Annotated in this window: 50 protein-coding genes (2 of these 50 cut by a window edge); 30 read left to right on the top strand and 20 right to left on the bottom strand. The window is 71.1% G+C overall.

Going from position 1 to position 57,671, the window contains the following annotated elements:
• On the bottom strand, window positions 1-1,897 hold the 5' portion of the coding sequence (gene glgP / locus QI554_RS19125) for an alpha-glucan family phosphorylase (RefSeq protein ID WP_281471327.1). The gene continues 728 nt to the left of window position 1, outside the view; the window shows 1,897 of its 2,625 coding nt (coding positions 1-1,897); its start codon is at window positions 1,895-1,897; the stop codon falls past the left edge of the window.
• A gap of 552 nt (window positions 1,898-2,449) precedes the next feature.
• Between glgP and QI554_RS19120 the strand changes: the two genes are divergently transcribed.
• The 5 genes from QI554_RS19120 (at window position 2,450) to QI554_RS19100 (ending at window position 10,560) form a co-directional block, all read left to right on the top strand.
• Complete coding sequence (locus QI554_RS19120; protein ID WP_281471294.1) at window positions 2,450-4,432, top strand: alpha-1,4-glucan--maltose-1-phosphate maltosyltransferase; 1,983 nt, start codon at window positions 2,450-2,452, stop codon at window positions 4,430-4,432.
• The gene (gene treS / locus QI554_RS19115; RefSeq protein ID WP_281471292.1) at window positions 4,429-6,123 is read left to right on the top strand and encodes a maltose alpha-D-glucosyltransferase; all 1,695 of its coding nucleotides are present in this window, start codon (window positions 4,429-4,431) and stop codon (window positions 6,121-6,123) included. Before QI554_RS19120 ends, treS begins: the two co-directional genes overlap by 4 nt.
• Window positions 6,120-7,631: a maltokinase N-terminal cap-like domain-containing protein gene (locus QI554_RS19110; RefSeq protein WP_281471290.1), complete on the top strand. Its 1,512-nt coding sequence runs from the start codon at window positions 6,120-6,122 to the stop codon at window positions 7,629-7,631. The genes treS and QI554_RS19110 overlap by 4 nt, the downstream gene beginning before the upstream one ends.
• A 37-nt stretch (window positions 7,632-7,668) precedes the next feature.
• Window positions 7,669-10,074, top strand: a complete 2,406-nt coding sequence (glgB, locus tag QI554_RS19105) for a 1,4-alpha-glucan branching protein GlgB (protein ID WP_281471288.1) — start codon at window positions 7,669-7,671, stop codon at window positions 10,072-10,074.
• Between the two features lie 120 nt (window positions 10,075-10,194).
• A complete protein-coding gene (locus QI554_RS19100; RefSeq protein ID WP_281471286.1) occupies window positions 10,195-10,560 on the top strand; it encodes a DUF4180 domain-containing protein in 366 nt (121 codons plus the stop codon).
• A gap of 9 nt (window positions 10,561-10,569) precedes the next feature.
• Here QI554_RS19100 and QI554_RS19095 read toward each other — a convergent pair whose 3' ends face one another.
• Entirely contained in the window at window positions 10,570-11,820 is a 1,251-nt protein-coding gene (locus QI554_RS19095) for a hypothetical protein (RefSeq protein ID WP_281471285.1), read from the bottom strand.
• 95 nt (window positions 11,821-11,915) lie between these two features.
• Window positions 11,916-12,215 carry a putative quinol monooxygenase gene (locus tag QI554_RS19090; RefSeq protein ID WP_281471284.1) on the bottom strand — a complete coding sequence of 100 codons (300 nt, stop codon included), beginning with the start codon at window positions 12,213-12,215 and terminating at the stop codon, window positions 11,916-11,918.
• Window positions 12,216-12,371: 156 nt separating this feature from the next.
• Here QI554_RS19090 and QI554_RS19085 point away from each other — a divergent pair, with 156 nt between their 5' ends.
• On the top strand, window positions 12,372-13,205 hold the full coding sequence (locus QI554_RS19085; protein WP_281471282.1) for a helix-turn-helix transcriptional regulator: 834 nt from the start codon (window positions 12,372-12,374) through the stop codon (window positions 13,203-13,205).
• A 199-nt stretch (window positions 13,206-13,404) separates the two neighbouring features.
• Here QI554_RS19085 and QI554_RS19080 read toward each other — a convergent pair whose 3' ends face one another.
• The 3 genes from QI554_RS19080 to QI554_RS19070 form a co-directional block, all read right to left on the bottom strand.
• Window positions 13,405-15,180, bottom strand: a complete 1,776-nt coding sequence (locus QI554_RS19080; protein WP_281471281.1) for a DUF6114 domain-containing protein — start codon at window positions 15,178-15,180, stop codon at window positions 13,405-13,407.
• A 112-nt stretch (window positions 15,181-15,292) separates the two neighbouring features.
• On the bottom strand, window positions 15,293-15,913 hold the full coding sequence (locus QI554_RS19075; protein ID WP_281471280.1) for a DUF6230 family protein: 621 nt from the start codon (window positions 15,911-15,913) through the stop codon (window positions 15,293-15,295).
• A gap of 608 nt (window positions 15,914-16,521) precedes the next feature.
• Window positions 16,522-17,499: a tetratricopeptide repeat protein gene (locus QI554_RS19070; RefSeq protein ID WP_281471278.1), complete on the bottom strand. Its 978-nt coding sequence runs from the start codon at window positions 17,497-17,499 to the stop codon at window positions 16,522-16,524.
• Between the two features lie 333 nt (window positions 17,500-17,832).
• On the opposite strand from QI554_RS19070, the gene QI554_RS19065 reads away from it, so the two are divergent.
• Window positions 17,833-18,573, top strand: a complete 741-nt coding sequence (locus QI554_RS19065; protein ID WP_281471277.1) for a TetR/AcrR family transcriptional regulator — start codon at window positions 17,833-17,835, stop codon at window positions 18,571-18,573.
• Between the two features lie 95 nt (window positions 18,574-18,668).
• Here QI554_RS19065 and QI554_RS19060 read toward each other — a convergent pair whose 3' ends face one another.
• From QI554_RS19060 to QI554_RS19050, 3 genes are all read right to left on the bottom strand, one after another.
• Window positions 18,669-19,004, bottom strand: coding sequence for a DUF3817 domain-containing protein (locus QI554_RS19060; RefSeq protein ID WP_281471275.1), 336 nt, complete (start codon window positions 19,002-19,004; stop codon window positions 18,669-18,671).
• Window positions 19,005-19,092: 88 nt separating this feature from the next.
• Window positions 19,093-19,419 (bottom strand): DUF3817 domain-containing protein, encoded by a 327-nt coding sequence (locus QI554_RS19055; protein WP_281471274.1) that lies wholly within the window; start codon window positions 19,417-19,419, stop codon window positions 19,093-19,095.
• A 173-nt stretch (window positions 19,420-19,592) separates the two neighbouring features.
• Window positions 19,593-20,246, bottom strand: a complete 654-nt coding sequence (locus tag QI554_RS19050; RefSeq protein ID WP_281471273.1) for a hypothetical protein — start codon at window positions 20,244-20,246, stop codon at window positions 19,593-19,595.
• Window positions 20,247-20,450: 204 nt separating this feature from the next.
• Here QI554_RS19050 and QI554_RS19045 point away from each other — a divergent pair, with 204 nt between their 5' ends.
• Window positions 20,451-21,020: a sigma-70 family RNA polymerase sigma factor gene (locus tag QI554_RS19045; RefSeq protein WP_281471272.1), complete on the top strand. Its 570-nt coding sequence runs from the start codon at window positions 20,451-20,453 to the stop codon at window positions 21,018-21,020.
• Entirely contained in the window at window positions 21,001-21,696 is a 696-nt protein-coding gene (locus tag QI554_RS19040; RefSeq protein WP_281471270.1) for a zf-HC2 domain-containing protein, read from the top strand. The genes QI554_RS19045 and QI554_RS19040 overlap by 20 nt, the downstream gene beginning before the upstream one ends.
• A 19-nt stretch (window positions 21,697-21,715) precedes the next feature.
• Here QI554_RS19040 and QI554_RS19035 read toward each other — a convergent pair whose 3' ends face one another.
• Window positions 21,716-22,258: a MarR family winged helix-turn-helix transcriptional regulator gene (locus QI554_RS19035; protein WP_281471267.1), complete on the bottom strand. Its 543-nt coding sequence runs from the start codon at window positions 22,256-22,258 to the stop codon at window positions 21,716-21,718.
• Window positions 22,259-22,478: 220 nt separating this feature from the next.
• On the opposite strand from QI554_RS19035, the gene QI554_RS19030 reads away from it, so the two are divergent.
• Both QI554_RS19030 and QI554_RS19025 read left to right on the top strand, forming a co-directional pair.
• Complete coding sequence (locus QI554_RS19030; RefSeq protein WP_281471266.1) at window positions 22,479-23,300, top strand: DUF2127 domain-containing protein; 822 nt, start codon at window positions 22,479-22,481, stop codon at window positions 23,298-23,300.
• Window positions 23,301-23,359: 59 nt separating this feature from the next.
• The gene (locus QI554_RS19025) at window positions 23,360-23,896 is read left to right on the top strand and encodes a MarR family winged helix-turn-helix transcriptional regulator (RefSeq protein WP_281471265.1); all 537 of its coding nucleotides are present in this window, start codon (window positions 23,360-23,362) and stop codon (window positions 23,894-23,896) included.
• Window positions 23,897-23,959: 63 nt separating this feature from the next.
• Here QI554_RS19025 and meaB read toward each other — a convergent pair whose 3' ends face one another.
• Complete coding sequence (gene meaB / locus QI554_RS19020; protein WP_281471264.1) at window positions 23,960-24,925, bottom strand: methylmalonyl Co-A mutase-associated GTPase MeaB; 966 nt, start codon at window positions 24,923-24,925, stop codon at window positions 23,960-23,962.
• 153 nt (window positions 24,926-25,078) lie between these two features.
• Complete coding sequence (locus tag QI554_RS19015; protein ID WP_281471263.1) at window positions 25,079-26,269, bottom strand: acetyl-CoA C-acetyltransferase; 1,191 nt, start codon at window positions 26,267-26,269, stop codon at window positions 25,079-25,081.
• A gap of 223 nt (window positions 26,270-26,492) precedes the next feature.
• Here QI554_RS19015 and mce point away from each other — a divergent pair, with 223 nt between their 5' ends.
• The 12 genes from mce to QI554_RS18955 all read left to right on the top strand — a co-directional run bounded on the left by mce (window position 26,493) and on the right by QI554_RS18955 (window position 42,398).
• Complete coding sequence (gene mce / locus QI554_RS19010) at window positions 26,493-26,930, top strand: methylmalonyl-CoA epimerase (RefSeq protein ID WP_281471261.1); 438 nt, start codon at window positions 26,493-26,495, stop codon at window positions 26,928-26,930.
• 232 nt (window positions 26,931-27,162) lie between these two features.
• Window positions 27,163-28,500: a crotonyl-CoA carboxylase/reductase gene (ccrA, locus tag QI554_RS19005; RefSeq protein WP_281471260.1), complete on the top strand. Its 1,338-nt coding sequence runs from the start codon at window positions 27,163-27,165 to the stop codon at window positions 28,498-28,500.
• A 190-nt stretch (window positions 28,501-28,690) separates the two neighbouring features.
• Window positions 28,691-32,980, top strand: coding sequence for a hypothetical protein (locus QI554_RS19000; protein WP_281471259.1), 4,290 nt, complete (start codon window positions 28,691-28,693; stop codon window positions 32,978-32,980).
• Window positions 32,981-33,115: 135 nt separating this feature from the next.
• On the top strand, window positions 33,116-34,054 hold the full coding sequence (locus QI554_RS18995) for a coiled-coil domain-containing protein (protein ID WP_281471258.1): 939 nt from the start codon (window positions 33,116-33,118) through the stop codon (window positions 34,052-34,054).
• A gap of 76 nt (window positions 34,055-34,130) precedes the next feature.
• A complete protein-coding gene (locus QI554_RS18990; RefSeq protein ID WP_281471256.1) occupies window positions 34,131-35,282 on the top strand; it encodes an AI-2E family transporter in 1,152 nt (383 codons plus the stop codon).
• 176 nt (window positions 35,283-35,458) lie between these two features.
• Window positions 35,459-36,598: an ABC transporter ATP-binding protein gene (locus QI554_RS18985; RefSeq protein ID WP_281471254.1), complete on the top strand. Its 1,140-nt coding sequence runs from the start codon at window positions 35,459-35,461 to the stop codon at window positions 36,596-36,598.
• 2 nt (window positions 36,599-36,600) lie between these two features.
• On the top strand, window positions 36,601-37,500 hold the full coding sequence (locus QI554_RS18980) for an ABC transporter permease (protein WP_281471253.1): 900 nt from the start codon (window positions 36,601-36,603) through the stop codon (window positions 37,498-37,500).
• 278 nt (window positions 37,501-37,778) lie between these two features.
• Window positions 37,779-39,641: an ATP-binding protein gene (locus tag QI554_RS18975; RefSeq protein ID WP_281471252.1), complete on the top strand. Its 1,863-nt coding sequence runs from the start codon at window positions 37,779-37,781 to the stop codon at window positions 39,639-39,641.
• Entirely contained in the window at window positions 39,638-40,093 is a 456-nt protein-coding gene (locus QI554_RS18970; RefSeq protein WP_281471251.1) for a roadblock/LC7 domain-containing protein, read from the top strand. The genes QI554_RS18975 and QI554_RS18970 overlap by 4 nt, the downstream gene beginning before the upstream one ends.
• A 5-nt stretch (window positions 40,094-40,098) precedes the next feature.
• Window positions 40,099-40,488, top strand: coding sequence for a DUF742 domain-containing protein (locus tag QI554_RS18965; RefSeq protein WP_281471250.1), 390 nt, complete (start codon window positions 40,099-40,101; stop codon window positions 40,486-40,488).
• Complete coding sequence (locus QI554_RS18960; protein WP_425528011.1) at window positions 40,469-41,107, top strand: GTP-binding protein; 639 nt, start codon at window positions 40,469-40,471, stop codon at window positions 41,105-41,107. Before QI554_RS18965 ends, QI554_RS18960 begins: the two co-directional genes overlap by 20 nt.
• Window positions 41,108-41,156: 49 nt before the next feature.
• Window positions 41,157-42,398 carry a styrene monooxygenase/indole monooxygenase family protein gene (locus QI554_RS18955; protein WP_281471325.1) on the top strand — a complete coding sequence of 414 codons (1,242 nt, stop codon included), beginning with the start codon at window positions 41,157-41,159 and terminating at the stop codon, window positions 42,396-42,398.
• 9 nt (window positions 42,399-42,407) lie between these two features.
• Here QI554_RS18955 and QI554_RS18950 read toward each other — a convergent pair whose 3' ends face one another.
• From QI554_RS18950 to QI554_RS18935, 3 genes are all read right to left on the bottom strand, one after another.
• A complete protein-coding gene (locus QI554_RS18950; RefSeq protein WP_281471248.1) occupies window positions 42,408-43,226 on the bottom strand; it encodes a maleylpyruvate isomerase family mycothiol-dependent enzyme in 819 nt (272 codons plus the stop codon).
• Entirely contained in the window at window positions 43,223-43,750 is a 528-nt protein-coding gene (locus QI554_RS18945) for a sigma factor (protein WP_281471247.1), read from the bottom strand. The genes QI554_RS18950 and QI554_RS18945 overlap by 4 nt, the downstream gene beginning before the upstream one ends.
• A 555-nt stretch (window positions 43,751-44,305) precedes the next feature.
• The gene (locus QI554_RS18935; RefSeq protein WP_281471244.1) at window positions 44,306-46,081 is read right to left on the bottom strand and encodes a 3-hydroxyacyl-CoA dehydrogenase family protein; all 1,776 of its coding nucleotides are present in this window, start codon (window positions 46,079-46,081) and stop codon (window positions 44,306-44,308) included.
• A gap of 243 nt (window positions 46,082-46,324) precedes the next feature.
• Here QI554_RS18935 and QI554_RS18930 point away from each other — a divergent pair, with 243 nt between their 5' ends.
• Window positions 46,325-47,362: an LLM class flavin-dependent oxidoreductase gene (locus QI554_RS18930; protein ID WP_281471242.1), complete on the top strand. Its 1,038-nt coding sequence runs from the start codon at window positions 46,325-46,327 to the stop codon at window positions 47,360-47,362.
• Here the strand turns inward: QI554_RS18930 and QI554_RS18925 are convergent.
• A complete protein-coding gene (locus QI554_RS18925) occupies window positions 47,346-47,888 on the bottom strand; it encodes an Imm63 family immunity protein (protein WP_281471240.1) in 543 nt (180 codons plus the stop codon). The genes QI554_RS18930 and QI554_RS18925 overlap by 17 nt on opposite strands.
• A gap of 187 nt (window positions 47,889-48,075) precedes the next feature.
• Between QI554_RS18925 and QI554_RS18920 the strand changes: the two genes are divergently transcribed.
• The gene (locus QI554_RS18920) at window positions 48,076-49,299 is read left to right on the top strand and encodes an MFS transporter (RefSeq protein WP_281471239.1); all 1,224 of its coding nucleotides are present in this window, start codon (window positions 48,076-48,078) and stop codon (window positions 49,297-49,299) included.
• Here the strand turns inward: QI554_RS18920 and QI554_RS18915 are convergent.
• Window positions 49,282-50,637, bottom strand: coding sequence for an NAD(P)/FAD-dependent oxidoreductase (locus tag QI554_RS18915; RefSeq protein ID WP_281471238.1), 1,356 nt, complete (start codon window positions 50,635-50,637; stop codon window positions 49,282-49,284). The two genes, QI554_RS18920 and QI554_RS18915, sit on opposite strands and share 18 nt — an antisense overlap.
• 185 nt (window positions 50,638-50,822) lie before the next feature.
• Here QI554_RS18915 and QI554_RS18910 point away from each other — a divergent pair, with 185 nt between their 5' ends.
• From QI554_RS18910 to QI554_RS18900, 3 genes are all read left to right on the top strand, one after another.
• Window positions 50,823-51,488, top strand: coding sequence for a TetR/AcrR family transcriptional regulator (locus tag QI554_RS18910; RefSeq protein ID WP_281471237.1), 666 nt, complete (start codon window positions 50,823-50,825; stop codon window positions 51,486-51,488).
• 145 nt (window positions 51,489-51,633) lie between these two features.
• Window positions 51,634-53,484: a hydroxysqualene dehydroxylase gene (locus QI554_RS18905; RefSeq protein ID WP_281471236.1), complete on the top strand. Its 1,851-nt coding sequence runs from the start codon at window positions 51,634-51,636 to the stop codon at window positions 53,482-53,484.
• Between the two features lie 43 nt (window positions 53,485-53,527).
• Window positions 53,528-54,949 (top strand): flavin-containing monooxygenase, encoded by a 1,422-nt coding sequence (locus QI554_RS18900; protein ID WP_281471235.1) that lies wholly within the window; start codon window positions 53,528-53,530, stop codon window positions 54,947-54,949.
• Here the strand turns inward: QI554_RS18900 and QI554_RS43385 are convergent.
• Window positions 54,929-55,042, bottom strand: a complete 114-nt coding sequence (locus tag QI554_RS43385; protein WP_343230794.1) for a DUF397 domain-containing protein — start codon at window positions 55,040-55,042, stop codon at window positions 54,929-54,931. The two genes, QI554_RS18900 and QI554_RS43385, sit on opposite strands and share 21 nt — an antisense overlap.
• 56 nt (window positions 55,043-55,098) lie before the next feature.
• Window positions 55,099-55,911 carry a helix-turn-helix domain-containing protein gene (locus QI554_RS18890; protein ID WP_281471234.1) on the bottom strand — a complete coding sequence of 271 codons (813 nt, stop codon included), beginning with the start codon at window positions 55,909-55,911 and terminating at the stop codon, window positions 55,099-55,101.
• 175 nt (window positions 55,912-56,086) lie between these two features.
• Between QI554_RS18890 and QI554_RS18885 the strand changes: the two genes are divergently transcribed.
• Window positions 56,087-56,530: an ATP-binding protein gene (locus tag QI554_RS18885; RefSeq protein ID WP_281471232.1), complete on the top strand. Its 444-nt coding sequence runs from the start codon at window positions 56,087-56,089 to the stop codon at window positions 56,528-56,530.
• On the opposite strand, the gene QI554_RS18880 is transcribed toward QI554_RS18885, so the two are convergent.
• Window positions 56,512-56,868, bottom strand: coding sequence for a hypothetical protein (locus QI554_RS18880; protein WP_281471231.1), 357 nt, complete (start codon window positions 56,866-56,868; stop codon window positions 56,512-56,514). The genes QI554_RS18885 and QI554_RS18880 overlap by 19 nt on opposite strands.
• Window positions 56,869-57,050: 182 nt before the next feature.
• Here QI554_RS18880 and QI554_RS18875 point away from each other — a divergent pair, with 182 nt between their 5' ends.
• Window positions 57,051-57,671, top strand: the 5' portion of a protein-coding gene (locus tag QI554_RS18875) for a GH12 family glycosyl hydrolase domain-containing protein (protein WP_281471230.1). 576 nt of this gene lie beyond the right edge of the window; the window shows 621 of its 1,197 coding nt (coding positions 1-621); the start codon lies at window positions 57,051-57,053; the stop codon falls past the right edge of the window.

Here is a 57,671-nt window from a genome sequence, read left to right as displayed (position 1 = left end):
CCCACCACCCGTCGAGGATCGACAGGTTGAGGCACCCGTTGAGCGCGGCCTTCATGCCCGACGTGCCGCACGCCTCCAGCGGCCGCAGCGGGTTGTTGAGCCACACGTCGCAGCCGGGGTAGAGGTGCTGCGCCATGGCGATGTCGTAGTCCGGCAGGAAGACGATGCGGTGCCGCACGTCCTCGCCGTCGGAGAACTTGACGAGCTCCTGCACGAGCCGCTTGCCGCCCTCGTCGGCGGGGTGCGCCTTGCCGGCCACGACGATCTGGATGGGCCGGGTGGGGTGCAGCAGGAGGCCGCGCAGCCGGTCCTGGTCGCGCAGCATGAGCGTCAGGCGCTTGTACGACGGGACCCGGCGGGCGAACCCGATGGTGAGGATGTCCGGGTCCAACGCGTGCTCGGTCCAGCCGAGTTCGGCGTCTCCCGCGCCGCGCTGCTTCCACGACGCGCGCAGCCGGGCACGGGCCTCGGTGACCAGCTTCGCGCGCAGGGTGCGGCGCAGCTCCCACACCGACCGGGCGGGGATCTGCTCGATGGCGGACCAGCCGTGCGCCTCTTCGGTGAGCTGGTGCCCGATCTCCCGGGCGGCCAGGTCGAGGACGTCGCGGTCCACCCAGGTGGGTGCGTGCACCCCGTTGGTGATGGAGCCGATCGGCACCTCTTCGGCGTCGAATCCCGGCCACAGGCCGGCGAACATGCCCTGGCTGACGTGCCCGTGCAGCTCGCTGACGCCGTTGGCGCGCTGTGCGAGCCGCAGGCCCATGACGGCCATGTTGAACACGCCGGGTTCGCCGCCGGGGAAGGTCTCGGCGCCGAGCGCGAGCACCCGGTCGACGGGCACCGCGGCGTTGGCGTTGTCGCCGCCGAAGTGCCGGGCGATCAGTTCGCGGTCGAACCGGTCGATGCCGGCCGGGACGGGCGTGTGGGTGGTGAAGACGGTGCCGGCGCGGACCGCTTCGAGGGCGGCGTCGAAGTCGAGGCCGTCGCTCTCGTGGAACTCGCGGATGCGTTCGACGCCGAGGAACCCGGCGTGGCCCTCGTTGGTGTGGAACACCTCGGGGCGCGCGTGGCCGGTGAGCGCGCAGAACTCGCGTACGGCGCGGACGCCGCCGATGCCGAGCAGCATCTCCTGGTGCAGCCGGTGCTCGCTGGTGCCGCCGTACAGCCGGTCGGTCACCTCGCGTTCGAACGGCTCGTTGTCCTCGATGTCGGAGTCGAGCAGCAGCAGCGGGACCCGGCCGACCTGGGCCTTCCAGATGCGCGCGTGGAGTTCGCGGCCGCCGGGCAGGCCGATGAGGACGCGCGCGGGGTCGCCGTCGGGCCGCCGCAGCAGGGTCAGCGGCAGCTCGTTGGGGTCGAGCAGCGGGTAGCGCTCCTGCTGCCAGCCGTCCCGGGACAGCGACTGGCGGAAGTAGCCGTGCTTGTAGAGCAGGCCGACGCCGATGATCGGCACGCCGAGGTCGCTGGCCGCTTTGAGGTGGTCGCCGGCCAGGATGCCGAGACCGCCGGAGTACTGCGGCAGGGCCGCGGTGATGCCGAACTCCGGGGAGAAGTAGGCGATCGCGGCGGGTGCCGCGTCCGGTGTCGTACCGGGTTCGGGGAGCGACTGGTACCAGCGGGCCCCGGTGAGGTAGTGGTTCAGGTCCTCGGCGGCCACCGTCAGGCGGGCCAGGAATCTGCGGTCCTCGGCGAGTGCGGCCAGTTTGTCGGTCGGCACCGCGCCGAGCAGTCGGACCGGATCCTGGCCGACGGCGGCCCAGGTCTCCGGGTCGATGGATTCGAACAGGTCGCGGGTCTCCGCATGCCAGGACCAGCGGAGGTTCATCGCGAGCTCGCCCAGCGGCTCCAGTGGAGCGGGCAGAACCGTGCGCACGGTGAATCGGCGGATTGCTCTCACAGCCATCAGACCCTAGCCGGAACCCGGCATGACTTGCGACAGTGGATGCGTTGTGTTTGCAGGGATGGCAAGATCTTGCAGCAGCGCCCGAGGTACGCCCATCGGGCGGCGGCCGCGCGGCACTTGCCGGGCGGTACGCCCATCGGCATGCACAACGGGATGCCCAACGGAACGGCCGTCGGAGCTCTCCGGGCGGGGTCCGCCGGCCGAAACGGCGGCGGAGCTTCCGGCAATCGGCGTATTCCGCTGGTCATTCCGCGGTAATTGCGCCGTTTGGACCGTGCCCGCCCCCCGTCGTGATCGTTGAATGAGCGCGTCCCCTCGCCCTCCTCTGCGCGGGTGAGTGCACGTGTCGCAGTCGCCGTAACCGGGCAGTCGAGCAGGAGCGTGGGCATGGGCAGTGCGGCCAGGAAGCGTCCGGGCGGGACGGTCCGATCCCCTCGCGAGACCTCCGTCCCTCCCAAGGCGGCCACCGGGAAGCCCCGTTCCGGCGGCGCCGCATCCGCCGCAAAACGAGCCGTTTCCGTCCCCACCGCAGCAGGACCGGAGCCGATGATCGGTCGCATTCCCATCCTCGACGTGCAGCCCCTCGTCGACTGCGGCACGCGCCCCGCGCGCTGTGTCGTCGGCGAGGCGTTCGAGATCAGCGCCACGGTGTTCCGCGAAGGACACGACGCGGTCAACGCCAACCTCGTGCTGCGCGACCCGCGCGGCCGGGCGGGCGCGTTCCTGCCGATGACGCCGGGCGCGCCGGGCACGGACCGCTGGCACGCCGAGGTCACGGTGGCCGCCGAGGGCATGTGGTCGTACGCGGTGGAGGCGTGGAGCGACCCGGTCGCGACCTGGAAGCACGCGGCCGGCATCAAGGTCCCGGCCGGCCTGGACACCGAGTTGATGCTCGAAGAGGGCGCACGGCTGTTCGAGCGTGCCGCCGAAGGGGTGGCGAAGCGCGGCCGCGGCGTGGTCCTGGAAGCGGTCGACACGCTGCGGAACGAGGCGCTGGACCCGCAGGAGCGGCTGGCCGGCGCGTTCACCTCGGCGGTCACCGCGGCACTGGCCGCGCACCCGCTGCGCGACCTGGTGACGTCCAGCGCGCGGTTCCCGCTGCAGGTCGAGCGCCAGCGTGCGCTGTTCGGGTCGTGGTACGAGTTCTTCCCCCGTTCGGAGGGTGCCGAGGTCGACCCGGCGGGTGTGCTGCCGCCGCGGTCGGGCACGTTCCGGACCGCGATGGAGCGGCTGCCGGCGATCGCCGCGATGGGCTTCGACGTCGTCTACCTGCCCCCGATTCACCCGATCGGCAGCGCGTTCCGCAAGGGGCCGAACAACTCGCTCGACGCCGGCCCGCACGACCCCGGCTCGCCGTGGGCGATCGGCTCACCCGAGGGCGGGCACGACGCCGTGCACCCGGACCTGGGCACCCTCGAGGACTTCGACGCGTTCGTCGCGCGCGCCCGCGAGCTGCGCATGGAGGTCGCCCTCGACTTCGCGCTCCAGGTCTCCCCCGACCACCCGTGGGTCCAGAAGCACCCCGAGTGGTTCACCCGCCGGGCCGACGGCTCGATCGCGTACGCCGAGAACCCGCCGAAGAAGTACCAGGACATCTACCCGGTCAACTTCGACGAGGACTTCAACGGGATCGTCCGCGAGACCCTGCGCGTGCTGCGCTTCTGGATGGCGCACGGCGTGCGGGTCTTCCGCGTCGACAACCCGCACACCAAGCCGGTGAACTTCTGGGCGAAGGTCATCGGGGAGGTCAACGGCCGCGACCCCGACGTCATCTTCCTGGCCGAGGCGTTCACCCGTCCGGCGATGATGCACACGCTCGCGAAGATCGGCTTCCAGCAGTCCTACACGTACTTCACGTGGCGCACCGGCAAGGCCGAGCTGCAGGAGTACCTGACCGAGCTGTCCGGGGACGCGGCCGCGTACATGCGTCCGAACTTCTTCGTGAACACCCCGGACATCCTGCACGCGTCGCTGCAGTACGGCGGCCCCGCGGCGTTCAAGATCCGCGCGCTGCTGGCCGCCACGCTGTCCCCGACCTGGGGCGTGTACTCCGGTTTCGAGCTGTTCGAGCACCTCGCGGTGGCACCGGGCAGCGAGGAGTACCTGGACTCCGAGAAATACCAGTACCGGCCCAGGGACTGGGCCGCGGCGGAGCGCGAGGGGCGGACCCTGGCCCCGTACCTCACGACGCTCAACCGGGTGCGGCGGCACCATCCCGCGCTGCAACACCTGCGAAACCTGAAATTCCATCACACCGACAACGATGCGGTGATGGCCTTTTCGAAGCGGACCCGCACGGGTGACGCGGAGGATCTCGTAGTAGTGGTCGTCAACCTCGACCCGCACGCGGTCCATGAGGCCACGGTGTCCCTCGACATGCCCTCCCTCGGGATGGACTGGCAGGACGCCTTCCCGGTGCACGACGAGTTCACCGGGGCGAGTTACCGCTGGGGGCAGCACAACTACGTGCGGCTCGACCCGGCACTCGAACCCGCGCATCTCTTCTCGGTCCGGAGGAACAACCCGTGATCGTCAATGAACCCATCTCCGACACCTTTGACGACACCCCGCGCAGCCGGCGCGACCCGCTGTGGTTCAAACGCGCCGTCTTCTACGAAGTCCTCGTCCGTTCCTTCCAGGACAGCAACGGCGACGGCTGCGGCGATCTGAAGGGCCTGACCGCCAAGCTCGACTATCTGCAGTGGCTCGGCGTCGACTGCCTGTGGCTGCCGCCCTTCTTCGCCTCGCCGCTGCGCGACGGCGGCTACGACGTCGCCGACTACACCGCGGTGCTCCCGGAGTTCGGCGACCTGGCCGACTTCGTGGAGTTCGTCGACGCGGCGCACAAGCGCGGCATGCGCGTCGTCATCGACTTCGTCATGAACCACACCAGCGACCAGCACATGTGGTTCCAGGAGTCGCGCAACAACCCGGACGGCCCGTACGGCGACTACTACATGTGGGCCGACGACGACAAGCAGTACCCCGATGCCCGCATCATCTTCGTCGACACCGAGACCTCCAACTGGACCTACGACCCGGTCCGCAAGCAGTACTACTGGCACCGGTTCTTCAGCCACCAGCCCGACCTGAACTACGAGAACCCGCGCGTCCAGGAAGAGATGCTCGCGGGGCTGCGGTTCTGGCTCGACCTCGGCATCGACGGCTTCCGCCTCGACGCGGTGCCCTACCTGTTCGCGCAGGAAGGCACCAACTGCGAGAACCTGCCCGCCACCCACGAGTTCCTGAAGCGGGTGCGCAAGGAGATCGACGACAAGTACCCGGACACGGTGCTGCTCGCCGAGGCCAACCAGTGGCCCGAGGACGTCGTCGACTACTTCGGCGACGGCGACGAGTGCCACATGGCGTTCCACTTCCCCGTCATGCCGCGCATCTTCATGGCGGTGCGCCGCGAATCGCGGTACCCGGTCTCGGAGATCCTGGCCGGCACCCCGTCGATCCCGCTGAACTGCCAGTGGGGCATCTTCCTGCGGAACCACGACGAGCTGACGCTCGAGATGGTCACCGACGAAGAGCGCGACTACATGTACTCGGAGTACGCCAAGGACCCGCGGATGCGCGCCAACGTCGGCATCCGCCGCCGCCTCGCGCCGCTGCTCGACAACGACCGCAACCAGATCGAGCTGTTCACCGCGTTACTCCTGTCGCTGCCGGGCTCGCCGGTCCTGTACTACGGCGACGAGATCGGCATGGGCGACAACATCTGGCTCGGCGACCGCGACGGCGTGCGCACCCCGATGCAGTGGACCCCCGACCGCAACGCGGGCTTCTCCGCGTGCGACCCGGGCCGCCTGTACCTGCCGACGATCATGGACCCGGTCTACGGCTACCAGGTCACCAACGTCGAGGCCCAGATGAGCAGCGCCTCGTCGCTGCTGCACTGGACCCGCCGGATGATCGAGGTGCGCAAGCAGAACCCGGCCTTCGGCCTCGGCGTCTACAACGAACTCGCCTCGTCCAACCCGTCGGTGCTCGCCTTCCTGCGCGAGTACGAGGACGACGTCGTCCTGTGCGTGCACAACTTCTCGCGGTTCGCCCAGCCGACCGAACTGGACCTGCGCCAGTTCGAGACCTACCAGCCCGTCGAGCTGCTCGGCGGAGTGACGTTCCCCGCGATCGGCGAACTCCCGTATCTCCTGACGCTCGCGGGGCACGGTTTCTACTGGTTCCGACTCACCCGGGGAGCGCGAACGCTGTGAACGAGCCCACCCGACCCCAGGACCTGCACGGCATCCCTGTGGACGCCGTCTGCGGACAGCTGCTGCCGTGGCTGCCGCGGCAGAGATGGTTCGCCGGCAAGGGCCGCGCGATCCGAGGGGTCGAGGTGGTCTCCGCGGTCCCGGTGGTCCGCGGCGACCCGGCGATGGTGCACCTCGTGCTCGCGGTCGAGCACGAGGTGCCCGCCGAGGCCTCCCAGAAGACGGACCACTACCAGTTACTCCTCGGCGTGCGCCGCCGGCGGGTCGAGCGGCTCGACTACGCGACGATCGGCCGCGTCCGCGGCGGCGCGCACGACGGCGCGGTGCTGTACGACGCGGCCCACGACCCCGAGCTGACCCGCTGGCTGCTGGAACGGTTCGCCGCCGCGGCACCCGGCACCCCCGAGGCCGCCGGCCCGCTGGTCTTCCACCGGTACGCCGAACGCGCCCCGCGCACCGAACTGGCCGGACTCGTGCACGGCGCCGAGCAGTCCAACACGTCGATCGTGTTCGGCGACGACGTCATCCTCAAGCTGTTCCGGCGGCTCACCCCCGGGGTCAACCCGGACCTGGAGCTGTGCCTGGCGCTCGCCGACGCGGGGTCGCGGCGGGTGCCGCAGCCGGTGGCGTGGTTCGAGGCCGGGTTCGGCGGCGAGACCACCACGTTGGGCCTGGTCCAGGAGTACCTGCGCACCGGGACCGACGGGTGGGAGCTGGCCAAGACGTCCGTCCGCGACCTGTACGCCGACCAGGACCTGTGCGGACTCGGCGGGGCCGGGCTGGACGCGCTGCGCGCCCACGAGGTCGGCGGCGACTTCGCCGGCGAGTCGTTCCGGCTCGGCGTCGCGACCGCAGAGGTGCACGCCGACCTCGCCCGCACGCTGCCCACCGAGATCGCCGGTGAGGACGAACTCGGCGCGCTGGCCGAGCAGATGAGCCGACGCCTCGACGCGGCCGTGGACACCGTCGCGGAGCTGGCGCCGTACGCGGACCGGCTGCGCGACGCGTACGTCGACCTCGCCGCGCTCGGCCGCGAGGACCACCCCGTGCCGTTGCAGCGCATCCACGGCGACTTCCACCTCGGCCAGGTCATGCGCACCGCGACCCGCTGGGTGCTGATCGACTTCGAGGGCGAACCCGCCCAACCGCTCGTCGAACGCCGCGCCGTGCACTCGCCGCTGCGCGACATCGCCGCGATGCTGCGCTCCTTCGACTACGCCGCCCGCCACCTGCTCGCCGAACGCCGCGCGGGCGGCGCCGGCGCCCCCGCCCCGCATCTCGTGCGCCGCGCCGAGGAATGGGCGGCGCGGAACCGGGAAGCGTTCTGCGCGGGGTACGCCAAGGCCGGATCGGTCGATCCGCGCAACGAACCGGTGCTGCTGCGCGCGTTCGAGACCGACAAGGCCGTGTACGAGGTGGTCTACGAGTCCGGCAACCGGCCGACCTGGCTGCCGGTTCCCATGTCCGCGATCCGCAGGCTCGCCGACCGCGCACCGCAGCACCACTAGTGCTCCCGTCCCGCAGCACCCCTTGGAGGTCAACGACGTGACGCCCACTCACACGGTGGACCCCCTCGAGCCCGCGAAGCGCAGCACCGTCGCCACGGGTTCGGGGACACCCAACGACAACAACCACAAGCAGGCGCGCGACGACGACAAGGACGAGCGGCCGGCGGCCGAGGCCCGCGGCGGCGCGGAGGCCGCCGGGAAGGTCACGGCTGCCGGAAAGGTCGCGGCCGACGGCGGTGCCGCGCCGGACGCGTCGCCGGCCGTGCGCCTGCCCGCCGCGCCCCCGCTGGACGCGGACGACCTGCGCCGCCTCGTCGACGGCGCGCACTACGACCCGCACTCGCTGCTCGGGCCGCATCCCGAGGGCGGCGAGGACGGTGAGGACCCCGACGGCGTCGTGCTGCGTGTGCTGCGTCCCTGGGCCGAGCGGGTCGTGGCGGTCACGGAGAACGCGCGCTACGAGCTGGTGCACGAGGCCGAGGGGCTGTTCACCGGCCTCCTCCCGACGGAGAAGGTCCCGGACTACCGGCTGGAGGTCACGTACGAGGGCGCCGTCGTCGCGACGGACGACCCGTACCGCTTCCTCCCGACGATCGGCGAGTTCGACCTGCACCTGATCAGTGAGGGCCGGCACGAGAAGCTGTGGACGGTGCTGGGCGCGCACGTCCGCGCGTTCGAGACGCTGGGCGCGACGGTGACCGGCACGTCCTTCGCGGTGTGGGCGCCCAACGCGCGCGGTGTGCGGCTGGTCGGCGACTTCAACTACTGGGACGGCACCGGGCATCCGATGCGGTCGCTGGGATCGTCCGGCGTGTGGGAGCTGTTCGTCCCGGACATCGGCGACGGCGCCAAGTACAAGTTCGAGATCTTCGGACGCGACGGGCACCTGCGCCAGAAGGCCGACCCGATGGCGTTCGCGACCGAGGTGCCGCCGATGACGGCGTCCGTCGTGAACACGTCGTGGTACTCCTGGAACGACGAGGCGTGGATGACCGCGCGCCGCGACCGGGCCCACCACGCGCTGCCGATGAGCGTGTACGAGGTGCACCTGGGGTCGTGGCGGCCCGGCCTGTCGTACCGCGAGGTCGCCGAACAACTCCCCTCGTACGTAAGCGACATGGGCTTCACGCACGTCGAGTTCCTGCCGGTCGCCGAGCACCCCTTCGGCGGCTCGTGGGGCTACCAGGTGACCTCCTACTACGCGCCGACCTCGCGCTTCGGGACGCCGGACGAGTTCCGGCACCTCGTCGACGCGCTGCACCAGGCCGGCGTCGGCGTGATCGTGGACTGGGTGCCGGCGCACTTCCCCAAGGACGCGTGGGCGCTGGCGCGCTTCGACGGCACGCCGCTGTACGAGCACCCCGACCCGCGGCGCGGCGAACACCCCGACTGGGGAACGCTGGTCTTCGACTACGGGCGGCACGAGGTCCGCAACTTCCTGGTGGCGAACGCGGTCTTCTGGGCCGAGGAGTTCCACATCGACGGCCTGCGCGTGGACGCCGTCGCCTCGATGCTCTACCTCGACTACTCGCGCGAGGGCGGCGACTGGGCGCCGAACGCCGAGGGCGGACGCGAGAACTGGGACGCCGTCAGCTTCCTCCAGGAGATGAACGCCACCGTCTACCGGCGCGCCCCCGGCATCGTCACCATCGCCGAGGAGTCGACGGCGTGGGACGGCGTCACCCGGGCGACCTCCCACGGCGGCCTCGGCTTCGGGCTGAAGTGGAACATGGGCTGGATGCACGACTCCCTGGAGTACATCCAGAAGGAGCCCATCCACCGCCAGTACCACCACAACGAGATCACCTTCTCGCTGATGTACGCGTGGAGCGAGAACTACGTGCTGCCGATCAGCCACGACGAGGTGGTGCACGGCAAGCAGTCCCTGCTGCACAAGATGCCGGGCGACCGGTGGCAGCAGATGGCCAACGTGCGCGCGTACCTCGGCTTCATGTGGTCCCACCCGGGCAAGCAACTGCTCTACATGGGCACCGAGTTCGCCCAGGACGCGGAGTGGTCGGAGGCGCACGGCTTGGACTGGTGGCTGCTGGAGCACGCCGAACACCAGGGCGTCCAGCGGCTCGTCCGCGACCTGAACACGCGGTACGCGGCCGAGCCGGCGCTGTGGACGCAGGACACCACCCCGGACGGCTTCACCTGGATCGACGGCGGCAACGCGGCGGACAACCTGCTGTCGTTCATCCGCCACGGGTCCTCCGGCGAACTCCTTGTCGCGATCTGTAACTTCTCCCCCGTCGTCCGCAACGACTTCGGCATCCAGCTCCCGCGCGGCGGCAACTGGCGCGAGACGCTGAACACCGACGCGGACATGTACGGCGGCAGCAACGTGGGCAACATGGGAACCGTCGTCGCCGACGCCTCGGGCCACGCGACCCTCACCCTGCCCCCGCTCGCCACGCTGTGGCTGACCCCTGAGGGCTGACCTGTCGTACGCGCGGCGGTCGCCGGGGGCGAGGAACGTCGACGGAGAAATCCGTTCGGCGACCCCCGCCCCCGGCAACTAGCCTTTCGGTGACCGCACAGTCGTCGAAGGGACCGCGCCATGGCCGACACACTCCAGGACTTCACCGGCACCACCGTCCTGGTCTGCGACGCCGACGGCGCGGCGATCACGTCCGAGCAGGACGCGCTCGACCTCATCGGTTCGACGATGTTCACGGGCGCCGAGTGGATCGCCCTGCCGGTGTCGCGACTCCCGGACGCCTTCTTCGACCTCCGCACCCGCCTGGCGGGCGAGGTCGCCCAGAAGTTCGTGAACTACCGGCTCGGCCTGGCCGTCATCGGCGACATCGCCCACCACGCCGCGGCGAGCACGGCCCTCGCGGACTTCGTCCGCGAGACCAACAAGGGCCCGCACCTGTGGTTCCTCGACTCGATCGAGACCTTCGGGACGCGCCTGGCCGCCTGACCCCGGGGGTCAGCTGCTGCGGGGCGGCACCAGCGCCCAGGCCGTGAACGGCGCGGGCGTCTCGTAATCGTTCGGCGCGTCGCCGACGATCCACAGGCCGATCCCGCCCGGCCCCGCCGCGGCGGCGTTGAGCTGGCTCGCGCCGTGCGGCATTTCCAGGTGCCGCGGGGTGTCCCCGGGCCAGGCCGGCAGCGTCAGGCCGTAGGCGTGCGGACCGTACTGCGGGTCCATGCTGTAGCCGACGCCGACGGGGCCGGTCGCCGTGAAGGCCACGTCTTCCAGCTGCGCGCCGGAGTCCTGGGGAAGGGGCATGCGCTGCCACGCCGTGCCGTCCCACCGGAACGCGGCGGGCTCGCGCGGGGTGCCGAGCGCGGTGTAGAAGCCCACCGCCCAGGTCCCGAACACCGGGCTGGTGCGCACGTGTTCGAACCAGGCGTTCCGGTCGGGCGAGATCGGGGTCCGGGTCCACGTCCGGCCGTCGTAGTGCACCGCGAGGTTCCCGACGCCGACGAGCCACACGTCGTTCGGCGACACGGCGCTGATGCTCGACACCCAGTAGCGGGACCAGGGCGCGTCGCCGGTGTCCGCCTTGAGGTCCATGTCGGTCCATGCCCGGCCGTCCCAGTGGCGCACGGCCGCCTTGGTCGAACCGTCCTCGTTCTGGCTGAATCCGGTGGCCCACACGTCGTTCGGTCCGGTGGCGGCGACGGCGTTCAGGCCGCCGGGGACAGTGGCCGCGTCGGACGTCCGCCATGCCGTGCCGTCCCAGTGGGTGATGAGCTGGTGCTCCTGGCCACCGCCCTGCCAACTTCCGACCGCCCACGCGTCGCGCGCGTTGAGCGCCACGACCCCGTCGAGACGGGCGTCTTCGGCCCCCGGCGGCAGCGGCACCTCGTCGACGGTCCACGCCTGGCCGTTCCAACGCGCCGCCAGCGGCTGGAACACCAGGTCCCGGCCGGTGCCCGCGAAGCCGAACCCCACGGAGAACGCCGCCCCGCCGGCCGTACTGACCGACTGAACTCCCGCGCGCTGCACCGGAATCCCACCGATGTGCCACGCGTCCAGCGTGCCGCCCTCGCCTGGCGCACCGGCCGCCACGACGACACCGGTCGCGGGGGCGGGCGCCGCTCCCGCCGTCCCCGGTGACGCCATGGGCAGTACGCCCACGACGGCGCAGGCCACCACGGCGGCGAGCGGCCGGGCCCGGCTCCCGGCCGCCTTTGTCGGCCGCCGCCCGCTCAGCGCCTTCAAGATCGTCACATCAGCCTCCATCCGAAACGCGACCGGAACTCGGCCGCCTCTCCTGAGACCTGGTGACTCACGCGGAAGGTTGAGAGCGGGCCGGCCTGCGTCCGTCAGGCCGACTCCTCTGTGTCGGTCAGGAACCGGATCCGGAACGGCGCCGCCAGCAGCTCGTCCAGGACGCCGACGACGTGCTTGAAGTGCGGCGTCGTGAAGTGGAAGTCGAGCGCGGCCCGGTCGTCCCACTCCTCGACGATGACCATGCGCTCCGGGCGGTTCGGGTCGACGTACGGCTCGTACCCGATGCACCCGGGCTCGGCGACGGACGGCTCGATCATGGCTTCGAGAGCGGTGCGCAGGTCGTCCTCGCGGCCGGCCTTGGCCTCGAACGCGGCGATGACGGTCAGGGTCATGTCTGTTTCCTCTCAGGGAAGTTCAGAGAGCCGCATCCGCGCGCCCTCCTTCGTCTGAGAGAGATCCTGCTGCCCCGCCGCCCCCGCACCCAGGGCCGAGCCTTGCCCTCCCACCCGCGAACCTGGGTCCACCAGAACCCCCATAAAATGATGATCATGGACGGCAGAGCTGAACTCGGCGCGTTCCTCCGCTCGCGGCGCGCCCGCCTCAAGCCCGAGGAGGCGGGCCTGGACACGTACGGCGACCGGCGCCGCGTACCGGGCCTGCGCCGCGAGGAACTGGCGCGGCTGGCGGGCGTGAGCGTCGACTACTACGTCCGGTTCGAGCAGGGCCGCACCGACTCGGTCTCCGACGCCGTGGTCGACGCGGTCGCCACCGCCCTGCGCCTGACGGACGCCGAACGCGCCCACCTCCACAACCTCGCCCGCGCGATCGGCCGCCGCCCCGCGACCCCGTCCACGGCCGCACAGACCCCGACGCCGGGCCAACTCCGCCTACTCGCGGCCATGTCCGACGTCCCGGCGTACCTCGTCGGCCGCCGCACCGACATCCTGGCCTGGAACCCGCTCTACGCCGAACTCATCGGCCCGCTCGACACGATGCCGCCCGAGCGCCGCAACACCGCGTGGCTGGTCTTCCTCGACGCCGACGTACGCGCCCGCTACGTCAACTGGGACGTCAAGGCCCGGAACGTCGTCGCCTACCTCCGACGCGACCTCGGCCGCCACCCGGACGACCCGGCGTTCACCGCCCTGATCGACGAACTCACCGACGCCAGCCCCGAGTTCCGCAAGCTCTGGGCGGAGCAACAGGTCGCCGACCGCACCGGCGGCGACTACCACATGCGCCACCCCGCAGCCGGCGAACTCCACCTCTCCTTCGAGAGCTTCACCTCCACCGCCGACCCGGACACCAGCCTGATCACCTACACCGCCGAACCAGGCTCCCCCACCGAAACAGCCCTCCGCCGCCTCGCCGCACAGCCGTAGCCGCCCCCCACCGAGCCACCGCGCCCGCCCCGCAACCCGAGGGACTTTCACCGCGAACCGGCCAACCCGGCCGGCGGCCCGGAACCGGCCAACCCGGCCGGCGGCCCGGCCCACCGCTGACGATCGGCGTGCGACAACGAACGGCGGCCCGGAGCCATATGGGCTCCGGGCCGCCGGTTCACTGCGGGTTTTGTGCCTGCTAGGAGGCCTTCTCGTCGCGCATCGTCATGTCGGGGATGACCAGGGTCGCCCCCGTCTGGCCCGCTTGGCGGACCGTGACGTTCGTGAAGAAGGCCACCGGCACGTTGAGCGGGGGCGGGCTGCTCGGCGTGAACTCGATCGGGATCAGGCCGAACAGGTTGCCCTTGAGGCTCTCGGTGTAGAAGGTGACCGTGCCGTCCTTCATGTACGACTTGACGTTGTTCGTCGAGAAGACATGGATCCGGTTCCCGTACTGGTCGACCGGCGAGGTCATGTCCAGGTTCCAGATGTCGACGCCGGCGCTGACCTCGAACTTGAGGACCGGCTTCGTCTTGCCGCTGCCCGTGGTGACGTTCACGACGCCCTTGTAGTCCATGCCGGCCATGGCGAGCAGGCTGGTCTTGAGGATCCACGGCTCGTCGGGCAGGACCGGGTCGCCGGAGGTGGCCGCCTTCGCCTTGATCGGGCCCTCGGCCGGGCACGGGTAGGGCGGCTTCGTTCCGGTGGACGTCGGCTTCGGCGTGGCGGTCGACGGCTTGTCGGTCGTCGGTGCCGTCGTGGCCCCCGGCTGCGGCGCCTGGGTGGTCGGCGCGGTCGGGGTGGTCGTCGCCGGGTCCGCCGCGGCCTTGGGCGCCGCGGGGGCGCCGCCGGTCGCGGGCGGCGGTGTCGTTCCGGTCGTTCCCGCCGTCGCCGACTTCGGCTGGAGCAGGTCGGACAGGATCGGCACCGACTTCAGCGGGTCGAGCAGACCGGGCTTGGTCGTCGTCGGCGTGGCGGCGGGCGCGTTCGGCGCCTTGGCCGCGGTCGTCGACGAACCGGCGGCAGGGGTGGCGGGTGCCACCGGCTGCTGCGTGGCGTTCGGCGCGGCGGGTGCGGTCGACGACGGCTTCGTCGAGGTCGCACCGCCGGACGGGACGCCCGCGGTCGGCGACGCGCTCACGCACGGCCCGTCTGCAAACGGGTTCGGCGGCAGCGGGTCGCTCGGGCTGCCCATGGGCAGCAGCGCGGCGACCATGGCCACCGTCGGGATTCCGGCGAAGGCGGTGAACTTCGCCGCTCCGCTCAGCGTGCGCGCGGAGCTGTCCAACACGTCCTGGGTGCTGCCGGGGCGGCTAGACGCCGACCCGGCCGACGGTTCCCCCAGGCCGACACCGCCCTCGGCGGCGCCGGCCTTCGCCGCGCCGGCGGCCTCCGGTGCCTCGGTGGGCGGCGGGACGAAGATCCCGAGCCCTTCGTTCGGCTGCTCGATCAGCTCAGGACCGCCGTCCCCGGCGCCGCCCTTGGGCTCCGCCGGATCCGCACCGTCGTCCTCCGCCTCGTCGTACGTCCAGGCGATGGCGAGCGTGCCGCCGATCGTGACGAACAGCAGGCCCATGAAGAACCCGCCGAGGTTGGAGGTGATGAACGAGATGAAGCCGCACACCAGGGCGATCACGCCCGCGTAAACCCGGAACTGCGGCTGGACCCAGATCATGATCGCCAGCAGGATCAGGACGCAGCCGATGATCGCCGAAGCCGCGCCGGCCATCGTCTGCATCGCGACGCTGACGTTGCCTATCTCCAGCGTGGCGTACGGGAAGTACAGGATCGGCACCGAACCGAGCAGGATGAAGAAGCCCGCCCAGAAGGGCCGCGAGTGACGCCACTCGTGGACCTTGCGGCGTTCCCGCTTGAACGGTCCGCGGAAACGCGGCCCGTCGGTCACCGCTGCGGCGGCCTCGGTCGGCTGCCCCGCCTCGGGTCGACGGGGCTCGCTCGGCTGGATGTTACTCACGAAGGCTCCAGATGGGGACGCCTGGGTCGAAGAACACTCCCGTAGGAGGTGGGCGGGGGCAGGGCCGCCACACACGAGGTGTGATGGCGACCCGCCCCCGCCGGCTTCCGGATCAGAAGCATTCCTGGTTGTCGAAGTTCACCGACAGGTCGAGGCTCGGCAGACGGAAGGTCTCCGCGCTGACCGCGTAGACGGTCTGGCGCGGGTGTTCCACGATGACCTTGTCGACCTGCTGGCCGAACATGCCAGGCTTCGGCGCGGTGCCCGCGAGCGGACCCTTGGTGGTCGCCTGCGCGTCGATGCCGATGTCGACGCCCTTGAACGTCGCGTCACCGGTCAGCTGCGCCAGGTCCGCGATCATGTTTTCGGCCGTGGCGGTGCCACCCGACTTGATGACCATGACCACGGAGTCGTGGCCCAGGATCGAGAACGGCAGCGGCACCTTCACCGACTGGCAGAGGTTGGTGAACTCGGCGTGCTGGAAGCCCGACAGGATGTTCGGCTTGGCGTCATCCTTGCCGCCCTTGGTGCCGGCCACGCTGCCGTACTGGACGACGTTGGTGGCCTCCATGTGGTCACCACTCACCTTGAACGCCGTGCCGGAGATCGCGAAGCTCATCGGGATCGCACCGTTGGCAGCAGCCATCGTGAGACCCGAGATGATCACCACGCCGGGCACAAGGGCGAGGCCGAAGCGCTTCCAACGCGTACGGCCGGCCTTGGACTTGGCCATGGTCCTCCTTAGGGACAGGTTCCTCTCCGTACGCGGGCCGGGGCGGCGTAGTTGCGCACGGCGGACACAAAGGACGACAACGAAGGCCCCCCTGCACGAGCGGGGCCGAGGAGGTCGTACCTGTCCCTTGAGCGAAGGACGGGCACGGACCTGGATGGGGAATGAGAGTCCACCGGACTCCCCGACCGGCTGCCGGGGTGCGCTGTTGAGAGATGGACCGAGCGGGCCGATCGTTGCCCACTGTGGGCCTCGGCACAAGAGTCTTGTTACCGGCAAGTAGCCGACGAGAACACGTTCTTGCTACGCATTTTCGGGATTGGTGTTACCTGGAGTAATGCACCTCTCCCCAGGGTGTCCCGTTTGTGGGTTTTTACGACGAGTGGCGGCGACCTCGAGCGAACCCTTCGCAACCGAATCGCAACTGAGTCAAAGATTTGCAAAGACTCCAGGTGGACACGCGCGAAACACGGTGAAAACAAAGATCCCCGCCACCTTCCGCGAACATCACGGAGGGTGGCGGGGATCGCCAAGCCAACAAGGCGACAAAGCCGCCGGAGACGGACCGAAGGTGCGCCGGAAAGGGACGTGGAGACAGGCTCCGGACGGACCTAGAAGAGCACGCTGGTCAGCGCCGCCCGCGCCTTCACCACGCGCGGGTCGTCCGAGCCGATCACGTCGAAGAGGCCGAGCAGGTGCAGGCGCGCCTTGTTGCGGTCGTCGCCCGCCGTGCGCCGCACCGTCTCGACAAGTCGACCGAACGCGTCCTCGACGTGCCCGCCCGCGAGGTCGAGGTCCGCCGCCAGCGCCTGCGCGTCGACGTCCGTCGGCCGGTCGGCGGCGTTGCGCCGCACCTCGGCCGGGTCGACGTCCTGCGTGCGCAGGATCAGCTCGACCTGCCCGAGCGCCAGCTTCGCCTCGGTGTGCGCCGGATAGTCGGTCAGCACGTTGCGGTACGCCTGCGCCGCGCCCGCGAAGTCGCCCGCGTCGAGCGCAGCCTCGGCCGCGGCCAGCAGCGGGTCGCCGGCCGGCTCGGCGTCCTCGTCCTCGGACTCGGCGCCGCCCGGCGCGCCGCCCTGAAGGCCCGTCAGCCCGAAGCGCTGCTCGCCGACCTGGATCAGCTGGTCGAGGATCTGCCGCAGCTGCTCGGCCTGCGGCGCCGCGCGGTCGAACATCGGCGCGAGCTGGCCGGCGATGACCGCGACCGCGGCGGGGAGGCCCTGGACACCGGCCTGCGTCACGAGCTCCTGGGCGAGCTGCGGCGAGGCGTCGATGTCGAGACGGGCGAGGACGAAGCGGCCGGCGTATTCGGCGGCCAGCTGGTCGAAGACCTCACCGACCTCGATGCTGTGCGGCGAGCGCTGCGAGGAGAACTCCAGCACCACGGGGGCCTGCTGGGACAGCGCGAGGACGGAGTCGAAGTTCGCGTCCGTGAGGTCGAAGACGAATCCCCCCGCGGGGGCCCCTCCGCCCGCGGCGCCCTGCGGCGCGCTCGCCGCCCGGGCCGCCCGCTGCGCGGCGGCCTCGGTGGCCGCCTTGACCGCGCCGAGGTCGACGACCCCGCGCATCGACATGTTTCGTGGCTGCATAGGCCTATCTTCCCCCGTGCGCCACCTGTGCGGTGCACGGGTCGGCCCCGTTCACCCCACAAGCGGTCCGGCGCCCGTTCCGCCGCCGTCCCGCCGGTCTGCGGGAGGCGCCGCGGAGTGCGCGCCGGTCGTGCGTACCGATGTCGGGTGCTCGAATCCCCATCCAGGCACCGTGATTCGCTACGACCCGTAGCGTAACGGCAGAACGGGCGTCGGCCGCAAGGGGGGTTCGTCCGATTTCAAGAGGTTGAGGGGTGTGACATGCCTCACCGGCGCAGGGTGGCTTGTCGCCCGCCACACACATCGGGTGTCATGTGACGGCGGTCACCGCCGATGACGATACTTGCCAGTAACCTGACGGCCCGTACCGAGTCCCCCGCCGGAGTCACCACTCCCCCGCACCGTGTCGAGGTCCCGTTGAGCGAGAACGGCAACGCCGCGGCGGCCCGCAAAGGCCGGCCGCGGAGCTCGACGGCCGACGACGCCATCCTGTCGGCGACCCGCGCGCTGCTCGCCGACCGCGGCTGGGCGTCGCTGACCATCGGGGACGTCGCGGTGCGCGCGGGCGTCGCCAAGACCACCCTCTACCGGCGCTGGGCCTCCAAGCAGGAGCTCGTGATGGCCGCCGTCGCCGACATGCTCGACTCGCTCGAACTGCCCGACGACGGCGACCTGCGCTCCGACATGGAGTCGGTCGTACGGCAGTTCGCCGCCCTGCTCACCCGGCCCGAGATGCAGACCGCGCTGATGGGCCTGGTCGCCGACTCGACACGTGACCCCGAGCTGCGGCGCCGGGTCCGCGAGGCCATCGTCGACCCGCAGAAGCGCCTCGTCGTCGAGGGTCGCGCGCGGGCCCGGGCGCGCGGCGAGACGACGGCGGCCGACGCGATCGACGTCGACCTCGTCTTCGACGTGATCTCCGGCACCGTGGTCCAGCACATGCTGGTCAGCGCGGAGCCGGCCGGGGAGGAATGGGTCAGCCGGTTCGTCGCGTTCGTCACGGCCGGCCTCGTGGGCCTCGGCCCGGACTGGGGTTCGGAGCCCGCCGCGCCGCGGAGTGCCGCGGAGGCCTGAAACCGCCCCTCCCGACAGCACGAAGCCCCCGCCGCGGCGGGGGCTTTCGCGTCAGAACACCAGCGTCAGAACACCGGCGTCAGGACATCAGGGGCTCAGGCCGCCGAGGCCGCCGCCGCGTTCTCCGCCTGCTCGGCGGCGTCCAGCTCGGCCTTCGCCTTCGCCTTGAACACGAAGCTGCCGAACGGCGGGATCGCCCAGGCGAGCGCGACGAACGTCTTCTTGCCGTCCCAGCCGAGCTTGCCGCGCAGGTCGAGCGCGAGCAGCACGTACGCGATGAACAGCACGCCGTGGATGAGGCCCAGCGGCATCATCAGGTAGTCGATGTCGGAGATCCGGCTGAGCAGCGAGCCGAAGATCAGCAGGGCCGGGAACGACAGGCCTTCGAGCGTGGCGACCAGCCGGAAGCGCGAGACGGAGTTGGACAGCATCGGGTTCACCTTCGGGGAAATACGGGCGACGGGTGGGGGTTCGAGGACCGACGGCGCTACAGGGCTCCGACAGGTCCGGTCGGTCCGATCAGGCGGCAGTCGGCGCCACGACGCGCCCGCTCTCCTGCACCGCCTGGGCGATCTTGCGCTCGGCGACGAACGACGCGAAGGGGATCGTCCCGGCGAGCATGATCAGCAGCATGCGCTCGAACTTCCACTTCATCTTCATGCTGAGGTCGAACGCCGCGACCAGGTAGATCATGTACAGCAGACCGTGGATCTGGCTGACATAGAACGTCAGGTCCGAACCCTTGTCGAAGCCGTACTTGAACACCATGCACAGGCACAGCAGGAGCAGCCACACACCGGTGACGTACGCCATGACGCGGTAACGGGTCAGGACAGCAGGCTTCACAACGGCACCTTCGTTCGCTCCACCGCGCGCAGGAACCGGCGGCGTCCGCAGCTTTCACATTCGCGCAAAGAGACTACGTCGCCCTCCCGGCGTTCTCCGAATCGCCCCCCTCGCGAGCCGGGCGGGCGCCCCTCGGCCCCGTCGGCCGGGGCGCCCGCCGGGCCGCCGCCGGGTCAGGCGAGCCGGAAGCGGACCGTCTCGACGTTCGACGCGACGCCGAGGGCCTTCAGGTCGGCGGCGTCCACCTTGCCGTCGCCGTTCGCGTCGGGGACGACGTCGGGCGCGTCGTCGAGCACACCGTTGCCGTTGAGGTCCTTGACGACGGCGACGGTCAGCACGGAGTCGGTCGCCGTGCCGAAGAACGCGCCGCCGACCAGCCAGGTGTCGGCGATCGTCGCGCCGCGCCGGCCCTGCTCGGCGATCGCGGTGACGTTGAAGAGGTTCGCCAGGTTCGTGCCGGGCCCGGAGAAGCCGGGCCGGCCGGCGGTGGTCGTCGACAGCAGGACGACGACGCCCGGCAGCTTGTCGTCGTGGCCGGTCGAGAACGTCCCCGCGGCCGGCGGCACGTTGTTGTGGCCGGCGGGGCCGGTCAGCTGCGGCCCGGTCCAACCGGCGGTGGGCAGGCCGTCGGGGTAGCGCACCTTGAGGTCGAGCACCCAGTCCTTGCCGCCGATCCCGGTACTCGCGTCGGCGCGCGGGCTGAGCACGTCGACGTGGGCGGGGCGGTGGTCGCCGGAGCCGTCGGCGAGCGCGCTGGGCGCGAGGGCCGCCGTGGCGGCGAGGGCGAGTCCGACGGCCGTCCAACGCATCGCTTTGCGGGCGTTCATGAGTATGTGTTCCCCTCTGACATCGGTCCCGCCGGGCCGCGAGACGCTCGGCGGGGGATACGCAGCGGACCCGCGTGCTGTTCAGCCGGGCCCGAAATCCGCTGCCGATCTCCTGCCGATCCCCTGCCGCCGGAAAAAGTCCGGCGCGGACTGAACGCGCGCCGAGGTCGCCCCGTACCCCCTCGGAAGGAAGGGAGGGACGCCATGCGGCTACGGCGCCGAGGCTCGGCCAAGCACGCGGAACAGCACCGCGACGACGCGGGACTGCGCCGGCTCTACGACCGGCACGGCGGCGAGCTGTTCGCGATGGCGGTGCGGTCGCTCGGCGACGCGGGGCTGGCGGAGGAGGCGGTGCAGGAGACGTTCGTCCGGGCGTGGCGCGCGGCCGACCGCTTCGACGAGCGGGTCGGCTCGACCCGCACATGGCTGTTCGCGATATGCCGCAACGTGGTCATCGACCTGGCGCGGGCGCGCAGCGTCCGGCCACCGCTCGCCGCCGTCGACACCGCGGAGCCCGACGCGCCGTTCGACGACCGCGCGTTGGAGCGGCTGATGGTCACGATGCAGGTCGAGGAGGCACTGCGCAGGCTGAGCGCCGAACACCGTACGGTGCTCGTCCAGGTCCATCTGCGCGACCGTGCTCCCGCCGACGTCGCCGCGGAACTGGCGGTGCCGGTCGGGACCGTGCGCAGCCGCGTGTTCTACGCCCTCAAGGCGCTGCGGCTGATCCTGGAGGAGATGGGGTGGGACGACGATGACCTCCACGGGTGGTAGCCGCCGCACCGGCGGGGAGCGGCCGTGCGCCGCGATGCGGCCGATGATCGGCATGGCGGCCCTGGACCGGCTGCCCGCCGCCGAGGCCGCGGCGCTCCGGGCGCACTTGGACGGCTGCCGGGCATGTACGGCCGAACTGCGCGGACTGTCGTCGACGGCGCGGCTGCTCTACGGGGCCGACCCGGAGCGGCTCGACGAGCCGTCGCCGGCGCCGCCGATCGGGCTGGCCGATTCGGTGCTCGCGCAGGTGGGGGCGGCGCGTCGCACGGCACGGCGACGCACGATCACCATCGCGACCGGGGCGGCCCTCGGGCTCGCGGCGTCGGTCGCTGCGGCGCTGCTGGTCTTCTCGTCGGTCCACGACCCCGCCGGCCGGCGGCCGGACGTCGCCTACTCCGCGGGTCCCACGCAGGCCACCGCCGAGTTGACCGACCACAGCTGGGGCACCGGGCTACGCCTCACGGTCAGCGGGCTCGGCGACGGGGAGCGCTATCTGGCGTGGCTGGAACGCGCGGACGGAACCCGCGTGCCGGCGGGGAGCTTCACCGCGCAGGGCACGCGCCAGGTGACCGTCGACCTGAGCGCGGCGATGCGCGCCGACGGTGCCGTGGCGTTGGGCCTGAGCACCGCGCCCGGCGGGCCGCCCGTCCTGTACGCCCCGGTCCGCCGCGGCTGAGCGCGGCGGCGCGGGGCGGTCAGCCGTCCTGCCGCCCGCTCTCGGGCTCCTGCTCCTGCTCCTTGAAGTCGCCCGCGTCGACGCGCAGTGGCAGCAGGACCCGGAAGATCTCGGCGAGCTGGTCGGCGTCGTAGACGCCGAGGCCGAAGTCGCGGGCCACCAGGTCCGCGGTGGCGCGTTCGACCACGTCGCGGCCCTTGTCGGTGATGGTCGCGAGGATGCCGCGGCCGTCGCGCGGGTTGGGGCGACGCGCGACCAGTTCGGCCTTCTCGAGGCGGTCGATGGTGTTGGTCACGCTCGTGGGGTGCACCATGAGGCGCTCGCCGATCTTCGACAGCGGCAGCGCGCCGGTGCGGCTGAAGGTGAGCAGGACGAGGGCCTCGTAGCGGGCGAAGGTGAGCCCGTACGGCTTGAGCACCGTGTCGGCCTCCGCCAGCAGGATCTGCTGGGCCCGCATGATCGACGTGATCGCGGCCATGGGCGGACACGGACCCCAGCGCTCCTCCCACGACTGGGCGGCACGGGCGATGGGGTCGAAGGGGAGGTTCAGCGGCTTGGGCACGGGCGCAGCGTAGTCGTCTTGGCTACCGGCAAGTACGGTGCGCCCATCTGCTGAACAAACCCGTGGTGGGGCGGCTGTCCGCGTATCGAGCGCTATTACCCCCGACAGGACCGCTGAGCGGAGCCGCCATGGGCTTCTTCACCTCCCCATGACCGCCTCTTGGTGTTCCCATGGGCGTAACTAGAGCGCACGATCACGGGCAGCCCCTACGGTGCCGCACGTGGACTGGAATCGCCGAGCCTGCGCACGCCGCGGCCATGAGACATACGCGCCCGACGAGCCGGGACTGCGCGCCAAGCTGCACACGGAGACGCCGATCGGCGTCGCGTGGCGGTGCCTGCGCTGCGGCGACTTCGTGCTGGGCGACGCCAAGGGGTCGGGCCCCGCGCAGGAGGCCCCCGAGGTGCTGCGCGGGCGCGCCCTGCGGGACGTGCTGATCCTGCGATTCCTCGCGATCGAGCGCGCCGCGCGCGGCGTGCTGATCCTGTTCGTCGCGTACGCGATCTGGAGGTTCAGCAACGCGCAGGACTCGGTGCGGCGGGTGTTCGAGGAGGACCTGACGCTCCTCAAGCCGCTGTTCAACCACTACGGCTACGACATCGACAACTCCCCGATCGTCGAGTCGATCCGCAAGACGTTCGACTACAAGCACTCGACGCTCGTGTGGGTCGCCGTAGGGCTGGTCGTCTATGCGGTCATCGAGATCGTAGAGGCGGTCGGCCTGTGGATGCTGAAGCGCTGGGCCGAGTACCTGACGGTCGTGGCGACCGGCATGTTCCTGCCGCTCGAGGTCTACGAGCTGACGGAGAAGGTCAGCTACTTCAAGATCGGCACGCTGGTCCTCAACATCATCGCTGTGCTCTACATCATCGTCGCGAAACGGTTGTTCGGACTCCGCGGCGGGCACGAGGCGTTCGAGGCGGCGCGCCGCGAGGAGTCGCTGCTCGAGATCGAGGACGCCACGCACGCGGGCCCGGTGCGTCAGCCGTGGCAGGAGCACCTGTCGAAGCAGGCCGGACCGCCGGCGGCCGAGACGGTGTGATATCCGCGCCACTCCGATACATTTATTGAATGTTCAACTGATCGAGGTACGATGGTTTCATGACCGAACCGGAGCCTCGCTGGCTGAGCGACGAAGAGCAGCGGATGTGGCGAGCCTCTATGGGCGTGCTCAATCTGCTCCCGCTGTACCTGGAGCGCGATCTCCAGCAGCTGCACGGCCTGACCGTGCACGACTACGAGATCCTCGTGCGCCTGTCCGAGGCGCCCGACCGCCGCCTGCGGCTGACCGAGCTCGCCGGGCTGAGCCACCAGTCCAAGAGCCGGCTGTCGCACCAGATGACCCGCATGGAGAACGCGGGCCTGGTCGCGCGCGAAAGCTGCGACTCGGACCGGCGCGGCCAGTGGGCCGTCCTGACCGAGCAGGGCTGGGAGCGCCTCGTCCAGGCCGCGCCCGACCACGTGGCCAGCGTGCGGCGGCACTTCGTCGACCTGCTGACCGACGAGCAGAAGCGGGTGCTCGGCGAGGCCTTCGGCACCGTCGTCGCCCACCTCAGCGGCGTCGACGGCGGCGCCACGTGCCCCAAGGTGCTCAGCCAGGGCACGGCCCAGAAGCCGGGCGGCAAGGCGCGGGTCTGACCCCGTCTCCGCACAGGTACGCCCCCGACCGCACCGCGGTCGGGGGCGTACCTGTCTTTGCGGTCAGCTCCCCGCCAGCCCCGCGATCAGCTCATCAGCGGCGGCATACGGGTCGAGCCCGCCGTCCAACACCCGCGCGGCCAGCTCATCAGCCCGACGCCCCGCCGCGACATCACCCATCCGCGCATACAGCGCCGCCAACGCGATCGCCTCGACCTCTCCGCGCACCCGGGCCTGCCGACGGGCCGCGAGCGTCCCGTTCGCGGTCATCCAGGCCCGGTGCTTTTCCAAGGCCTCGACAACGTCCTCCAGCCCCTCCCCCCGCGACGCGACCGTCTTGACGATGGGCGGCCGCCACGAATCGGGCCCGCGGGTGGGGCCGAGGGACAGCATGTGGTTGAGCTCACGCGCCGTGGTCTGGGCACCGTCCCGATCGGCCTTGTTCACGACATACACGTCACCGATCTCGAGGATCCCGGCCTTGGCCGCCTGAATCCCGTCCCCCATCCCGGGCGCCATCAGCACCACGGTCGTGTCAGCTGCCGACGCGACCTCGATCTCCGACTGCCCGACGCCCACCGTCTCGACGAGGATCACGTCGCACCCGGCCGCGTCCAACACCCGCAACGCCTGCGGCGTCGCCCACGCGAGCCCCCCGAGATGCCCCCGCGAGGCCATCGACCGGATGAACACGTCCGGATCCGTCGCGTGCTCCTGCATCCGGATCCGGTCCCCGAGCAACGCCCCACCGGAAAACGGCGACGACGGATCCACCGCCAACACGCCGACCCGCTTGCCGGCCGCCCGATACGCGGACACGAGCGCCGACGTAGACGTCGACTTCCCCACCCCCGGCGGCCCGGTCAACCCGACGACATACGCCTGCCCGGTATGCGGCGCCAACGCCGCCATGACCTCCCGCAAAACCGGCGAGGCATCCTCCACAAGCGAGATAAGCCGCGCCACCGCCCGCGCCTGCCCCTCACGAGCCTGCGCGACGAGTGAGGCGACGTCGGTACGCCGAGGCAAGGACGGCTCCTGTCAGAGAGTTCCAGGGACGGACGGATCGAGGGAGCGGTTACCCGTGCCCGGGAGACCGGAACCGGGTCCGCCGAGAGCGCGGCGAGCGCGGCACGGAACGGGGTCGAACCCGCTCGTGCCGCGCTCGTCGTCGGTTATGCGTCAGGCCTGCTGCGGGACCGTCAGGATCAGGGCGTCGCCCTGGCCGCCGCCGCCGCAGAGGGCCGCGGCGCCGGTGCCGCCGCCGCGGCGCTTGAGCTCGAGGGCGAGGTGGAGCACGACGCGGGCGCCCGACATGCCGATCGGGTGGCCGAGCGCGATGGCGCCGCCGTTGACGTTGACCTTTTCCTCGGTGACGCCCAGGTCCTTCATGGACTGGATGCCGACGGACGCGAAGGCCTCGTTGATCTCGATGAGGTCGAGGTCGTCGACGGTGAGGCCCTGCTTGCCGAGCGCGTGCTTGATGGCGTTGGAGGGCTGCGACTGGAGCGAGTTGTCGGGGCCGGCCACGTTGCCGTGGGCGCCGATCTCGGCGAGCCACTCGATGCCGAGCTCCTCGGCCTTGGCCTTGGACATGACGACGACCGCGCAGGCGCCGTCGGAGATCTGGGACGCCGAGCCGGCGGTGATCGTGCCGTCCTTGGTGAAGGCCGGGCGCAGCTTGCCCAGCGACTCCGCGGTGGTGTCGGCCCGCACGCCCTCGTCGGTCGTGAACAGGACCGGCTCGCCCTTGCGCTGCGGGATCGCGACGGGGGTGATCTCCTCGTCGAAGACGCCGTTCTTCTGCGCCTCGGCGGCCCGCTGGTGCGAGCGGGCGGAGAACACGTCCTGCTCCTCGCGGGAGATGCCGAGCTTGGCGTTGTGGTGCTCGGTCGACTCGCCCATCGGGATCTTGTCGAACGCGTCGGTGAGGCCGTCGTACGCCATGGCGTCGAGCATCTCGATCGCGCCGTACTTGAAGCCCTCGCGGGACTTCGGCAGCAGGTGCGGGGCGCCCGTCATGGACTCCATGCCGCCGGCCACCACGATGTCGAACTCGCCGGCGCGGATGAGCTGGTCGGCCAGCGCGATCGCGTCGAGGCCGGAGAGGCAGACCTTGTTGATCGTGAGGGACGGCACGTTCATGGGGATGCCGCCCTTGACCGCCGCCTGGCGGGCCGGCATCTGGCCGGCGCCGGCCTGCAGGACCTGGCCGAGCACGACGTACTGGACCTGCTCGCCGGTGATCCCGGCGCGCTCGAGCGCGGCCTTGATCACGACGCCGCCGAGGTCGGTGGCGGAGAAGCCCTTGAGCGAGCCGAGCAGGCGGCCCATGGGGGTACGCGCTCCGGCGACGATGACAGAACCGGCCATGGCAGTGGCCTCCTAGGAAGGTCAGCCCTGATGGAAGGGAGGTGTGAGGGTGTGGGCCGAACATACCCGCCGCCAGGTCATGGTCGGCAGGGGTCCCGTTGTGACGGAACGCACGACCCGTCTCGGGAGACCGGATGCGGTCTCGTCCATAGTGTCGCTCTAGTGTCGCTTCGACATTCAGGGTACCTACTCAGAGGTAACCCGAAGGACCCGGGAGGGCATCGTGCTCACGCGCATCGACCACATCGGTATCGCCTGCCGCAACCTCGACGAGACCGTGGCGTTCTACCAGGCCACGTACGGCTTCGAGGTCTTCCACACCGAGGTCAACGAGGAGCAGGGCGTCCGCGAGGCCATGCTCAAGATCAACAACACGGACGACGGCGGCGCGTCCTACCTGCAGCTGCTCGAGCCGATCCGCGAGGACTCGACGGTCGCCAAGTGGCTGGAGAAGAACGGCGAGGGCGTGCACCACATCGCCTTCGGCACCGCCGACGTGGACGGTGACGCGGAGGCCATCCGCGGCAAGGGCGTCCGCGTCCTGTACGACGAGCCGCGCCGCGGTTCGATGGGCTCGCGCATCACGTTCCTGCACCCGAAGGACTGCCACGGGGTGCTGACGGAGCTGGTCACCTCGGCCCCCGCGGACGCCGAGCACTGACACACCACGCTGCGTCGCCCCCGCCCACCCGTCGCCCACCACCACCCATTTTTCGAGGTCGCTCCGCTCCCACCCCTCTTTTTTGGAGCTGACACAGCGTCAATACGGGGGCGGGATTCCTACGGGCCCGCCCCTTGGCACACCCCGGTCGCCACAGCTACGTTACCCATGGGTAATTTCGCGGGCCAACCGACAAACCCTCAACTCCCAACGCCGACCCTGGAGGCCGACGATGAAGGAGATCCTCGACGCCATCCTCGCTGGGGACACCCCGCAGGAAGCGTACGAAGCCCTTCCCCTGCCCGAGTCCTACCGTGCCGTCACCGTCCACAAGGACGAGGAGACGATGTTCGAGGGGCTCGAGTCCCGCGACAAGGACCCGCGCCGGGCACTGCACGTCGAGGACGTCGCACTGCCCGAGCTCGGCCCGGGCGAGGCACTGATCGCGGTGATGGCCTCGGCCATCAACTACAACACCGTGTGGACCTCGATCTTCGAGCCGGTCTCCACCTTCCGCTTCCTGGAGCGGTACGGCCGGACCTCCCCGCTCACCAAGCGCCACGACCTGCCGTACCACGTGGTCGGCTCCGACCTGGCCGGCGTCGTGCTGCGGACCGGCCCCGGCGTCAACGCCTGGAAGCCGGGCGCCGAGGTCGTCGCGCACTGCCTGTCCGTCGAGCTGGAGAGCCCGGACGGCCACGGCGACACCATGCTCGACCCCGAGCAGCGCATCTGGGGCTTCGAGACCAACTTCGGCGGCCTCGCGCACATCGCCCTGGTCAAGAGCAACCAGCTCATGCCGAAGCCGGCGCACCTGACGTGGGAAGAGGCCGCCTCGCCGGGTCTCGTCAACTCCACCGCGTACCGCCAGCTGGTGTCCCGCAACGGCGCCGGCATGAAGCAGGGCGACAACGTGCTGATCTGGGGCGCCTCCGGCGGCCTCGGCTCGTACGCGACGCAGTTCGCCCTCAACGGCGGCGCCACCCCGATCTGCGTGGTCTCGTCCGAGGACAAGGCCCAGATCTGCCGCGACATGGGCGCCGACCTGGTCATCGACCGCAGGGCCGAGGACTTCAAGTTCTGGAAGGACGAGCACACCCAGGACCCGAAGGAGTGGAACCGCTTCGGCAAGCTCATCCGTGAGCTGACCGGCGGCGAGGACGTGGACATCGTCTTCGAGCACCCGGGCCGCGAGACGTTCGGCGCCTCGGTCTACGTCACCCGCAAGGGCGGCACGATCGTGACCTGCGCCTCGACCTCGGGCTTCGTGCACGAGTACGACAACCGCTACCTGTGGATGAACCTCAAGCGCATCGTCGGCTCGCACTTCGCGAACTACCGCGAGTCGTGGGAGGCGAACCGCCTGATCGCGCAGGGCAAGATCCACCCGACGCTGTCCCGCAGCTACTCGATGGACGAGGTCGGCCAGGCGGCGTACGACGTGCACCGCAACCTCCACCAGGGCAAGGTCGGCGTCCTGTGCCTGGCCCCCGAGGAGGGCCTGGGCGTGCGCAACCACGAGATGCGTGCCAAGTACATCAACGAGATCAACCGCTTCCGCAACATCTGAGCGGAGCACGGAGGACCCGGTGACACCGTGACCGGGTGCTGACTCAGAGTCAGCTGGTGCCGCGTCAGGGAATTCGTTGCCTGACGCGGCACTAAGCTTTCCCGGGATCTGACACCATTAGGGCCCTGCCGGATCCGCTGCGGATGCGGTTCGGATACGGTGACGGCACTGGTGAGGACGCGGCCAGGGGATGGAGTGGGACCCCACAGTGCGGGGCTACGACCGCTACGAGGTTGACGACGGCCTCGGCCAGATCGAAGCCGAGATGAAGCGGCTGCGAACTGAGCGCGAGGAGAGTGTCGCGCACGCGGAGGACCTCGGTTATCAGGTCGAGGTGCTTCGCGCGAAGCTGCATGACCTCAGACGGCAGCTCGCCACCCCGCAGTTCGGCAGTATCGGCGGGCAGGCCGAGCAGATGCTCCGCCAGGCCCAGCTCCAGGCCGAGCAGGTTCGCGCGGACGCCGAGCGCGAGCTCGCGGAGTCGCGCGCCCACACGCAGCGCGTCATGCAGGAGGCCGCGCAGCGCTCCGCCCAGCACGAGGCCGAGTGGCAGGCCGAGATCGCCAACCGCCGCCGACGCCTCGAAGAGGAGCTCGCGCACGCCCGCCAGGCCACCGAGGCGCGCGTCAGCGAGAACGTCGCGTGGGCCGACCAGGTCCGCCAGCAGGCCGACGAGCGCGCCCGACAGCTGGTCGAGTCCGCGCGGGCCGAGGCCGAGCGGCTGCTCGCCGACGCGTCCGCGCAGGCCCTCGCCGCCCGCGAGCAGGCCTCCGGGGCAGCGCAGGGCGCCCGCGCCGAGGCCGACACCATCTTGGCCCGCGCACAGGCCGAGGCCGACCGCATGCTCGCCGTCGCGCAGGAGCGCGCCGAGTCGGTCGGCGAACAGGTCGAACAGATCAAGTCCGGAACCCGGCACCAGGCCGAGGCGCTGGTCGTCGACGCGCGCGCCGAGGCCGACCGGATCCGCGCCGAGGCCGCCGCCGACGCGCACCGCCTCAAGGGGCAGGCTGCGGCCGAGGCCGAGCGGGTCACCGGGCAGGCCGCCGAGGTCGCCGAGGGCGCGTCCGCGGGCACCGCCAAACTGCTCGCCGAGACGCAGGCCGAGGTCGCCCGGCTGCGCGCCGAGGCCGCCGCCGAGGCCGAGCGCCACCAGGCGGAGGCCGAGCGCCTCAGGGCCGAGGCCGAGGCGCTGCTCGAGGTCGCCGGCAGCGACGCCGCCAGCCGCCTCGAAGCCGCGAGCACCGCCGCCGAGGAACTGCTGAGCAAGGCCCGCACCGCCGCGACCGAGCTGGACGAGCGGGTCCGCGGCGAGGCGGACGACCACGCCGAGCGGGTACGCGGCGAAGCCGACGAGCACGCCGCCCAGGTCCGCGCGGAGGCCGACGAGCACGCGGCCCGGGTGCGGGCCGAGGCCGACGAGCACGACGGGCGGGTGCGCGGCGAGGCGTCCGAGCACGCGGCGCAGGTCCGGGCCGAGGCCGACGAGCACGCCGTGCAGGTCCGCGCAGAGGTCGCCGAGCTGCTGGAGGCCGCCCGCGCCGAGGCTGTCGCTCTGGCCGAGCGGGCCGCCGCCGAGGCGGAGCGGCTGCGCGAGGAGACCTCCCAGGAGGTCGCGCGGCTGCGCACGGAGACCGCCGAGGACGTCGCGCGGATCCGCACCGAGGCGGACGCCGACGCCGAGCGGCTGCGCACCGAGACCGTCGCCGAGGCCGAGGCGCAGCGCGACGCCGCGCTCGCCGAGGCGGCCGAGGCGCACGAGAAGGCACTCGGCATGCACGCCGAGGTCCGCGCGGCGATAGAGGAGCAGCGCGAGGCCGCCGAGCGGATGTCCGCCGAGGCCGACGCCCGGGTGGCGGAGGCGCGCACCGAGGCGGAGGAGCTGGTCGCCACCGCGGGCGCCGTCGCCGAGGAGCTCGTCGCGAAGGCCGAGGCCGCCGCCGCGGAGCTGCGCGAGAACGCCGAACGGCAGTCCGCCGAGACGGAAGCCGCCGCCGCCGAGAACCTCGCGGCGTCCACCGCGGCAGCCGAGGAACTGGTCGCCAAGGCCACCGCGAAGGCCGAGCAGCTGGCCGCCGAAGCCGCGCAGATGCTGGCCGACGCGGAGACCGCCGCCGCCGAGCGGATGGAGACCGCCGCCGGCGCCGCCGACGAACTCCTCGCCAAGGCCCGCGCGGAGGCCGAGCGGGTGACCGCCGAGGCCCGCGCCGAAGCCGACGAACTGCGCGCCCGCGCCCAGACCGACGCCGAGGCGGTCGAGGCCCGCACCCGCGAGAGCGGCAAGCGTCTGCTCGAAGAGGCGAAGACGCACACCGACGAGGTCAAGGCGCGCGCCGAGGCCGAGGCGGAGGACATCCTCGAACGGGCGCGGGCCGAATCGGGGAAGCTGCGCGAGAAGGCGGTCGCCGACACCGCCCGGCTGCGCGATCTGACGCAGCGCCAACAGGCCGAGTCCGCCGAGCGTTTGGAGCGCGCCCGCGCCGAGGCCGAGACACTGGCCACCGAGTCCGCCGAGGCCGCCGCCCAGCTGCGCGCCGAGGCCGAGACCGCCGCCGCCGAACTCCTCGCCAAGGCCAAGGCGGACGCCGAGCGCGTCACCCAGCAGGCCGCCGAGTCGGCCGGCCGCTCGCACGCCGAGGCCGAGGAACTCCTCGCCACCGCACGGGCGGACGCCGCGAAGAGCACCGAGACCGCGGCCCGCTCCGCCGAGGAGCTCATGCGCGCGGCCGAGGCCCGCGCGACCGAGCTGCGCACCGAGGCGGAGACCGCGCGCGAAGAGGCCGCCACGGCGCTGAAGACCGCGCGTACCGACGCGGAGACGCTGCTCGCGCAGGCCCGCGAGGACGCCGCCAAGCGCACCGAGTCGGCGGCCCGCAGCGCGGAGGACCTGCTCGCCAAGACCCGCGCCGAGGCCGAGGAGATCCTCGGCGACGCGCGCGGCGAGGGCGAGGGCATCCGCAACGAGGCCCGCCGCGACGCCGCCGACCTGCGCGCCGAGACCGAGGCCGCGGCCCGCACGACGCGCGAGGACGCCGAGGCGTCCGGCGCGCGCCTGGTCGCGGACGCCGAGCGCGCCGCCGCCGAAGTCCGGGAGACCGCACGGCAGGCGCTCGAGGAGGCCCGCCTCGAGGTCGTCGAGCTGCGCGACCGCACGCAGGCCCGCGCCCGCGAACTCCTGGAAACCGCCGAGGTCAAGGGCCGCGACCTCATCGAGAACGCGCAGGGCAAGCTGCGCAAGGCGGAGGACGAGGCCGCCCGTCTCGTGCGCGAGGCCAAGGGCGAGGCGGAGACGGTGCGCCAGGCCGTCGTCGGGATAGAGGACGCGGCGCACGAGGCGATGGCACGGCTCCGCACCGAGGCCGAACGGGAGTTGGCCGCCTCGCGCGACGAGGCGCAGACCCACCTGGTCCGCGCCCGCGCCGAGGCCGACGCGACCGTGACGGCCGCGCGCAAGCACTCCGAGCGGCTCAGGTCCGACTCGGAGCGCGAGGCCGAACGGGTGCGCACCGCCGGCCGCGACGAGGCGACCACGATGCTCAAGTCCGCCGAGGCGGAGTCGACGTCGATGCGCGAGAAGGCCAAGGCGACCCTCGACAAGGCGGTCGACGAGGCCGAGGAGACGCTGGTCAAGACGAAGGGCCACGTCACCGAACTGGTCGCGCAGGCCGAGCGGAAGGCCGAGCACCAGCTCAAGACGGCGTCGGAGACGGCCGCGAAGACCATCGCGGACGCCGAGGCGGAGGACGCGCGGCTGCGCGCCGAGGCCGCCGCGGTGATAGAGAAGGCCCGCGCCGACAGCGACAAGATGATCGCCGAGACCCGGCGCGACACTTCGGCGACGCGCGAACGCGCCGACAAGGAGGCCGAGGACACCGTCGAGGCGGCGCGCAAGCAGGCCGCCGAGAGCCTCCAGTCCGCGGGCAAGCGGGTGGACGCGCTGGTGGAGGCCGCGGAGGAGAGCCGCACGAAGGCGGTCGCCGAGGGCGAGAAGCTGAAGGCCGAGGCGGCCGACGAAGCCGACCGGATCCGTGACAAGGCGAGCTCCGAGGCCGATAGGGTACGTATCGCCGCGGTGAAGAAGGCCGAGGCGCTGCTTTCCGAAGCGGAGCAGCGGCTCGCGGACGCTCAGAAGGGCGCCGACGACCTGCGCGCGAAGGTGGCCGAACAGATCGCCGCCGCACAGCGCGAGGCCCAGGCCGTCCGCCGGAAGACCGCGACGGACGCGGACAGGATCCTGGACGACGCGCGGAGGGAGGCGGACCGGCTTCGCGGCGAGGCGCGCCGGGAGGCCGAGCGGTCACGGGCCGAGGGTCAGCGCAAGTTGGACGAACTCAACCGCCGCCGCAAGGACATCGCCACCGAAATGGCGCGTGTGCAGGGCGTTTTGGACGCCTTGGCGGCACCGGCGGGTTCGTCGTCCGGAAAGGGCGGCGGCTCGGCGCCCCGCGCCCGCGGGGAAGCGCCTACGGCATCACCCGATTGACCACGCGATATCGACCACCCGATTGAGGGATGAATAGCGGTTGTTCTCCCCGGCCCGGGTCGATGAGCCGTCTGTTTCGTGCCAGGATTCCACCCGTCACCTCATCCACAGCACCGGTCATACGACAGGAACCCCATGAGCGACACAAACTCTCCGCACGGCTTCGATCTCGTCCGCCGAGGGTACGAGCGTTCGCAGGTCGACGATCGCATCACGAAGCTCGTCTCTGACCGGGACAGCGCGTTGGCCCGCATCTCCGCCTTGGAGAAGCGCATCGAGGAACTGCACCTCGAGAGCCAGAACGTGCAGGCCCAGCTCGCCGACGCCGAGCCGTCCTATGCGGGCCTGGGCGCCCGCGTCGAGAAGATCCTGCGCCTTGCCGAGGAAGAGGCCAAGGACCTGCGCGAGGAGGCCCGCCGCGCGGCGGACCAGCACCGCGAACTGGCCGAGGCGGCCGCGCAGCAGGTGCGTGCCGAGGCCGAGCAGTACAGCAAGGAGCGCAAGGCCAAGGCCGAGGACGAGGGCAGCCGGATCCTCGACAAGGCGAAGACCGACGCGAACCAGCTGCGCGCGGACGCGTCGAAGGACGCCGCGACCAAGCGCGAGGAGGCGGACGCCCTCTTCGAGGAGACGCGCGCCAAGGCCGCCCAGGCCGCCGCGGACTTCGAGACCAACCTGGCGAAGCGCCGCGAGCAGTCCGAGCGTGACCTGGCGGCCCGTCAGGCCAAGGCCGAGAAGCGCCTGTCCGAGGTCGAGCACCGCGCCGAGCAGCTGCGCCTCGAGGCCGAGAAGCTGCGCACCGACGCGGAGCGCCGGTCGCGTCAGACGATCGAGACCGCGCAGCGCCAGGCGGACGACATCGTCGCGGACGCGCGTGCCAAGGCGGACCGCATCCGTAGCGAGTCCGAGCGTGAGCTCGCCGCGCTGACGCACCGCCGCGACAGCATCAACGCGCAGCTCACCAACGTGCGCGAGATGCTGGCGACGCTCACCGGTGCGGCCGTCGCCGCCGCCGGCGCGGGCATCGACGACGACGACAAGCTGCCGGGTGTTCCGGCGCAGCAGGCTCGCTGAGCGTCCGTTCGACCCGTTCGACCGGCTCGACCGGACTGACTCGGGGGTAGTTCGTACGATTCGACGCCCAAACGCCGTGAGCACAGACACCGCCCCGGACACCGCCGACAGCACCGCGGCCCCGAAGCCGGACGCCGCGCAGGCGTCGGCCGCGGACGGAACGACCGTGCCCGCGCCGCGGTTCGGCATGCCGGGTCGGCCGCTGCGCCGCTCGTCGCCGTTCTACGTCGGCTTCGTGGGCGGACTCGGCGTCATCACGGCGTGGTTCCTCGCCCAGGCGTTCGCGGGGATCAAGGACGTCATCGTCCTGATCCTCATCTCGTTCTTCCTCGCCGCCGGCCTGAATCCGTTCGTGGAACGGCTCCAGCGCCTCGGAATGGCGCGGCGCTGGGCGGTGGCGTTCGTCGGCATCGGATTCCTTCTGGCGATCGCGGCGTTCATCACCGCGATCGCACAACCGCTCGCCGACCAGACCACGTCGCTGATCAACAGCATTCCCGACAAGCTGACGGAGCTGCTGCACAACGAGCAGTTCAAACGGCTCGACGAGAAGTACCACATCATCGACAAGGCGAAAGAGGCGGCGGCGAACGCCAATACCGCCGAAAGCGTCGCGGGCGGCCTGCTCGGATTCGGCAAGATGGTGCTGAACTCGGTGTTCGACACGCTCACCGTGCTGTGCCTGACGCTGTACTTCCTCGGCTCGCTGCCCGGCATCAAGGACTTCATCTACCGGCTGTTCCCCGCCTCGCGGCGGCCGCGGGTGCGCGCGCTGGGCGACGAGATCATCGGCGGCATCGGCGGTTATGTGAACGGCATGCTGATCGTCGCGACCTGCGCGGGCCTGTCGTCGTTCGTGTTCCTCGAGGTCATCGACGTGCAGTTCGCGCTGCCGCTGGCGCTCATCGTGGCGCTCACCGACCTGATCCCGATGATCGGCGCGACCATCGGCGCGGCGGTCGTGTCCGCGGTGGCGTTCTTCGACTCGCCGACGAAGGCGCTGGTGTGCGTCGTCTTCTACGTCGCGTACCAGCAGTTCGAGAACTACCTGATCTACCCGAAGGTCATGAAGCGCGCCGTCGACGTCCCGCCCGCGCTGACCATCATCGCGGCGCTGGTCGGCGCCGCGCTGCTGGGCGTCACGGGCGCGCTGCTGTCGATCCCGATCGCCGCCGCGGTGCTGCTGATCGTCCGTGAGGTCGTCGCGCCGCGTCAGGACGAGGCATGACCCTCAGGGTCGTCCCCTAGTCCTCAGGTCGTAGGCGAGGGACCTCCCTCTACTTGCGGCGGACGCCGAAACGCTCCTCCGGACACACGAGACGATCATCTGCGTTCTCTAGGGTTGTGAGCGACGCGCCCGACCCGGCGCCCCCACCCGACCCCGGACGGACGATTGAGGACGCGATGATCGAAGCCCAAGGCCTGACCAAGCGATACGGGAAGAAGCTGGCCGTCGACCAGCTGTCCTTCCAGGTCCGACCGGGCACGGTGACCGGCTTCCTCGGCCCGAACGGCGCCGGCAAGTCGACGACCATGCGCATGGTCCTCGGGCTGGACGCCCCGACCTCCGGCCACGTGCTGGTCAACGGGCGGCCGTACGTCCACTCCACGGCCCCGCTGCGCGAGGTCGGCGCCCTGCTGGACGCCAAGGCCGTACACGGCGGGCGCAGCGCGTACAACCACCTGCTGTGCCTGGCGCAGAGCAACGGAATCCCGCGCCGCCGCGTCGACGAGGTGCTCGGCCTGGTCGGCATCACGGCGGTGGCGAAGAAGCGCACCAAGGGCTTCTCGCTGGGCATGGGGCAGCGGCTCGGCATCGCGTCCGCGCTGCTCGGCGACCCCGGCATCCTGATGTTCGACGAGCCGGTCAACGGCCTGGACCCGGAGGGCATCCTCTGGATCCGCAACCTGATGAAAGCACTCGCCGCCGAGGGCCGCACGGTGTTCGTGTCCAGCCACCTCATGAGCGAGATGGAGGTGACCGCCGACCACCTGATCGTCATCGGCCAGGGCCGGTTGATCGCGGACACCTCGATGCGCGAGTTCATCGAGCAGAACTCCACGGCGTACACGCTGGTGCGCTCGCCGCAGGCCGACAAGCTCGGCGAACTGCTGCGCGCCAAGGGCGGCACGGTGACGGCCGACGCCGCGAACGGCGGCGCGCTGCGCGTCTCCGGGCCCGAGCCGGCCGCGATCGGCGACATGGCGGCGGAGCACGGGATCGCGCTGCACGAGCTGTCGCCGCGCTTCGCGTCGCTCGAAGAGGCGTACATGCGGCTGACGCAGAGCAGCGTCGAGTACCGCGCGGGCGGGCTCGGGGCACTGCCGGGCGGTCAGGGCGGTCCCGGCGGTCCGGGGGCTCCCGGTGCGCCGTGGGGCGCCCCGCAGCCCGGCTGGGGGGCTCCGCAGGGGGCTCCGCCGCAGGGTTGGGGTCCGCCGCCGCAGGGCGCGCCGCAGCCCGGCTGGGCGCCCGCGGCGCCCGGTCACCCGTACCAGCAGCAGGCCCCCGTGGCGGGCGGCCCGGTCAACGGAAGCGAGGCCTGACGATGGGCTCCCCCAATCCCGCGGCGCAGGCCGCGTACCCGCAGCCGGGCATGCCGGGCGCGCCAGGCGGCCAGCAGGCCCCGCAGGCACCGCAGTACGCCCCCGTCCCGCCGCAGCAGCCGCACGCGCAGCAGGTGGCGGGCGGCGGCGCCGGCTTCGGGCACATGGTGCAGTCCGAGTGGACGAAGATCCGCACGGTGCGCTCGACGATGTGGTCGCTGATCATCATGGCGGTGCTGATCGTCGGCATGGCGATGCTGCTCGGCGCCACGCTGTCCCACAAGCCCGACAAGCCGGATCCCAGCGTGTCGACGTCCCTGATCGGCGTGATGATCGCGCAGATCGCCGCGGCGACGCTGGGCGTTCTGACGATCTCGGCGGAGTACACGACCGGGATGATCCGCTCGACGCTCACCGCGCACCCGCGGCGGCTGAGCATGCTGGCCGCGAAGGCGCTGGTGTTCGGCGCGGTGATGTTCGTCGTCGGCCTGGTGACGTGCTACCTGGCCTACCTGATCGGCGACTCGATGCTGTCGCGCGACGTGGTGCGGGACTCGTCGAGTTCCGACGTGCTGCGCGGCGTCCTGGGCTCGGCGACGTACCTGGCGCTGATCGGCCTGTTCTCGCTGGGCGTCGGCACGATCCTGCGGCACTCGGCGGGCGCCATCACGACGGTGCTCGGCATCATGCTGCTGCCGATGATCTTCGGCGGGTTCATCCCCGGCAAGGCCGGCGAGTGGATCATCGAGTACTCGCCGATGATGTTGCTGATCAAGATGATCGCGCCGATCGGTGACGGCGAGGGCAGCATGGGGCCATGGCCCGGGATGGTGCTGATGGCCTGCTACGCGGCGGGCGCACTCGCCGTCGGCGCGTCGCTGCTGAAGTCCCGCGACGTGTGAGCCCCGAGGCGGCCCGCCTCACGAACCACGCGGCCCCGTCCGGCAGTTTGCCGGGCGGGGCCGCGGCGTGTCTGCTTGGTGGGTATTTGGGGCGCTCTGGGACGCACCGCGAAAGCGGAACATACGCGTCCGTATAGCCGGAAGTCCCAAAGGAGTTGTTGGAACCAGGACCATCCGCCTTGATGGTGTGAGGATAGGATCCCTAGCCATGTTTCGGGAGGGGACGCGGATGGTCGGGGGACATCAGGGCGGCAGAGGCGACGGGACGGTGAGACGGCATGTCGGACACCTCCGTTGAGCCGGCGATCGCGCCCACGCCCGCCGGACCGGTCGGCCTCGGGCGGCACCTGACACCCGTCAGCGGCCCGGCGGTGGCGACCGCGACCGCCGCGGGCGTCCTCGGCCTGACCGCGGCCGTCATATCGATCCTCACCCTGCACTCCGACGGGTCGAACCTGCACGCCGGCATCGTGGCGCTGTTCTACGTGCCGTCGGGGATCATCGGCGTCGTCTCCGCCTGGCTGCAACGCCGGTTCGTCGGCGACCACATGCGCGCCCTCGACGCGGAGATCACCCGGCGCGACGAGGCCGCCCTGCGCCTCACCGACGACCGCGACCGGCTCAACGCCGAGATCGCCGAGCTCAACCGGCGCCAGCAACTGCTGCTCGCCGAGGACGACCTGCTGCGCGAACGCATGCAGGAGTCGTTCGTGAACCTCTCCATGCGGTCCCTCACCCTCGTGGAACGCCAGCTCGACCTCATCGAGAAGCTGGAGCACACCGAGGAGAACGCGCAGCGGCTCGACGACCTGTTCCGGCTCGACCACCTCGCCACCCGCATGCGGCGCAACAGCGAGAACGTCCTCGTCCTCGCGGACGCCGACGCCCGCGCCGGACACCGGCCGCCGGGCACGCTGCTCGACGTGGTGCGGGCGGCGGTCTCGGAGATCGAGTACTACGAGCGCATCGACGTCGGCCACATTCCGCGCGCCGAACTCGCCGGGCACACCGCTGACGACATCAGCCACCTGCTCGCCGAGCTCCTGGAGAACGCCGCGGCGTACTCGCCGCCGAGCACCCGCGTGACGGTCGCCGGACGCACGCTGGAGAACCGCGGGATCCTGCTGACCGTCGAGGACGAGGGCTTCGGCGTCGCCCCCGACCGGCTCCCCGAACTGAACGCCCAGCTCCAGGGCGGCCGCGCCGAGGCGGGCAGCTCCGACCTGGCCGGCCTCGGCGTGTTCGTGGTCGGCGCCCTGGCCGTCCGGCACGGCGTGCGTGTCCAGCTCCGCCCCCGCCAGGACGGCGGCCTCGCCGCGATCGTGATGCTGCCCCCGGGCCTGCTCCACGGCCCCGGCCCGACCCCGGCCGAGATCAGCCGCGAACGCGACCTGGACCGCGTCCAGTCCGCGCCGCCGCCGACGCGCGTGGTCCCGCCGCGCGAGGCGCGGATCCGGTCCCTGGCCATGCCGACGGCGACGCCGACGCCGACGCCGACGGGCGAGCGAATACCGGACCCCGCGGACCGCCCCGCGGCCGCGTCCACCACGCCCGCCGCCCCGGCCGCGGTGAGCTCCGGCTCCACCGCACCGGTGACCCTGCCGTCGGGCCTGCCCAAGCGTCAGGTCGCGACGCCCACGCCGCCGACGGTCGAGGAGCCGGACGACGCGGCCGCGCGGAGCGAAAGCACCGCGGGCGAAAGCACCGCGGGCGAAAGCACCAAGGAGTCCGCGCCGCGGCCCGGAAGCGGAATCGCCGAGTCGGACGACTCCGGATCCCTCCTCGGCGTCACCGAAAAGGGTCTGCCCAAGCGCATCCCGCGCACCCGGCCCGACGACGAACCGGCACCGCCCTCCGCGACGCCGCCGCACGGTACGGCCGTTCCCGACCCCGTCCGCGACAGCGGTCCTATCGCCGCCGAGGAACTGCGGCGTAGGCTCAGCGGATTCCAGATGGGCACCGTCGCGGCGCGGCAGGACGCGGCGGAGGGGGCGGAGCCGGACCGGCTCGGCCCGACCGCGGCTGCCGTCGCGTCGCCGGAACCCTCCGACCGGTCCGAGGCCGGTCAGCCAGTCCCTCCCGTTCCTTCCGCAGGCAGTACTCCATCCGCCACACCGGCACCCGGAGGTGAGAACCGGTGAACGCACAGGACACCGCCATCGGACACGTGAAGTGGCTGGTGGACGGGCTCGCCCAGGACGTCCCCGGCATACGCCAGGTCGTCCTCGTATCGTCCGACGGCCTGCTGCTCGCCGCCGCGGGCGACGGCGGCTCGGACGGCGCGGCCTCGCCCGGCGGCGAGCGGCTCGGCGCGATCGTGTCGGGCCTGGTGAGTCTCGCGCAGGGCGCCGCACGCGTCATGGATCTCGGCGAAGTACGCCAGGAGATCGTCACCATGGCGGAGGGGCACGTCGTCGCGATGTCCATCAGCGACGGTTCGTGCCTCGGCGTCCACGCTTCCGGTACCAGTGATCTGGCCGTCATCGCCTATCAGATGACAGCATTCGTGCGTAGGGCGGGACACGTCCTCACCCCGGCGCTGCGCGCCGAGCTGCACAAGAGCCACGAGCCTGGCAACGAAGCAGGGAGGTAGCCGCAATGGTCGCTGACGACGGGGGACGGGGCAGCGCGAGCCGCTCCGCGCGTGTGCGTCCGTACGCTCTCACTCAGGGGCGGACCGCCCCGGGTCACATCCTGTTCGTCGAGACCCTTGTGACCACGCTGGACTGCGAGCAGGGCGAGGAGTCCGCGCTCGACGCGGGCCGCCGGGACATGCCGGAGGTGCGCGCGATCATCGTGCTGTGCCGCGGGGTGCGCTCGGTCGCGGAGGTGTCCGCGCTCCTGAACCTGCCGCTGGGCGTGGTCCGTGTACTCATCAGCGACCTGGCCGCACAAGGCCGGATCAGCGTCTACCAGACGGCCGGAGACACCGGCCGCCCCGACCGTGCCCTGCTCGAAAGGCTCTTGGGTGGACTACGCAGGCTCTGAGCCCGGCGTCGCCGGGCTCCACGTACCGCCGTTGGCAGTGCCGAACCAACGGCGGTCCGACGGAACTCCGCCCATCACGTCGACGAAGATCGTGGTGTCGGGCGGCTTCGGTGTCGGGAAGACGACGCTGGTGGCGTCGGTCTCCGAGATCGAGCCGCTGACCACCGAGTCGGTCATGACGGTGATGAGCGAGTCCACCGACCGGCTCGACGGTCTGCCGGACAAGACGACGACGACCGTCGCCATGGACTTCGGCCGAGTGACCCTCGAATCGGACCTGGTGCTGTACCTGTTCGGCACGCCGGGCCAGGGGCGCTTCCAGTTCATGTGGGACGACCTGGTGCGCGGCGCGGTCGGCGCGATCGTGATGGTCGACACGCGGCGCGTCGAGGAGTGCTTCCCGGCGATCGACTACTTCGAGCGCAGCGGCCTGCCGTTCGTCGTGGCGATCAACATGTTCGACGGTTCACCGATGTACGAGGAGTCGGACCTGCGCGACGCGCTGTCGCTGCGCCCCGAGACCCCGCTGATCGAGTGCGACGCGCGGAACCGGCGCAGCTCGGCGGAGGCCCTGGCGCAGGTGGTCGTGCACGCGCTGCGGATGGTGGGCGCGCGCTAGCCGCGCCGTCCCGTCGGCGAGTCCCCGGTTCCACGGAAGCGAGTTCGTGTTGCGCAAGATCCTGATAGTCGGCGCCGGCCAGGCCGGCCTCCAACTCGCGCTGGGCCTGCAGGCGCGCGGGTACGAGGTGACCGTCATGTCGGACCGGACGCCGGACGAGATCCGCGCCGGGGACGTCATGTCGACGCAGTGCATGTTCGGCACGGCGCTGGGCCACGAACGCGCGCTCGGACTGGACCTGTGGGACGCGACCGCACCGCGCGTCGAGGGCGTCGGGGTCTCGGTCGCGGGCCCCGACGGAACACGCGCGGTGGACTGGCTGGGGCGACTCGACGCGTACGGGCAGTCGGTCGACCAACGGATCAAGATGGCCGAGTGGCTCGACCTGTTCGTCGCACGCGGCGGCGGCCTCGTGGTCCATCCGGTCGCCGTCTCCGACATCGAGTGGTACGGCGGCAACTTCGACCTGGTCCTCCTCGCTGCCGGCAAGGGCCCGTTGGCCGGGATGTTCGACCGGGACTCGCTCCGATCCCCCTACGAACGCCCGATGCGATCCCTGGCCGTCGCCTACGTCCACGGCCTGGCCCCACGCCCCGACCGGGACACCGGCGCCGTCCAGTGCAACCTGATCCCAGGTGTGGGCGAGCTGTTCGTCATCCCAGCGCTCACCCTCTCCGGCCCGTGCGACATCCTGTTCTTCGAAGGAGTGCCAGGCGGGCCCCTGGACGTGTTCCAGGGCATTCGGTCCCCCCAGGGACGACTCAACCTCACCCTCTCCCTCATGCGCCAATACGTCCCCTGGGAATACGAACGCACCACCACCGGCGTGGAGTTGACGGACTCTGGAGCCACCCTGTGCGGCCGCTACGCACCAACGGTGCGCCGCCCGGTGGCCCAACTCGAGTGCGGCGCCCCGGTCCTGGGCGTGGCCGACGTCGTCGTCGCCAACGACCCGATCACCGGCCAGGGCTCCAACAACGCCGCCCGCTGCGCGGCCATCTACCTCTCCGCCATCGAAGAACGCGGCGAACGCCCCTTCGACCGAGCCTGGATGGAAGCGACCTTCGAGGCCTACTGGTCCTCGGTCGCACCGGCCACCAAGTGGACCAACGCCATGCTCTCGCCCCCGCCCCCACACGTCCTCGACCTGATCGCCGCGGCCCAGTCCCGCCAACCGATAGCCGACCGCTTCGCCAACGGCTTCGACGAACCCGCCGACTTCGAACACTGGTTCTTCGACCCCACCAAGGCCGCCACCTACGTCACCACCCTCGACGGCAACGACGCCTGAGTCACAGAGTCACAGGATCGCCAGGGAGGCGATCGCCTGTAGCAGCCAGGTCGCGGACTCGGGGTCGCCGTCGGTGCCGATCGTGAGGTTCTCGGCGCGGCGGTTGCCGCCGAGGAGGCGGCAGAAGTCGACTGTGGTCATGGTGACTTCGGCCGTGCTCACGCCCGTCCCGAGGGTCGTCGTCGTGGCGCCCGGGCCGGTCAGGGTGAGGGTGGTGGCGGCGGGCGGCGTCGGGTAGGTGCACGCCAGGGTCGCGGTGCCGAGGCCGACGAGGGCCGGCATGGTCTCGGGCTCGGGGTCGGGAACGCGTCGGCCCACCGCGCGGCCGATGTCGTCGGTGTGGAGCCAGGTCTCGAACCCGCGTGCCAGGTACGCGTCGGCGAGCAGCACGTGGCGTCCGGCGAACTCCAGGTGGATGTCCCGGTGGTGGCGGGCGGCGTCGGAGTCGAGGAGAGCCGCCGCCTGGGAATGCCACGAACCCCATGTGGCGTGCGGGGAGCGGGCGTTCTCGACGGCGACGACGTAGCGGGTGCGGGCCCCCCAGTCGCCGCGAGCCGCCTTCGGCACGTGCACGGCCTCGGGCGTCCCCGCGCCGGCGCACAGCAGCCCGTCGCCGGCCATCAGGTGCGCGACCGTGCCGTGCACGTCCCAGCCGTGCACGACGGGCGTCGCCCACTCGGCCCGGGTGAGGTCCCGCAGCAGCGCGTCCAGGCCCGCGACGGCGTGCGCGTACGGCGCGGCGAACGCGGCGGTAGGCGGCGCGGGCGTCCGGCACAGGGCGAGGCCGGCGAGGGTGCGCGCACGGAGGTGCTCGGGCGGTCGGGTCACAGCCGCACCTCCGTCGCGTCGCCGGGTTTGCCGCCCTCGCCCAGCATGAGCAGGCCGGTCCGGAGCCGTTGGGCGGCGTCGAGTTCGGTGATGGACAGCTCGGCGGCGACCTGGCGGTACGTCAGGCCGCAGAAGTACGCCAGCTCGACGACGTCCCGCAGCTCGACGGGCAGCGTGGCCAACACCTCGGCGGTCGACGGCACTTCCGCATCGCCTGAAGCGGCGGTGCCACGCCCGACGACCCGGACCCGTGCCGTGCGCGCCGCCGCACGCCGGTGCGCGCGCACGGCCAGCCACGTGCGCAGGCTGCCGCACAACGGGTCGAAGTCGTAAGGCCGTTCCCACAGGCGCAGGAACACCTCACCGGTGACCTGCTCGGCCACCGCCGGATCGCCCGCGGTGCGGAGCGCCACGCCGTACACCCACGCCGCGTGCGCGTCGTACACCTCGCCCAACACCGCTTCGTCCCCGTGCACGAGCCGTCGGTGCACCGCCTGGTCCGCGATGCCCTCCGCTAGCCCCACCGCGCCACCGTCCTTGCCCCGCCCGCGAGTTACCGCACGCCGAGATGCGACCGGCATCGCGGCCGACACCGGACCAGCTACAGACGGTACGCGCGCGGCGACTCCCTCGCCACCGCCTCGGCCCGAATCGTCAGGCGACCGTCACCGGCCCTGCCGACGCCCCAAACGGCGGTTGCCCCGGTTGTTCCAGCACGCCCGGTGCCAGTGCCGCCGGTCCTCCACCGACCCGACCCCGTCGGCCCGCCACGCCACCACGTGAGGCACCCCGGCCGGGATCTCGTGGTCGCACCCCGGGCACCGGTAGGTCTTGACTGCGGCGGCCCCGCTCACCGGCCGTACGATCCACTCCCCCACGCTGTCGGTCTCCCGGTCCTCGAGCCCGAACCACCCGCCGGACTCACGGTCCTGGTCGGAGGAGGACGAGGGACGGGACCCGGAGGAACGGTCGGAACGTTCAGGGCGGTTTCGGCGCGGCACGGTCAAAGCGTACGGGCGCCGCCGACCACATTGGTCGACGGCGCCCGTTTACAGCCGGTGTGGAGACGTCCCCGGAAGCTACTTCTTCGCGTAGTCCCGGAACCCGCGCCCGGTCTTGCGGCCCAGGTAGCCCGCCGTCACGAGGTGCTCCAGCAGCGTCGCCGGCGCCCAGCCCGGCTCACGGAACTCCGCGAAGAGGACCTGCTCGATGGCCAGCGACACGTCGAGCCCGACGACGTCGAGGAGCTCGAACGGCCCCATCGGGTACCCCGCGCCGGTCTTGATCGCGGTGTCGATCTCGTCGGCCGTCGCGTAGTTGGCCTGGAGCATCTTGACCGCGTCGTTCAGATACGGGAACAGCAGCGCGTTGACGATGAAGCCCGCCCGGTCGCCGCAGTCGACGGCGTGCTTGCGGGTCCGGCGGCAGACCTCGTGGATCGTGGCGACCACGTCGTCCGACGTCGTGACGGTCCGCACGACCTCGACCAGCTTCATGACCGGAGCCGGGTTGAAGAAGTGCATGCCGACGACGTCCTCGGGCCGCGACGTCGCCATCGCGCACTCGATGACCGGCAGCGACGACGTCGTGGTGGCGAGCACCGCGCCCGGCTTGCAGATCTCGTCGAAGTTCTCGAAGAGGGCCTGCTTGACGGAGAGTTCCTCGACGACGGCCTCGAGCACGAGGTCGGCGTCGGCCAGGTCGTCCAGCTTCGTGGTGCCGGTCACGCGACCGAGCGCCGCGTCGCGGTCGGCCTCGCTGAGCCGCCCGCGCTGGACCTGCTTGTCGAGCGAGCGGGTCAGGGCGGCGGTGACCCCGGCCACCTTCTCCGGGCTGCGCGCGACGAAGGTCACGGCGTAGCCGGACTTGGCGAACACCTCGACGATGCCCGTCGCCATCGTGCCGGAGCCGACGACGCCGACCGTGTTGATCTCGCGCGGGGTGCCGGCGACACCGGCGGCCGCGGCGGCGTCCGCGACGACGACCGACGAGCCCGGCTCCTCGTACCGGTAGAACCCGCGCCCGCTCTTGCGGCCGAGCAGCCCGGCGGTGGCCATCTGCTTGAGGATCGGCGCGGGCGCGTGGAGACGGTCGCGGGACTGCCGGTACATCTGCTGGAGGATGTTGTACGCGGTGTCGATGCCGACCAGGTCGAGCACGGCCAGCGGGCCCATCGGCAGGCCGCAGCCGAAGCGCATGGCGGCGTCGATGTCCTCGCGGGTGGCGTACTTCTCCTCGAACATCGACGCGGCGTGGTTGAGGTACGCGAAGAGCAGCCCGTTGGCGATGAAGCCCGCGCGGTCGCCGGCGACGACCGGCGACTTGCCGAGCTTCTCGGCGAGCGCGACGACGTCCTCGAGGACCTCGGGCTCGGTGACGACGGTGCGCACGACCTCGACGAGCTTCATGACCGGCGCCGGGTTGAAGAAGTGCAGGCCGACGACGCGCGACGAGCGGCCGGTGGCGACGGACAGCTCGGTCACCGACAGCGAGGAGGTGTTGGTGGCGAGGATCGTGTCGGGGCGGCAGATCTTGTCGAGCTGGGCGAACATCTCGCGCTTGGCGTCGAGGTCCTCCGGTATGGCCTCGAGCACGAGGTCGGCGTCGGCGACGGCGGCGAGGTCCGCGCCGAGGGTGATGCGGCCGTAGATGGCCTGCTCCTCGTCGGCGGTGAGCTTCCCGCGCTCGACGGCGCGCGCGGTGGAGTGCTGGATGCGGGCGAGGCCGCGGGCGGCCGCCGCGTCGTCCACCTCGACGCCGACGACGGTCACGCCGCCGCGGGCGAGGATCTCGACGATGCCGGCACCCATGGTGCCGAGGCCGACCACGCCGACCGTAGTGATGTCACGCGCCATCATGCGCTCCTTGAATGCCGTCTCCCGGGTGGGAGTACCGCTTGAGGGTTGCCGTGGAGTTGAGGGTTCCGCGGGACTGCGAGACTGCCCTACCGGACGACTGGTTACCGCCAAGTAGTTTCGTGTTGCCGGGAGTATTGCAGGCCCGATCGAACGGGCACAGACCGGTCGGACGAGCCGTTCGCACCCCAAAGGGGATTTCACCCGTTATGCGGGGTGACGGGATACTCGGGAGGCTGCCCGATGAAGTTGGGGATCTTCCTGCTCGCGGCCCAGTTCGAGGCCGGAGACCAGGGGTCGGTGCTGACCGCCGCGATGGACGCGGGATGCGCCGCGGAGGAGGCGGGGTTCGGCGAGGCATGGGTCGCCGAGCACCATTTCGTGCCGTACGGGTTGTGCCCGTCCGCGGTCACGTTTGCCGCAATGCTACTGGGGCGTACGAAGGTGCTGCGAGTAGGGACCGCCATCAGTGTGTTACCGAACACGCATCCGGTTTTACTCGGTGAACAGACCGCGCTCCTCGACCAGCTGTCCGGCGGACGCTTCACCCTCGGCGTCGGGCGCGGCGGCCCGTGGGTCGACCTGGAGGTCTTCGGCACCGGCCTGGACCGCTTCGGCGAGGCCGGCTGGGCCGAGTCGGTCGCCGTCCTGATGCGCTGGCTGACCAGGCACCGGGTGGGCGCGGACGGGCCCAGGTTCCGCTTCCGCGAGGTCCCCGTCGTGCCCAGGCCGCTGACGCGGCCGCACCCACCGGTCATCGTCGCCTGCACCTCGACCGCGACCGCCGCCCTCGCGGCCCGGCACGGCCTGCCGATGCTGCTCGGCATGCACGCCGATGACAGCGAGAAGGCCGACATGGTGCGCGCCTACGACACGGCCGCCCGAGCCTGCGGCCGCGACCCGCGCGGCGTCGAGCACGCCGCGGCCTCGGTGGCCCTGGTCGCCGACTCCCGCACCGAGGCCGTCCGCGAACTCCGCGCCACCCTCCCCGGCTGGCTGGCCCGCGGCCTGGGCGCCCACCAAACCGTCGACGGCCGCACCCGCCCGATGCGGGACCCGGTGGCGTACACCGACCACCTCTGCGCGATTCACCCGATCGGCACACCCGCCGACTGCACCGCGATCCTCCGCCGCACCACCGAGGCGACGGGCATCCGCCGCCACCTCCTCTTCGTCGAAGGCGGCGGCACCAGAGACCGCACCCTCGACAACATCCGCCGCCTGGGCAAGGAGGTCCTGCCGCGGCTGTCCGACGATCCCGGTCTCAGCGGCGGCCGGTGAGGGCGTCCACGACGAACCCCAGCGCCCGGTACCGCCAGGGCAGCCGCACCTGCGGCCGGGGTGGCTCGGGCGGCGGGAGTTCAAGCACCAGCGGCGGGGTGGGCATGGGAGGGACCTCGCTGCGGTCCCCGTGGTCCCGGAGGAATTCGAAGAGCTCGTCTCGCATGCGCTGAGCCCAGTGGGGGTGCAGCGTGTACAGAAGAGCGATCTGACGCTCCCACCACCGCTGCCTATAGTCCCGGCCTTCGTCAGGGTGACGCAGGATCCAGGACGAGGCGGCGTTCCGGGTGGCGTATTCGAAGGCCCAGTAGAGGAGCTCGTCGAGGTCGCGGGTCTCCCGGTGGTGGACCAGCTCGCCGCGTTCGTAGGCGGCCTCGTAGAACTCACCCTTGAGGCCCACGCCGATGTACGGCACCGCCGCGTCGCTTGCGGTGAACCGGGGGCGTTCCAGGTCGGTCAGGTGGATGCGGTCGCTGAGCCGCGCCACCTCGGACTTCAGGTGCGCGACCGTCACGGTCGTCGGCATGGCTGGACGCTATTCCTCCCCGCCGATAATCGTCAACATGACATAAACAATGCCGGGGCCCACTACTGGTGAGGGCCGAAAGCCGCCGGAGTCCGGCGCACCCGGCGGGTGTACTGGGTGGGCGCGCGCTGTCCGGTCGTTCGTACAGCCTGGGGAATCCATGTCCGTTGTCGCCCATCGCTCCCGCATGCCCGCACATCCGCCCTCGCAGCCCGACCGTCGGGCCGCCGTATGGGGGTTGTCGTTCGGGATCTTCGTCATCGTCACCACAGAGATCCTTCCCGTCGGGCTGCTCACGCCCATGGGGTCCGCGTTCGGTGTGTCGGACGGTGTCGCCGGTTGGCTGATGACGGCGCCCGGGCTCGCCGCCGCCGTGTGTGCGCCGGTGGTGACGGTGGCGACGGCGCGGTTCGATCGGCGGGACGTGCTTGTCGGGCTGCTCGGTGTGCTCGCCGTCGCGAACGTGCTGACGGCCGTCGCCCCGCACTTCGCCGTCGTGCTCGTCGCCCGCGCGCTGGTCGGCCTGGTCATCGGCGGCTTCTGGTCGGTCGGCGCGGGCCTCGCGCCGCGCCTGGTCGCGCCCGGGAAGGTCGCCGCCGCGACCGCCATCGTCTTCGCCGCGGTGCCGGCGGGCTCGGTGGTCGGTGTCCCGGCGGGTACGTTGCTCGGCCAACACCTGGGCTGGCGCGTAGCGTTCGTCGTCATGGCGGCCCTCGCGACGGCCGCGGCGGCCGCGCTCGCGGTGCTTCTGCCACCGCTGCCGACCCTGCACGTCACGCGCCCGCGAACCCTCACCGGCCTCGTACGCCAACGCGCGGTCCGCGTCGGCCTGGCCGCGACCGCGCTCGTCGTGATGGCGCACTTCGCGGCCTACACCTACGTGACCCCGTTCCTGCGCGAAGTCCCGCACACCGACAAGGGGTTGATCAGCACGTTCCTGCTCGTCTACGGAGCGGCGGGCATCGCGGGCAACCTGATCGCCGGGCGCACGCTCGGCAGGGCGCCGCGCGGCACGTTCGCGGTCTGCGCGGCACTCATCGGCGCCGTCACCGTGCTGTTCCCTTTGCTGGGCCGGTGGGACGCGGGCGCCGTCGCGCTGCTGGTCCTGTGGGGGCTCGCGTACGGCGCCGTCCCGGCGTGCTCGCAGACGTGGTTCGCACGGTGCGCGCCGCACGCGCCGGAGGCCGCAGGCGTGTTGTTCACCGCCTCGTTCCAGCTCACGCTAGCGATGGGCGCCGTTCTCGGCGGTGTGGTGGTCGACGCTTCCGGCGTCCGCACGGTCATGGTCGCCGCGGGGATGACAGCGTTCGCCATGGTCGCCACCGTGGCCGTGCTGGGTGGGCCGAGCGGCGACCGCAGCGAGCGCGACGACCACGACGGCGCACTCCAGGCATCAACTCCCGGCGTTTGACCGCGCCTTCGCGGCGCGGATGAGGTCCGTCCGTACCGCCGCCTCGGTTCGCAGTTCCGAGCGGAGGATGGCCAGCAGCGCGCGGCGGTCGGTGTCGCGGCGGGTGAACGCGGCTGTCGCGCAGCGGGCGAGGAAGGCCGGGGTCAGTAGCTGTCCTGGGCGCCGGGTGCGGGAGTAGACGTCCAGGAGCCGCCTCGCGCCGTGCTTCTCGGCGGCCAGCATCCGCAGCATCTGTTCCTGGAGCGGGTTGACCTCGTCGGCGCGGGCGAGGCGGTTGGTCCAGTGGTACGTCTCGCGGCACTCGGCCTCGCGGCGCCGCTCCCATGCTCGCACCGCCGCGTCGAGGCGGGCCGGGTTGTCCAGGACCGGGGCGGCGGTCTCGCCCAGGAGGCGGCCGAAGCGGAGGGCGTCGCGGATGCCCTGGGCGGTGACCGGGTCCTTGAAGTGGCCCGCGTCGCCGGCCAGGGCCCAGCCGGGGCCGGAGGAACGGCGGAAGTACGACGGCTGTTCGACGGACTGCACGATCTTGGTGGAACGCGTGCAGCCGTCGAGCCGCTCGGCGAGCCCCGGGAGCAGCGCCACGGTGCGGTCGTACTCGCCTTCGAGGTCGAGCCGGAACTCCTCGGCCCGCTCCTTCGGCGGCATCAGCAGGCACAGCACGAGCCCGCCGTCGGTCGGGAACGCCGTGCCGAGCTCGCGTCCCGCGAGCCACATCGCCGCCGTGCCGCGCCACTCGGTGCGCGGGTCGTCGTAGTACGCGTAGTAGCAGGCCCGGCCGTTGGCGTTGACGAGGTACGGCGCGTCGGCGCCGACCATCCGCGCGACCGTCGAGCGGCGGCCGTCCGCGCCGATGACCAACGGTGCGCGCAGCTCGAGTTCGGCGTGTGCGCCGCGCGCGCTCGCGCGTACGCCCACCACGCGCCCGCGCTCCTGGACGAGCCCGGTGACCTTCACGCCCTCGCGCACGTCCGCACCCGCCGCGCGCGCGGTGTCGACGAGCGCCTGGTCGAGCCCCGCGCGGCGCACGCACATGCCGTACGCGATGCCGTCGACCGGCGAGTACGTGCCGCGCACCTCCGCGCCCGGCGTTCCGATGTACGCGTCCATGTGCCGTGGCGGACCCAGCTGTTCGACCCGCTCCAGGGCGCCGAGCCGGGACAGTTCGGCGACCCCGCCGGCGAACAGCAGGTGTGTGGAGACGGTGGTGGACGGGAACTTCGCGGAGTCCAGCGCGACGACGCGGCGCCCGGCGCGGGCGAGCGCGGTGGCGGCGGCCGATCCGGCGCAGCGCGCCCCGACCACGATGGCGTCGACGTGTTCGACCTGCTCTTCGGTCACGGAGTTTCCCCGTCGCTCAAGCCCTCGGTGAGGCAGCGTCAGAAACCGTGCATCGAGCGTCTGTTGCCCGCGTCCCGAGGCGGTGCGCAAGAGTGCCGCGGGAACCGACAGCATTGTCGGTTATTGGGACGGTAGTACTGCGATACCGCCCCGAACAAGCCCGTCCCCGCAGCTACCCTGAACCCATGTCAGCTCTCCCGAGCCCCGACACCGAGCCGCCCGCCGCCCCCGGCCCGCGCCGCCGGATGACCGGCCCCGCACGGCGGCGCCGCATCACGGAGGCCGCGCTGACGGTGTTCGGCGCGAAGGGCTACGGAGCGGCCTCCATGGGCGAGATCGCCGAGGCCGCCGGGGTCACGCGCAGCGTGCTGTACGAGCACTTCGCGACCAAGCGCGTGCTGTTCCTGACCGTCCTCGGCGCGCAGAACGCGGCATTGGTCGCGCACATGGGCACGGTCATCACCGGCCGCGGCGGCCGGCACGCACGCATGCGGGCCACGGTGGCCGCGTACTTCGACTTCGCGGAGGCCAACCCGGTCGCGCGGCGCCTGCTGTTCGACCAGACCGACGAGGGCGACCCGGAGTTGGGCGCGGTGCGCTGGGGCATCCGGCAGACCCGCACGCGCGCCGTCATGGCGATGATGGCGCACGACACCGAACGCGCGGGCCTCGACCCGCAGTCCCCCGAGGCCGAGGTACTCATCGAGCTGCTGATCTGCAGCCTGGACGGGGTCGCCCAGTGGTGGGCGCACCACCCCGAGACGCCGCGCGCCACGCTGGAGACGATGGCGGCGGACGTCCTGTGGGGCGGTCTGGAGCGGCTCAACGGCGGCGGCCAACACTCAGGTTAGTTCTGGCTATAGCATCTGACGGTCCATCAAAAACCGTCAGAGATACAAGTATTGACCCTCTGTATCGCGGGCGGCGATAGTCGGCTCTGCATCCTGTCGACACATGTGTCGGTTATTGCGCGCAGAGCCCCCGATAGGAGGACCCGTGTCAACGCACGAGAAGCACCCCTCGGACCCAGCGCCCGCACAGCAGGAGCACAGCACGCACAGCAAACCGAGCCGCCGCGCGTTCATGGCGGGCGCGGTCGGCGCCGCGGGTGCCGCGGCCGCAGGCCTCACCGTCGGAGCGGCCGCCGCACCGGCGTTCGGCGCACCCGGGCTCACCTCCGGCGCCACCGGCCGCCGCGTCGCGGTCCTGGGCGGCGGCATGGCCGGGCTCACCGTCGCGCACGAGCTGGCCGAACGCGGGTTCCAGGTCACGGTGTACGAGAAGAAGGCGCTCGGCGGCAAGGCCCGCAGCATCCCCGTCGCGGGCACCGGCACCGGAGGCCGCCGCGACCTGCCCGGCGAGCACGGCTTCCGGTTCTTCCCCGGCTTCTACAAGAACGTGCCCGACACCATGCGGCGCATCCCGTACCCCGGGAACGCCAACGGCGTCTGGGACAACCTGGTCAGCGCCGGGCACGCGACCTTCGCCCAGGCCGGCCGCCCCGACCTGCAGATCACGCTGCCCAACGGCGGCATCGGCAGCATCACCCCCGAGGCGATCCGCGAAGTCCTCATGGACATTGCCAGCGTGTTCCAGCAGGTGCCGTTCTGGGAGATCGGTTTCTGGGCCGAGAAGATCCTGGTCTTCCTCACCAGCGGCGAGCTGCGTCGTCGCCATCAGTGGGAGTACATGCCGTACTCCGAATACCTCCAGGCCGACAAGATGTCCGCGGCCTACCGCAACATGCTCGTCAAGTCGTTCACGTCGACCCTCGTGGCGGCCAAGGAGGACAAGGCCAGCACCCGCACCATCAACACGGCGGGCGAGCTCATCGTGTGGACGATGCTCGGCCGGGGCAACGACGGCACGGTCGACCGGGTCCTCAACGGACCCACGTCCGAGGTGTGGATCGAGCCGTGGCGCCAGCTGCTCACGTCCCTCGGCGTCGACCTGCGGGTCGGGTGGACGGTCACCGGCCTCGACTACACCGGCGGCCGCATCACCGGCGCGCGCATGACCGACCCGCTGGGCAACCCGGGCACCATCGACGCCGACTACTACGTGCTCGCCGTGCCGGTCGAGCGCGCCGTGCCGCTGATGACCCCGGAGATGGTCGCCGCCGACCCGGCGCTGGGGCGGCTGCGCAAGCTCGAGACCGACTGGATGAACGGCCTCCAGTTGTTCCTCAAGGCCAAGACGCCCATCACGAACGGGCACTTGGCGTTCATGGACTCGCAGTTCGCGGTCACCGGGCTCACCCAACAGCAGTTCTGGCGCAACGACTTCGCGTCGACATACGGCGACGGCACCGTGCACGACTGCCTGTCGCTCGACCTGTCCGACTGGGACGCCAAGGGCATGCTCTACGGCAAGACCGCCCGCGAGTGCACGCCCCGCCAGATCGTCGACGAGGCCCTCGCGCAGCTGCGGGCGAACCTCGACGACGGGGCGTCGATCGTCCCGGACTCGCTCATCCACTCGTGGTTCCTCGACCCGGGCATCACCGGCGCCGGCACCCCGTCCTGCGCCAACGACGAACCGCTGCTGATCAACACGGCCGGCTCGTGGGACAACCGGCCCGACGCCGCGACGAAGATCCCCAACCTGTTCCTGGCCGGAGACTATGTACGGGTCTCGGTGAACCTGGCCACCATGGAGGGGGCGAACGAATCGGGGCGCATGGCGGCCAACGCCGTTCTCAGCGCGGCCGGTTCGTCCGCCACTCCGGCGCGCGTGCTCACCGCGTACCAGGAGCCCGCGCTCAAGGCCTTCCGGGACGCGGACGACCTGCGCTACCGGCTCGGGCTGCCGAACGCGTTCGACGTGATCAAGCCGTATTGGCCGTGAGATCCCGGACCGGGTGACGGGATCCGACGGAGGGGTCCGGGTCGTGCCGCACACGCACATCGAACGAGTCGCTGTCATCGGGGCCGGGTTCGCCGGGCTGTGCATGGCCATCAGGCTGCGCAGGGCCGGGATCCACGACTTCACGGTGTTCGAGAAGGCGGACGACGTCGGCGGCGTGTGGCGGGACAACACGTATCCGGGCGCCGGCTGCGACGTCCCGAGCGTGCTGTACTCGTACTCCTTCGCCCAACACGGTCGCTGGTCACGGTCGTTCCCGTTGCAGCGGGAGATCCTGGCGTACCTGCGCCGGTGCGTCGAGGACCACGAGATCGGCGACCACATCCGCTACGGGACGGAGATCGTCGCGGCGGAATGGGACGAGGGCGAGTCGGCATGGCGGCTGCGGACCGCCGACGGTGGCGAGCACGCGGCGCGCGTGCTCGTCACCGGGGTCGGGCAACTCAACCGGCCCCGATACCCGGCGGTCCCCGGCGTCGGCAAGTTCGGCGGCGTCGCCTTCCATTCCGCGGAATGGCGCCACGACCACGACCTGACCGGCAAGCGGGTCGCAGTGATCGGGACGGGCCCGAGTGCCGTGCAGTTCGTCCCGGAGGTCGCGAAGCAGGCGGCGCAGCTGTACGTGTTCCAGCGCTCGGCGAACTGGGTCGTCCCGAAGCCCGATCACGAACACGGGTCCCTCGCCCTGACGTTGCTCGACAAGGTCGCACCGATTCGGCTGCTCAAGCGCGGGATGACCTACCTGCGTGGCGAGACGGTCATCTACTGGGCGATCAAGGGCGGCCGGCTCGCGAAGCTCGCGGAATGGGCGGCGCGCAAGCACCTGCGGACCCAGATCGCCGACCCGGTACTGCGGGCCAAGCTGACACCGGACTTCCCGATCGGCTGCAAGCGGATCCTGATCTCGGACGACTGGTATCCGGCACTGGCCAGGGAGAACGTCGAAGTCGTGACGTCGCCCGTGAGCCGGATCATCAAAACCGGAGTCGACACAGCCGACGGCGTCCACCGAGGCGTCGACACGCTGATTTACGGGACGGGCTTCCTGGCCACGGAGTTCCTCAAGCCGATCGAGGTCGTGGGGAAGGACGGGACGAGGCTGCACGAGGTCTGGAAGGACGGCGCGGCGGCGTATCTGGGCATCACCGTGCCGGCCTTCCCGAACATGTACATGCTCTACGGGCCGGGGACGAACCTCGGGCACAACTCGATCATCTACATGATCGAGTCGCAGGCGGAGTACGTGCTCAGGAAGGTCCTGGCGGGCGGGGTCCACGAGGTGTCGCAGAAGTCGTTCGACGCCCACCAGGAGCTGCTGGGGACGACGGTCGCCGACTCGGCGTTCTCGGCCGGCTGCGACAGCTGGTACAAGAACGCCGACGGCAAGGTCACGACGAACTGGGCCTTGCGGACCCTGACTTACCGCTCAATGACGCGGAAGGCGTGAGAGGAGATCCGACCAGGCGGCCGCCGGGATCGAGAGCATGGGACTGTCGCACAGCTTGGAGTCACGGATGAGGATGGTGGAGGTGTGGGCCACCTCGACACATTGGCCGCCTTCCTCGCTGCTGTAGCTGCTCTTCACCCAGCCGCCCGTCACAACCCCTCCATCAGCCCTGTGATGAACGCCTGAGATTCCCGAGGCGTAAGCGCTTGTGCCCGCAAAATTCCGTACTTGGTCTCAAGCGCACGAACCGCAGCGCGCTCTGTGTACACCCTGCTCGTAGTCTGCACCTCGACGTAGCCAATCCTGCGTCCTGCCGTGTTCTCGGTCAACGTGAACGGCCCTGCAAGCCCTGCGTTGTCCTCGCTCGCCAGCGGCAGGACCTGTACCTCGACCGTCGCCTTCTGCGCTACGAGCAGCACCTGCTCCAACTGACCACGCAGCACTTGGCGTCCGCCGATGGGCCGACGCAGCACAGACTCGTCCATGACGAACGTCATCATCGGCTCCGGCCGACGCGCGAAGACGGCTTGCCGCGCCAATCGCGACGCAACACGCTCCTCGAGTTTGGCCTCGTCCATCGGGGGCCGCATGGTGCCGAACACCGCGCGGGCGTACTCCTCGGTCTGCAACAGTCCGTTGACAACGTGCGTGTCGTAGAAGCGCAGATCGACCGCACTCGCCTCCAACTTCGCCGCATCGCGGAAGAAGGCCGGATACCGCGCCTTCTCCAGCTGCAGCCGCATCACGTTGAGCATGTCCTCGGCGCCCAACGCCTCGTCGAACTTCGGCAGCATCTCCGGTTTGAGGATCCGTCTCCCCAACTCCACCGACGTGATCTGGTCCTCGCTGTACCCCACCCGCACGCCCAACTGGGCCCGAGTAAACCCCGCACGCTCACGCAGGATCCGGATCTGGCGTCCGAATCCCTTCAAAAACTCCGCCGACTCGTCCTGGTCAGTCACGCTCCATCACCCCCAGGTCACGCTACGACTGGAGGAACAAGCGTTTCAGGACAAGCGCGTTCGGCACCCCCGTACGGCCTAACAGGGCCGTGTACAGCGACTTCCATGTACACGGCAACCGGCTAGATCAAGCCACTTCCGCACCGCGAATCTCCTCCCCATGAAGGAGTTTTCGATGCGCCTGACCTGCACGCCGCGCGGTGCCCGGCTCGCCCGTCATCTCGTCTCGCAGCAGCTCGACCAGTGGGGCCACGGCTACGAGACCGAGGCCAACGAGGCCCTGAGCCTGATCACCGCCGAGCTGGCCGCGAACGCGGTCACGCACGCGTGCAAGCCGGAGGGGGACTTCCACATCCGCTTATGCACGTCGGCCACCGGCCTGCGCGTCGAGGTCACGGACACCAACCCCGCCGTCCCGCCCACGCACTTTCCGGAGCCCCCGTCACCCGACAGCGAGTCCGGCCGCGGCCTCCTGCTCGTCGCCGCGCTCGCAACCATCTGGGGCGTCCGGCGCACACCCTCCCCGGGAAAGACCATCTGGGCCGAGTTCACCCCGAAGCCTCCGGCGCCCCCGTCCCGCGCCGGAGACTTCGGTGTGGGTCAGAGGGTGATGTTGTAGATGTCGCCCGACATGCTGGTCGGGACCCAGTCGGAGCTCGAACCCCGGCTGGCGCCCGTGCAGTTGGAGCCGGCGAAGCCGATGTAGCTCACGCTGCCCTTCCACCAGTAGTTCCACAGCACGGTGTCGTACTGCGGCGTGTTGAAGCAGGCGGTGGCGCGCTGGCCGTTCTGGTTCGTGCCGCTGATGTAGACCGAGTACACGTTGGCGTTGACGTCGAGGAACTGCACCTGCTGCCCGTTGCCGCCCGCGTACGCCTGGCCGTTGGCTCCGACGACGCCGCCGAACGCCAGGGCGGCCGCGCCGGCCGTCATCGCAAGTCGCTTCACTGCGGACATGTTTCCTCCGGAAATGTCACTGATCGAGGTGAATCCTCAAGATCATCCCCGTGACCATAACCGCGACCACGGCCGGCACGGCAGCGCGCGGCGCGATCCGGATAGCGCGCGAACTCGCCCTTCGGACCATCCAACCGGTCGACGTATGCCCTTCGACTCCGTAGAGTCCGATCATGCGTCTGATGCAACTACCCTTCCGTCGACTCAAGTTCGCCGTGCTGAGCCTGGCCGTCGCCGCGGGCACGTCGGTTCTGGGGACTGCTGGAAGCACGGCTTCAGGCGCGGCGGCTGACGTCTGCGGGCAGTACCAGACCGTCCCCGTCGCCAACGGCCGCTACATCGTCGACAACAACAACTACGGCGGCGCGGCCGAGTGCGTCCGGCCCTACGGCTCCAGCGGGTTCACCGTCACGCGGTCGGACGCCGCCGGGGCTCCCCCGGCCGGGCCCGTGGCGTACCCGGAGATCTTCGAGGGCTGCCACTGGCACACCTGCACCACCGGCACGGCGCTCCCGATCCAGGTCTCGAAGATCGGGAGCGCGAAGTCCAGTTGGTCGACGTCGAAGGCGCCGGGCACCAGCGGCAACTACAACGTCGCGTACGACCTTTGGTTCAACTCGACGCCCGCCACCGACGCCTCCGGGCAGCCCGACGGGGCCGAGCTGATGATCTGGCTCGACCGGCAGCCGCCCGAGGACGCGCCGCCCGGGAACGTGGCGTACGTCAACGGCACCGCCTTCGTCGCGTGGCAGACGAGCATCAGCGCCAACGGCAAGACCTGGCCGCTGATCGGCTACCGCCTC

Origin of the sequence: Yinghuangia seranimata (assembly GCF_029953285.1) — a bacterium.
Lineage (GTDB): Bacteria > Actinomycetota > Actinomycetes > Streptomycetales > Streptomycetaceae > Yinghuangia > Yinghuangia seranimata.
Note: the sequence above shows the minus strand (reverse complement) of the source record. Positions and strands in the feature narration are given on the sequence as shown.

Bases quoted from the DNA above. Each gene is read 5' to 3' on its own strand.
- QI554_RS19120 (WP_281471294.1), top strand. From the start codon at position 2,450: ATGATCGGTCGCATTCCCATCCTCGACGTGCAGCCCCTCGTCGACTGC.
- QI554_RS19100 (WP_281471286.1), top strand. From the start codon at position 10,195: ATGGCCGACACACTCCAGGACTTCACCGGCACCACCGTCCTGGTCTGC.
- QI554_RS19090 (WP_281471284.1), bottom strand. From the start codon at position 12,215: ATGACCCTGACCGTCATCGCCGCGTTCGAGGCCAAGGCCGGCCGCGAG.
- QI554_RS19085 (WP_281471282.1), top strand. From the start codon at position 12,372: ATGGACGGCAGAGCTGAACTCGGCGCGTTCCTCCGCTCGCGGCGCGCC.
- QI554_RS19075 (WP_281471280.1), bottom strand. From the start codon at position 15,913: ATGGCCAAGTCCAAGGCCGGCCGTACGCGTTGGAAGCGCTTCGGCCTC.
- QI554_RS19070 (WP_281471278.1), bottom strand. From the start codon at position 17,499: ATGCAGCCACGAAACATGTCGATGCGCGGGGTCGTCGACCTCGGCGCG.
- QI554_RS19065 (WP_281471277.1), top strand. From the start codon at position 17,833: ATGACGATACTTGCCAGTAACCTGACGGCCCGTACCGAGTCCCCCGCC.
- QI554_RS19060 (WP_281471275.1), bottom strand. From the start codon at position 19,004: ATGCTGTCCAACTCCGTCTCGCGCTTCCGGCTGGTCGCCACGCTCGAA.
- QI554_RS19050 (WP_281471273.1), bottom strand. From the start codon at position 20,246: ATGAACGCCCGCAAAGCGATGCGTTGGACGGCCGTCGGACTCGCCCTC.
- QI554_RS19045 (WP_281471272.1), top strand. From the start codon at position 20,451: ATGCGGCTACGGCGCCGAGGCTCGGCCAAGCACGCGGAACAGCACCGC.
- QI554_RS19040 (WP_281471270.1), top strand. From the start codon at position 21,001: ATGACCTCCACGGGTGGTAGCCGCCGCACCGGCGGGGAGCGGCCGTGC.
- QI554_RS19025 (WP_281471265.1), top strand. From the start codon at position 23,360: ATGACCGAACCGGAGCCTCGCTGGCTGAGCGACGAAGAGCAGCGGATG.
- QI554_RS19015 (WP_281471263.1), bottom strand. From the start codon at position 26,269: ATGGCCGGTTCTGTCATCGTCGCCGGAGCGCGTACCCCCATGGGCCGC.
- ccrA (WP_281471260.1), top strand. From the start codon at position 27,163: ATGAAGGAGATCCTCGACGCCATCCTCGCTGGGGACACCCCGCAGGAA.
- QI554_RS19000 (WP_281471259.1), top strand. From the start codon at position 28,691: ATGGAGTGGGACCCCACAGTGCGGGGCTACGACCGCTACGAGGTTGAC.
- QI554_RS18995 (WP_281471258.1), top strand. From the start codon at position 33,116: ATGAGCGACACAAACTCTCCGCACGGCTTCGATCTCGTCCGCCGAGGG.
- QI554_RS18985 (WP_281471254.1), top strand. From the start codon at position 35,459: ATGATCGAAGCCCAAGGCCTGACCAAGCGATACGGGAAGAAGCTGGCC.
- QI554_RS18980 (WP_281471253.1), top strand. From the start codon at position 36,601: ATGGGCTCCCCCAATCCCGCGGCGCAGGCCGCGTACCCGCAGCCGGGC.
- QI554_RS18975 (WP_281471252.1), top strand. From the start codon at position 37,779: ATGTCGGACACCTCCGTTGAGCCGGCGATCGCGCCCACGCCCGCCGGA.
- QI554_RS18965 (WP_281471250.1), top strand. From the start codon at position 40,099: ATGGTCGCTGACGACGGGGGACGGGGCAGCGCGAGCCGCTCCGCGCGT.
- QI554_RS18935 (WP_281471244.1), bottom strand. From the start codon at position 46,081: ATGGCGCGTGACATCACTACGGTCGGCGTGGTCGGCCTCGGCACCATG.
- QI554_RS18930 (WP_281471242.1), top strand. From the start codon at position 46,325: ATGAAGTTGGGGATCTTCCTGCTCGCGGCCCAGTTCGAGGCCGGAGAC.
- QI554_RS18925 (WP_281471240.1), bottom strand. From the start codon at position 47,888: ATGCCGACGACCGTGACGGTCGCGCACCTGAAGTCCGAGGTGGCGCGG.
- QI554_RS18920 (WP_281471239.1), top strand. From the start codon at position 48,076: ATGCCCGCACATCCGCCCTCGCAGCCCGACCGTCGGGCCGCCGTATGG.
- QI554_RS18910 (WP_281471237.1), top strand. From the start codon at position 50,823: ATGTCAGCTCTCCCGAGCCCCGACACCGAGCCGCCCGCCGCCCCCGGC.
- QI554_RS18885 (WP_281471232.1), top strand. From the start codon at position 56,087: ATGCGCCTGACCTGCACGCCGCGCGGTGCCCGGCTCGCCCGTCATCTC.
- QI554_RS18880 (WP_281471231.1), bottom strand. From the start codon at position 56,868: ATGTCCGCAGTGAAGCGACTTGCGATGACGGCCGGCGCGGCCGCCCTG.